49 protein-coding genes, 1 tRNA gene, 3 rRNA genes and 4 pseudogenes (1 of these 57 running past the window's edge) are annotated in these 57,671 nt (G+C 50.7%); 32 read left to right on the forward strand and 25 right to left on the reverse strand.

Annotated elements, in window-relative coordinates:
• Window positions 1-306 precede the first annotated feature (306 nt).
• Together N4599_RS07720 and N4599_RS07725 are read left to right on the forward strand one after the other, a co-directional pair.
• Window positions 307-414, forward strand: coding sequence for an LPXTG cell wall anchor domain-containing protein (locus N4599_RS07720; RefSeq protein ID WP_260898870.1), 108 nt, complete (start codon window positions 307-309; stop codon window positions 412-414).
• Between the two features lie 181 nt (window positions 415-595).
• A pseudogene (locus N4599_RS07725) lies at window positions 596-1,249 on the forward strand (NAD(P)-dependent oxidoreductase).
• Window positions 1,250-1,381: 132 nt separating this feature from the next.
• Here N4599_RS07725 and N4599_RS07730 read toward each other — a convergent pair.
• The gene (locus N4599_RS07730) at window positions 1,382-2,734 is read right to left on the reverse strand and encodes a sensor histidine kinase (RefSeq protein ID WP_260898872.1); all 1,353 of its coding nucleotides are present in this window, start codon (window positions 2,732-2,734) and stop codon (window positions 1,382-1,384) included.
• 40 nt (window positions 2,735-2,774) lie between these two features.
• Between N4599_RS07730 and N4599_RS07735 the strand changes: the two are divergent.
• A pseudogene (locus tag N4599_RS07735) lies at window positions 2,775-2,867 on the forward strand (serine/threonine protein phosphatase); the annotation flags it as partial.
• Window positions 2,868-3,029: 162 nt separating this feature from the next.
• Entirely contained in the window at window positions 3,030-3,524 is a 495-nt protein-coding gene (locus N4599_RS07740) for a hypothetical protein (RefSeq protein WP_260902541.1), read from the forward strand.
• 73 nt (window positions 3,525-3,597) lie between these two features.
• On the opposite strand, the gene N4599_RS07745 is transcribed toward N4599_RS07740, so the two are convergent.
• Genes N4599_RS07745 through amaP form a run of 3 tightly spaced genes read right to left on the reverse strand, consistent with a single transcriptional unit; the run spans window position 3,598 to window position 4,773 of the window.
• Window positions 3,598-4,002: an Asp23/Gls24 family envelope stress response protein gene (locus N4599_RS07745; protein WP_062812686.1), complete on the reverse strand. Its 405-nt coding sequence runs from the start codon at window positions 4,000-4,002 to the stop codon at window positions 3,598-3,600.
• A 23-nt stretch (window positions 4,003-4,025) separates the two neighbouring features.
• The gene (locus N4599_RS07750; protein WP_062812687.1) at window positions 4,026-4,217 is read right to left on the reverse strand and encodes a hypothetical protein; all 192 of its coding nucleotides are present in this window, start codon (window positions 4,215-4,217) and stop codon (window positions 4,026-4,028) included.
• Window positions 4,218-4,227: 10 nt separating this feature from the next.
• On the reverse strand, window positions 4,228-4,773 hold the full coding sequence (gene amaP, locus N4599_RS07755; protein ID WP_194176849.1) for an alkaline shock response membrane anchor protein AmaP: 546 nt from the start codon (window positions 4,771-4,773) through the stop codon (window positions 4,228-4,230).
• Between the two features lie 390 nt (window positions 4,774-5,163).
• Here amaP and N4599_RS07760 point away from each other — a divergent pair, with 390 nt between their 5' ends.
• The 3 genes from N4599_RS07760 (at window position 5,164) to N4599_RS07770 (ending at window position 8,981) form a co-directional block, all read left to right on the forward strand.
• Entirely contained in the window at window positions 5,164-5,916 is a 753-nt protein-coding gene (locus N4599_RS07760) for a LytR/AlgR family response regulator transcription factor (protein ID WP_260898877.1), read from the forward strand.
• A 223-nt stretch (window positions 5,917-6,139) separates the two neighbouring features.
• Window positions 6,140-8,608, forward strand: a complete 2,469-nt coding sequence (locus N4599_RS07765) for an SEC10/PgrA surface exclusion domain-containing protein (protein WP_260898878.1) — start codon at window positions 6,140-6,142, stop codon at window positions 8,606-8,608.
• 136 nt (window positions 8,609-8,744) lie between these two features.
• Entirely contained in the window at window positions 8,745-8,981 is a 237-nt protein-coding gene (locus N4599_RS07770) for a hypothetical protein (RefSeq protein ID WP_260898881.1), read from the forward strand.
• Between the two features lie 21 nt (window positions 8,982-9,002).
• Here N4599_RS07770 and N4599_RS07775 read toward each other — a convergent pair whose 3' ends face one another.
• On the reverse strand, window positions 9,003-9,470 hold the full coding sequence (locus tag N4599_RS07775) for a hypothetical protein (protein WP_260898884.1): 468 nt from the start codon (window positions 9,468-9,470) through the stop codon (window positions 9,003-9,005).
• Between the two features lie 129 nt (window positions 9,471-9,599).
• Here N4599_RS07775 and N4599_RS07780 point away from each other — a divergent pair, with 129 nt between their 5' ends.
• Together N4599_RS07780 and N4599_RS07785 are read left to right on the forward strand one after the other, a co-directional pair.
• Window positions 9,600-10,901: a replication-associated recombination protein A gene (locus tag N4599_RS07780; RefSeq protein ID WP_260898886.1), complete on the forward strand. Its 1,302-nt coding sequence runs from the start codon at window positions 9,600-9,602 to the stop codon at window positions 10,899-10,901.
• A gap of 173 nt (window positions 10,902-11,074) precedes the next feature.
• Window positions 11,075-12,190, forward strand: coding sequence for an MFS transporter (locus N4599_RS07785; RefSeq protein WP_260902519.1), 1,116 nt, complete (start codon window positions 11,075-11,077; stop codon window positions 12,188-12,190).
• A gap of 57 nt (window positions 12,191-12,247) precedes the next feature.
• Here the strand turns inward: N4599_RS07785 and glsA are convergent, their stop codons facing one another.
• Together glsA and N4599_RS07795 are read right to left on the reverse strand one after the other, a co-directional pair.
• The gene (gene glsA / locus N4599_RS07790) at window positions 12,248-13,168 is read right to left on the reverse strand and encodes a glutaminase A (protein WP_260898887.1); all 921 of its coding nucleotides are present in this window, start codon (window positions 13,166-13,168) and stop codon (window positions 12,248-12,250) included.
• 70 nt (window positions 13,169-13,238) lie between these two features.
• Window positions 13,239-14,075: a metallophosphoesterase gene (locus N4599_RS07795; protein ID WP_260898890.1), complete on the reverse strand. Its 837-nt coding sequence runs from the start codon at window positions 14,073-14,075 to the stop codon at window positions 13,239-13,241.
• 224 nt (window positions 14,076-14,299) lie between these two features.
• Between N4599_RS07795 and N4599_RS07800 the strand changes: the two genes are divergently transcribed.
• From N4599_RS07800 to N4599_RS07815, 4 genes are all read left to right on the forward strand, one after another.
• Complete coding sequence (locus N4599_RS07800) at window positions 14,300-16,153, forward strand: DUF6933 domain-containing protein (protein ID WP_260898892.1); 1,854 nt, start codon at window positions 14,300-14,302, stop codon at window positions 16,151-16,153.
• 121 nt (window positions 16,154-16,274) lie between these two features.
• Complete coding sequence (locus N4599_RS07805; protein ID WP_260898893.1) at window positions 16,275-19,349, forward strand: KxYKxGKxW signal peptide domain-containing protein; 3,075 nt, start codon at window positions 16,275-16,277, stop codon at window positions 19,347-19,349.
• A 34-nt stretch (window positions 19,350-19,383) separates the two neighbouring features.
• Window positions 19,384-20,358 carry a KxYKxGKxW signal peptide domain-containing protein gene (locus N4599_RS07810; protein ID WP_260898896.1) on the forward strand — a complete coding sequence of 325 codons (975 nt, stop codon included), beginning with the start codon at window positions 19,384-19,386 and terminating at the stop codon, window positions 20,356-20,358.
• A 189-nt stretch (window positions 20,359-20,547) separates the two neighbouring features.
• Window positions 20,548-22,308 carry a peptidoglycan amidohydrolase family protein gene (locus N4599_RS07815; RefSeq protein WP_260898899.1) on the forward strand — a complete coding sequence of 587 codons (1,761 nt, stop codon included), beginning with the start codon at window positions 20,548-20,550 and terminating at the stop codon, window positions 22,306-22,308.
• 118 nt (window positions 22,309-22,426) lie between these two features.
• On the opposite strand, the gene N4599_RS07820 is transcribed toward N4599_RS07815, so the two are convergent.
• Window positions 22,427-23,263, reverse strand: coding sequence for a DegV family protein (locus N4599_RS07820; protein WP_260898901.1), 837 nt, complete (start codon window positions 23,261-23,263; stop codon window positions 22,427-22,429).
• Window positions 23,264-23,405: 142 nt separating this feature from the next.
• On the opposite strand from N4599_RS07820, the gene N4599_RS07825 reads away from it, so the two are divergent.
• The 7 genes and pseudogenes from N4599_RS07825 to preA all read left to right on the forward strand — a co-directional run bounded on the left by N4599_RS07825 (window position 23,406) and on the right by preA (window position 29,966).
• Window positions 23,406-23,921, forward strand: a complete 516-nt coding sequence (locus N4599_RS07825; RefSeq protein ID WP_260898903.1) for a DUF1836 domain-containing protein — start codon at window positions 23,406-23,408, stop codon at window positions 23,919-23,921.
• Window positions 23,922-24,179: 258 nt separating this feature from the next.
• Entirely contained in the window at window positions 24,180-25,520 is a 1,341-nt protein-coding gene (locus N4599_RS07830) for an FAD-dependent oxidoreductase (RefSeq protein WP_062812696.1), read from the forward strand.
• 152 nt (window positions 25,521-25,672) lie between these two features.
• Complete coding sequence (locus N4599_RS07835) at window positions 25,673-26,053, forward strand: MarR family winged helix-turn-helix transcriptional regulator (RefSeq protein WP_260898906.1); 381 nt, start codon at window positions 25,673-25,675, stop codon at window positions 26,051-26,053.
• A gap of 55 nt (window positions 26,054-26,108) precedes the next feature.
• Window positions 26,109-26,579: an LLM class flavin-dependent oxidoreductase gene (locus N4599_RS07840; protein WP_260898908.1), complete on the forward strand. Its 471-nt coding sequence runs from the start codon at window positions 26,109-26,111 to the stop codon at window positions 26,577-26,579.
• Window positions 26,580-26,942 (forward strand): annotated as a pseudogene (locus N4599_RS07845) (NAD(P)H-binding protein); the annotation flags it as partial. It abuts the gene before it with no gap.
• 494 nt (window positions 26,943-27,436) lie between these two features.
• A complete protein-coding gene (locus tag N4599_RS07850; RefSeq protein ID WP_260898913.1) occupies window positions 27,437-28,678 on the forward strand; it encodes an FAD-dependent oxidoreductase in 1,242 nt (413 codons plus the stop codon).
• On the forward strand, window positions 28,671-29,966 hold the full coding sequence (preA, locus tag N4599_RS07855) for an NAD-dependent dihydropyrimidine dehydrogenase subunit PreA (RefSeq protein WP_260898915.1): 1,296 nt from the start codon (window positions 28,671-28,673) through the stop codon (window positions 29,964-29,966). The genes N4599_RS07850 and preA overlap by 8 nt, the downstream gene beginning before the upstream one ends.
• A 70-nt stretch (window positions 29,967-30,036) precedes the next feature.
• On the opposite strand, the gene N4599_RS07860 is transcribed toward preA, so the two are convergent.
• On the reverse strand, window positions 30,037-30,312 hold the full coding sequence (locus tag N4599_RS07860) for a hypothetical protein (protein WP_062812713.1): 276 nt from the start codon (window positions 30,310-30,312) through the stop codon (window positions 30,037-30,039).
• 138 nt (window positions 30,313-30,450) lie between these two features.
• On the opposite strand from N4599_RS07860, the gene N4599_RS07865 reads away from it, so the two are divergent.
• Window positions 30,451-30,660: a hypothetical protein gene (locus tag N4599_RS07865; RefSeq protein ID WP_260898918.1), complete on the forward strand. Its 210-nt coding sequence runs from the start codon at window positions 30,451-30,453 to the stop codon at window positions 30,658-30,660.
• 126 nt (window positions 30,661-30,786) lie between these two features.
• On the opposite strand, the gene N4599_RS07870 is transcribed toward N4599_RS07865, so the two are convergent.
• The 4 genes from N4599_RS07870 to N4599_RS07885 all read right to left on the reverse strand — a co-directional run bounded on the left by N4599_RS07870 (window position 30,787) and on the right by N4599_RS07885 (window position 33,593).
• Entirely contained in the window at window positions 30,787-31,224 is a 438-nt protein-coding gene (locus N4599_RS07870; RefSeq protein WP_260898920.1) for a GNAT family N-acetyltransferase, read from the reverse strand.
• Between the two features lie 174 nt (window positions 31,225-31,398).
• The gene (locus N4599_RS07875) at window positions 31,399-32,154 is read right to left on the reverse strand and encodes a cyclase family protein (protein ID WP_260898923.1); all 756 of its coding nucleotides are present in this window, start codon (window positions 32,152-32,154) and stop codon (window positions 31,399-31,401) included.
• 18 nt (window positions 32,155-32,172) lie between these two features.
• A complete protein-coding gene (locus N4599_RS07880; protein WP_260898926.1) occupies window positions 32,173-33,294 on the reverse strand; it encodes a vitamin B12 independent methionine synthase in 1,122 nt (373 codons plus the stop codon).
• 176 nt (window positions 33,295-33,470) lie between these two features.
• Window positions 33,471-33,593: a hypothetical protein gene (locus N4599_RS07885; protein ID WP_260898928.1), complete on the reverse strand. Its 123-nt coding sequence runs from the start codon at window positions 33,591-33,593 to the stop codon at window positions 33,471-33,473.
• Window positions 33,594-34,135: 542 nt separating this feature from the next.
• Between N4599_RS07885 and N4599_RS07890 the strand changes: the two genes are divergently transcribed.
• On the forward strand, window positions 34,136-35,467 hold the full coding sequence (locus N4599_RS07890; RefSeq protein WP_260898930.1) for an APC family permease: 1,332 nt from the start codon (window positions 34,136-34,138) through the stop codon (window positions 35,465-35,467).
• Window positions 35,468-35,526: 59 nt separating this feature from the next.
• Here N4599_RS07890 and N4599_RS07895 read toward each other — a convergent pair whose 3' ends face one another.
• The 6 genes from N4599_RS07895 to N4599_RS07920 all read right to left on the reverse strand — a co-directional run bounded on the left by N4599_RS07895 (window position 35,527) and on the right by N4599_RS07920 (window position 41,103).
• On the reverse strand, window positions 35,527-36,930 hold the full coding sequence (locus N4599_RS07895) for a Na+/H+ antiporter NhaC family protein (protein WP_062812707.1): 1,404 nt from the start codon (window positions 36,928-36,930) through the stop codon (window positions 35,527-35,529).
• Between the two features lie 542 nt (window positions 36,931-37,472).
• Window positions 37,473-38,126, reverse strand: coding sequence for an SEC10/PgrA surface exclusion domain-containing protein (locus tag N4599_RS07900; protein ID WP_336604908.1), 654 nt, complete (start codon window positions 38,124-38,126; stop codon window positions 37,473-37,475).
• 9 nt (window positions 38,127-38,135) lie between these two features.
• Window positions 38,136-38,306, reverse strand: coding sequence for a hypothetical protein (locus tag N4599_RS07905; RefSeq protein WP_260898933.1), 171 nt, complete (start codon window positions 38,304-38,306; stop codon window positions 38,136-38,138).
• A 224-nt stretch (window positions 38,307-38,530) separates the two neighbouring features.
• Entirely contained in the window at window positions 38,531-38,665 is a 135-nt protein-coding gene (locus N4599_RS07910; RefSeq protein ID WP_260898935.1) for a hypothetical protein, read from the reverse strand.
• A gap of 489 nt (window positions 38,666-39,154) precedes the next feature.
• Window positions 39,155-39,676: a L,D-transpeptidase gene (locus N4599_RS07915; RefSeq protein WP_336604909.1), complete on the reverse strand. Its 522-nt coding sequence runs from the start codon at window positions 39,674-39,676 to the stop codon at window positions 39,155-39,157.
• A gap of 113 nt (window positions 39,677-39,789) precedes the next feature.
• Entirely contained in the window at window positions 39,790-41,103 is a 1,314-nt protein-coding gene (locus N4599_RS07920) for an MFS transporter (RefSeq protein WP_260898939.1), read from the reverse strand.
• Window positions 41,104-41,576: 473 nt separating this feature from the next.
• Between N4599_RS07920 and N4599_RS07925 the strand changes: the two are divergent.
• The 9 genes and pseudogenes from N4599_RS07925 (at window position 41,577) to N4599_RS07965 (ending at window position 52,106) form a co-directional block, all read left to right on the forward strand.
• Window positions 41,577-43,033, forward strand: a pseudogene (locus tag N4599_RS07925) (DHA2 family efflux MFS transporter permease subunit).
• Between the two features lie 496 nt (window positions 43,034-43,529).
• A 16S ribosomal RNA gene (locus N4599_RS07930) occupies window positions 43,530-45,104 on the forward strand.
• 205 nt (window positions 45,105-45,309) lie between these two features.
• Window positions 45,310-48,233 (forward strand): 23S ribosomal RNA (locus N4599_RS07935).
• Window positions 48,234-48,315: 82 nt separating this feature from the next.
• Window positions 48,316-48,432, forward strand: a 5S ribosomal RNA gene (gene rrf / locus N4599_RS07940).
• The 16S, 23S and 5S rRNA genes sit together here, the layout of an rRNA operon.
• Before the next feature lie 272 nt (window positions 48,433-48,704).
• Window positions 48,705-49,394, forward strand: coding sequence for an HAD hydrolase-like protein (locus N4599_RS07945; RefSeq protein ID WP_260898941.1), 690 nt, complete (start codon window positions 48,705-48,707; stop codon window positions 49,392-49,394).
• A complete protein-coding gene (locus tag N4599_RS07950) occupies window positions 49,375-50,067 on the forward strand; it encodes an AzlC family ABC transporter permease (RefSeq protein WP_260898944.1) in 693 nt (230 codons plus the stop codon). Before N4599_RS07945 ends, N4599_RS07950 begins: the two co-directional genes overlap by 20 nt.
• The gene (locus N4599_RS07955) at window positions 50,067-50,405 is read left to right on the forward strand and encodes a branched-chain amino acid transporter permease (protein WP_260898946.1); all 339 of its coding nucleotides are present in this window, start codon (window positions 50,067-50,069) and stop codon (window positions 50,403-50,405) included. Before N4599_RS07950 ends, N4599_RS07955 begins: the two co-directional genes overlap by 1 nt.
• Before the next feature lie 113 nt (window positions 50,406-50,518).
• Window positions 50,519-51,628: a LysM peptidoglycan-binding domain-containing protein gene (locus N4599_RS07960; RefSeq protein WP_260898948.1), complete on the forward strand. Its 1,110-nt coding sequence runs from the start codon at window positions 50,519-50,521 to the stop codon at window positions 51,626-51,628.
• A gap of 13 nt (window positions 51,629-51,641) precedes the next feature.
• Window positions 51,642-52,106, forward strand: coding sequence for a hypothetical protein (locus N4599_RS07965; protein WP_260898950.1), 465 nt, complete (start codon window positions 51,642-51,644; stop codon window positions 52,104-52,106).
• A 51-nt stretch (window positions 52,107-52,157) separates the two neighbouring features.
• Here N4599_RS07965 and N4599_RS07970 read toward each other — a convergent pair whose 3' ends face one another.
• Together N4599_RS07970 and N4599_RS07975 are read right to left on the reverse strand one after the other, a co-directional pair.
• Complete coding sequence (locus tag N4599_RS07970; RefSeq protein WP_194176976.1) at window positions 52,158-52,700, reverse strand: RBBP9/YdeN family alpha/beta hydrolase; 543 nt, start codon at window positions 52,698-52,700, stop codon at window positions 52,158-52,160.
• A 56-nt stretch (window positions 52,701-52,756) separates the two neighbouring features.
• A tRNA-Ala gene (locus N4599_RS07975) sits at window positions 52,757-52,829 on the reverse strand.
• Between the two features lie 252 nt (window positions 52,830-53,081).
• Here N4599_RS07975 and N4599_RS07980 point away from each other — a divergent pair.
• A complete protein-coding gene (locus tag N4599_RS07980) occupies window positions 53,082-54,479 on the forward strand; it encodes a sugar porter family MFS transporter (RefSeq protein WP_194176977.1) in 1,398 nt (465 codons plus the stop codon).
• Window positions 54,480-54,481: 2 nt separating this feature from the next.
• Here N4599_RS07980 and N4599_RS07985 read toward each other — a convergent pair whose 3' ends face one another.
• From N4599_RS07985 to N4599_RS08000, 4 genes are all read right to left on the reverse strand, one after another.
• The gene (locus N4599_RS07985; protein ID WP_191363566.1) at window positions 54,482-55,105 is read right to left on the reverse strand and encodes a YczE/YyaS/YitT family protein; all 624 of its coding nucleotides are present in this window, start codon (window positions 55,103-55,105) and stop codon (window positions 54,482-54,484) included.
• A gap of 200 nt (window positions 55,106-55,305) precedes the next feature.
• Window positions 55,306-56,217, reverse strand: coding sequence for an IS3 family transposase (locus N4599_RS07990; RefSeq protein WP_191980572.1), 912 nt, complete (start codon window positions 56,215-56,217; stop codon window positions 55,306-55,308).
• Window positions 56,154-56,867 carry a helix-turn-helix domain-containing protein gene (locus N4599_RS07995; protein WP_087215825.1) on the reverse strand — a complete coding sequence of 238 codons (714 nt, stop codon included), beginning with the start codon at window positions 56,865-56,867 and terminating at the stop codon, window positions 56,154-56,156. Before N4599_RS07995 ends, N4599_RS07990 begins: the two co-directional genes overlap by 64 nt.
• A 149-nt stretch (window positions 56,868-57,016) precedes the next feature.
• A protein-coding gene (locus N4599_RS08000; protein ID WP_191363567.1) for a DMT family transporter crosses the window boundary here: on the reverse strand, window positions 57,017-57,671 show its 3' portion. The gene runs 266 nt beyond the window's last position; 655 of the gene's 921 nt are visible here — the last part of the coding sequence; its start codon lies beyond the right edge, outside the window; the stop codon is at window positions 57,017-57,019.

Below are 57,671 nucleotides of genomic sequence, written 5' to 3' on the forward strand. Positions count from 1 at the left end.
TATAGAATGACCTTAGTTAGAAGTGCTGATTATCGCCGCGGTCAGCTAAACAGTGCCTTTTTCATGCTCGTTATGTGAACTATCAAAGGCGGGATGGTTGTTAGTCAAAAATGTATAGGTTATACTTATCGTGTAATTACCCTAGTGGCGAAATTTACGTATTTTTTATCAGCGAGCGTTTTTCCAATAAATGGTATGCACTTGTAGACTACGTAGTTCTTTTCCTATGGGACTGCCCAATCCGCTGGTCAACTCGCTGGGGCACAACTGCCGGGCCAAGGCAACATTGCCAATCGGAAAGCAACATTGCCACAAACTGGTAATGATACTAATCGTCTGGCGATTGCGGGCCTAGCCGCTGCTAGCCTGCTGGGACTATTTGGTCTTGGCAAGCGTGACCGGAAGAAAAACTAAACGCTAGCTTAGAACAGGCAAAGGAGCGTGACGGAAGCCACTAGATGGCTTCGTCGTCACGCTCCTTTTTTGCGTTCCGGCTCGGCGGCCAGCCGATTATTAAGGCCTTTTCTTTTGAAATCGAGCCGCTAGATGATAAAATTTATATAACGATAATTATAAAAATAAGGAGTAACGTTTAATGATCAAAGTTGGAATAATTGGTGCTTCGGGCATGGCCGGGCGCACGATTTACAAACTGGCGGCGGCAACACAGGACCTGAACCCGATCGGAATTGTTCGCCATGAGAAGAAGGCGAAGGAGGTCCTGGGGGATGACGTCTAGCTCCTCAGCGGCAACATTTTCGCGATGACGGATAGCCTCCTGTCACGGTTTGACGTAATTGTCGATGCTTTCGGAACCAATCCGGCAGACGCGGACCGGCACCTCAGGCTGGCCGAAAAGCTGGTTAATTTGGCCCGCAAAAATAAGATTCGGCTAATCTTCATCTTGGGTGCGGGGAGCCTGCAAACTGGGGAGGACGAGTACCTCTTCGTGGATGACCTTGAAAAAATACCGGCTTCCTCCAGCTGGATCAATACGCCGCGCCAGCAGTTAAAGGAGCTCCAGTACCTAGAAACAATCACGGATGTCGACTGGGTCGGAATTTCGCCAGCGGCAACGTTTGAGCCGGGGCCGGCGGCCAGCTATCAACTTGGTAAGGATACATTACTCTACAATGGTCAGGGTGAATCGAAGGTAACCACCGGGACGATGGCGGAGGTAATCGTGAAGGAAATCCTCGTGCCGCAGTTCCACCAGGAGCGGTTTACCGTGGTTAACACGGGCAAGTAAATGGTGGGATGAGGAGGGGGAGTTACAGCACTTCCCCCACTAGCCGTTAGAAAAAGCAAACAGGTCTCCAGAGTTCGGCACTACCGAGCACTGGGGACCTGTTTTTAGATAATAGTGAAGCGGCCGCAGCAACTACTTCTGCGGAATAATAATGCTTTGTTCTAGCCAGTAGTTGTTGGAGCTGACTTCATGCTGGACCTGGGGATAACGGGCCAAAATCATTTGTAAATTCTTTAGGCCAAGGCCATGGCTGCTTTCCAGATTGCCGTGGCTATTAGAAAGCTGCTGTAAGTTCAGTGCCTTTTCCTGGGTGGAGTTGCCAATCACAATCCACTGCTGGTGGTTCTTAACGAACAGGGCGACGCTGACCTTCTTATCCTTCGACTGCTTGGCGGCCTTAATCGCGTTGTCCATTAAGTTCGATAAAATCCGGATGAGGTCCAGTGGCGCCACGGTGTTAGTGAACTTGACCGGTTCGCTGATTTCAACCGCGACGTTCAAGTTGTCTTCCAGTGCCCCGAGCACTTTGTTGTAGAGCAAGCTCTTAACGTCCAGGTTGAGGACGTTCTTCAATTGCCCGAGGACACTTTCCTTTTGGGTGACGGCCTTTTCGGACGGGGTAATCACCTGGTTCAGCACCTTCTTAGCCTCCGCCACGTCATTGTTTTCCAGACTACCGGTTAGGCTGTATAGAATGTTCTTGTAGTCATGCCGGAAGTGCCGCATTTCATCGTACATTTCCTCAATATGACTGGTGTAGTATTGCAGGTTATCAACTTCATCCTGCAAGCTGACGGCCAGTGCCTTGTAGTGGTAGTAGTTGGTAAAAGCCTTGATTGCCAGCAGGGCCACGACTCCGTAACCAACCGTGACCGCAATCGTTACCGGGAGCTTAGCAGGGTGGCCACCACCGTTGACCCGGTACATGTAAAAGAGGAAGGTCAGCATCAGGAGGTTAATAATCCAGGCCAGGATGGGGTACTGGATTGCCACGACGTCCGTATACCGAGCGAAGAGCTTCTCGGTGGCGACGATAATCCCGTACGCGACCAGGAAGGAGACGATGATTTTCGGGGTTCCCAGGATATAGTAAACAAAGTTGTAGTCGGGAACTTCGACCACGACGTTGTACAGGGCGGTAATCAGCGAGCCAACGCAACCGAAAGTAATTAGCAGGATAAAATTGGCGTAGATATACTGGATTCCAATAATGTTAAACGAAATCCGCCGGTGAATGATAAGATAGTAGATGATGATAAGCATCAAAATAATTGCCAGCAGGTTGCCGACCAGGCTGATGGCGAAGGCGTACAGGAAGCCCGCAATGATAAAGTACCACCAGCGGAAGTGGATATGACTGAGGCGACTGAACAGCAGCAGGTAGGCGCTGCCGTATAATAAGTTAAAGATGATAGCACTAAAAAACCAGTACAACATTGACGGATAAAACTGTGGGAGCAGTGCTGGAATATTGAAAAATTGCATGAGTTCCTCCTAAAAATAATTTACGGAAGCGGGTGGCGCGATGAAGATTTGTCCGAAGTGTAATGGAATCAACTCAGACCAGGCGGAATTTTGCCGCCTGTGCGGGGCACAGCTCCAGTATAAGCTAACAATCAGGTGTCCTCACTGTGGCCGCTTGTGTTCGTTAGACCGAAAACGGTGCCCTAATTGCGGGACCCAACTTCCAACCACTAATGGTAAACCTAAACTGAAACTATTGTCACCCCAAAGTTGGCTGGGCGACAAAAAGTTGTTTGTTAAGCTGGGTGTAGCCCTGTTGATTATTGTAGGAATTCTAAGCCTGGTGGGGGTGCTAAGCAATTCCACTTATATTTTCCACGCGTCGGCCGTACGGAAAATTCAGCTTAGCTACCAGAATCAGCACCGGCAAACGGTTCTTAGCGAATATTACGATGTGCGTACGAGAAACCGCGACTACGCCAACTATTTCGGCGGCAAGCATAGTTACTGGCACCATCAGCGGGTGTTTAAGAGCACCGCTTACTACTATGGCGCGGGAAAACGGGGGTATGATAACCTTTGGCGGCAGCGGCGGGCCCGGCCCCTTGCCAAGTATTCCCTGAGCCAGCAAATTGGTCCGCAACAAAACGTGACCCTGATTGAACATTCTCGGCACCTCACAGTCAAGCTGATTTCGAGCGAGCGGGACCGGATGAAGTTCTTGGACCAATACAATGATAGCGGGACCTGCCGTTATCCGGGCAAAAGCGATATTCGCTACTATCGGCTTCGAACACTGACTCAATATTAAAATCAAAAAATCCTGCCCGGAAGTGACCCATGGGCTGCTTTCGGGCAGGATTTTGAGCTATGCTGCTGATTATTTAAGCGACTTTGCCGGCTTTCTGAGAGTCCTTCAGCTCAGCTTTAGTCTTGATGTCATTGATGTGGAGCTCAAACTTAACCAATTGCAGTCCAGTCATTTGCTCGACTGCCTTGGCAATCTCCTTGCAGGTAGTTTTGAAAATCTCGGGAGCCGCCTTGCCGTATTCAATCGTGGCGTCCATTTTGATTGCGACCTGCTTTTCACCGGCGTCAACCTTGATTCCCTTGGTAATATCCGTGCCAGCCGTTACCTTATCAGCGAATTCGCTGAACACGTTTCCGTCCAGCGAGATAATGCCGTCAACGCGACTAGCGGTAATTCCCGCGATTTTCTCAAGCACCTGATCGTCGAAAGTCAGTTGTTGGTCAACGGTTGCGGTCGTACTTTGGTTAGTGTTAGGCATGGTAGTTCCTCCTTGTGGCACGGTTAGTTACCGCACTTGTCCAGTAGTTTGCGTGTAAAGTGGTTGAGCGAGTATCCTAGAATGTCTAATGCGTAGCCAATTGCGGCCAAAAACAAGGTGGTGAGCAGGATTGCCAGCATGGGGAGAAAGCCCCAGGTGACCCAGCTGACACTGATGATTAAACCAGCCACCGCGAAAATTCCCGTGAGTTTCATCGTGCACCTCCTAGACAATTGCGACCTTTTGCTGGTGGTCGTACGGCGTGAGCTTGACCCGCAGCTTGCGCAGGTCAATGTTGAACTGCTGCTTTAAGTCGTTAGCGATGGTGTGGTGGAGACTTGCCCGCAAGTGCCGGGCGTCACTGCGTTGGGAAAGCATCGCCGTGATGGTGACGTCAGCTTGCCGGTGGCGCCGGTGCATTTTAACTCTCGCCGCGGCATTGTATAGGTCGTACGGTGCCAGTGAGAGGCGGAGACTTTTCTCTACTGCTCCCCGGTCGATGTTAACCTGGTAGGCACCATCGCGGACAATGGTCAGTTGTTTGACCGTAGTTGGCCGAAAAATGGCGGTAGCGATTGTCCCCACTGTTAAGATGATGAGGTAGATGGCGAAAACCACCAGTGTGAGCTGGCCTCCCGGTGTTGCCAGCCAGTTTATGGCGAGCTGGGCCGCCGCTTCACTTTGAAAGTACCATAGCAGGATCCCGCTGCCGGCGATTAGCGCCGGGATTAAAAATAGCAGGGTGACCCACCATTTTTGCCATGCTGCCATCGGTCTCACTCCTTTCTGTCTTACCGGTGTTCTGTCGATGGTTTAACTATACCAGCTTTACGACTGGGGAGGGTGGTTTGCCGATGATCTAAAGGGATAGTTAAGCAGTCCAAGAGATAATTAAGCCGCTGGTCGTCTTTTCTTCACAGTCATACAGATGACTATAATTCGTCTATTAAGTGATAATACTTCAGGCCGCTGCTTGCCTAGGATTCTGGTTGCCATAGTCAATTTAAACTGCATTGAGCGTCAGTATAATGCATTCAACTGACGTTTTAGTTCATTGAGCTGTAAAAAAACAAGAAGTTAAATCCGAACCCCGATTAAAGCAGGAATAGTCTGATATTATTATGGTTAATTGACTTATTTGTGGGAGGAGGTAATGACGAATTGTTAGACGTCTATATTTTAGAAGATAATCCGGTTGAATTATCGCAGATTGATAACTACGTTCGTCAGGTTGGGCAGCAGCTGAAAATCCAGTTAAATATTCACCTGTTTTCAACATTGGCACAAATTAGCCAGTCATTGCCGGAGCCTTCGTTGCGCAACGTTTATATTTTAGATCTTGAAATCGGTGGTGATGACCAGGCCGGGCTGAAATTTAGCCAAAAGATCCGTCAGTATGATTTGGCTGCATCAATTATTTTCCTGACGGTCCACGACGAATTACTGCCGACAACTTATCGGTACCAAGTCGAAGCACTCGATTTTATCGTGAAAAACCCTGAAAAGGTCGCGGCTTGTCTGGCCCGGGACTTAACGAAGGTCTTGAAAAAACTAGAAATGCCGCACCGGGGGCGGACAATTACCCTGCGGAGCCACTATGAAATCATGAAGGTCTATGTAAATGACATCCTCTGCTTCCAGAGCAATCCGGATAATACCCATGCTTCGTTTATGTATACCACTAACAACCAGCGGATTCCGATTAATATGTCGCTGCGTGAGCTGGAGGAACAGGCTGACGAGCTCTTCCGGGTTCACCGGAGCTACCTGGTCAACGTTGCCAACATCCGTAGCCTGAACGTGAAAAAACATGAGGTGAGTTTCGCTGCGAGTGAACTCACGGTGCCGGTTTCGCGGCTCAAGATGCGCAAACTAATGGAAATTTTGAACAACTACTCCTCGATTCAGTGGTAAGAGATGGGAGAGTGAGTAGAAACCAGTCTCTTAGCTATTTTAAAAGTAAAAACGCAGCAGTGTGGTAGCTGGCAGAGCATATAGGTTTATCCTGCCCCACACTCTTTTTTATAGAAATCCGTTCAATGATAAATATGACCGTTGACTGCATCATCGATTTTTAGTTCCTTGTACAATAAGCGGTGTTAATAAGACACTATCTGATATTGGGGGATTGAAAATAATGAAAGAACACAAGAAACTGTACAAGTCTGGCAAGTTATGGCTGACGGCGACGGTGCTGGCAGTTGCTGCTGGTGCTACGATGACCACTACGACGGCCCACGCGGATACGACCAGTCAACCGGCCGGGCAGCAGGCAAGTGACAAGGACAGTCAAATCGCTGCCTTGCAGTCCGACGCCAAACAGCAGCAGGCCACGATCAATGATGCCCAGTCCCAGCTGGCAACCCAGCAAGGGAAACTGACGGCTACCCAAAAGCAGCTTGATGCTGCCCAGGCGGACTACCAAAAGGCTCTGACTGAACAGGACCAGGCAACCCAAAACGACCCTGATGTTCAAGCCGCCACGACTGCCGTTAACAAGGCCCAGCAGAAGGTTTCCACGGCCCAGGACGGTGCTAAGCAGGCAGCCGCGGCCTTATCAGACGCGCAAACCCGGCAGCAGCAGGCCAATGATGAATTAAGTCAGGCCAAGAGCGGCAGTAGCCAGCAAACTGGCTTCCAGCTGCCGGATGGCTACACCCGGGAAAACTACCACAAGCTCCAGGACGCTCTGGCTGATGGCAACATGGATGTCCGCGATGCGTGGGACAACATGGCTGGTCAAAACTACATGAAGTTTAAGTACGTTCATAGCGCGCAGGACAAGCAGGAAGCGGTTGATCCCGCCCACCTGACGAACCAGCAACGGATTGAAATCAGCCAGTTCGTTATCGACCTACTCAACCCCCTGCGGGAAAAAATCGGTGCCCAGCCTTTCGTTGTCAGCCAGGGTTCCGTTGACTTAGCGCAAGCGGTGGCCGACCAGTATAATGCGGACAAGGTTTACAGCGGGCACGACTACCCGGGCTTAAACAAAGTAGAAGTTGCCAATGCCCGTGCCTTCCGGGAAGCGGTTGAAGGTCTTGATACCAGTATTAATAACATGGACGATTTGAAGGCCGCTATTTTCAGTGCCATCGATGACATGATCTTCCACGATACTCCGGACTGGGGTCACGCGCGGACGCTGCTTGGTTTATTGAATGACACGGACCTGAATAATGAAAGTGACCCGGCGACGCAGTCCTACTTGGGGATGTCAGTTAGTGGGGACGCCACGAACGGGATGATGATTCACTTTATCCCGACCTACGATGATGTCGATGAGCTGGAAGGTACCCCGGCCCACCCATTTGACAAGACGGTCATCAAGGAAGCTAAGCAGGACAATACCGCCGCAATTAAGGCGGCTCAGGACAAGCTGGACCAGGCGAACACCGACGTCACGAACGCTCAGCAGTCCAAGAAGGGTGCTGATGACCAGCTTACCCAAGCCCAGGCAGAATTGGCGGCTGCTGAACAATCCTTAGTGGCGGTGAAGGCCAGTGCCAGCGCCAAGACGGCTCAGCGGGTCAGTGACGCGAAGGGCCGGGTAACGGACCTGCAGGGCCAGGTTACCGGCTTGAAGGGCGCCATCGAAAAGACTAACCAGACGCTTGCGGCTGCCCAGGCTAAACTGGCCCAGGATAATCAACAGCTAGCAGAGCTCCAAAAGCCGCAAGCGCAGCCGGATAATGAAAAGTATACGAACCTCGACCCAAGCCTAGTGGTCAAGGTCAACGTTACTGCTGGGGACACCACCATTCCGGTACCAACGCTGGCCGCCGGTGCCTACATTAAGAATACCGATAACGGTACTGCCTCTGCCGCGATGTTCATGGTCCTGGCACAAACGAATGGTGTCTACCCAGAAGGTACCAAGGTGGAATGGGCAGACCCTGCTAAGGTTCAAAAAGATGCTCAAACAGCTGGAACTTATGATGAAGAGGTTATTTTAGACTTCCCAGATGGGACCAAGTCGAAGGCCTTTAATGTGCCAGGTGTTTTAGTGGTTGCCGCTAAACCTAATTCCGGCAATGATAGTCATCAGACTACGCCAACGAATGCTACTCATACCCTGACAGTTCACTACATTGAAACGATTGGCTACCAACCAATGGGTGCTCCAATTACCAAGGTTGTTGGTACCCAAGTATTGAATGGGCAGGCGGGAACTGACTTTAGCGAAAGCCAGCTTAATCTGCCAGCGGGCTACAAGCTGGCAATGCCGGGCTTGACTCTGACCATCAGTGACCAGGATGACATGATTGAAGTGCCAGTTCTGGCAGTTAATTCGTCGACAGATGATCACTCGGGTACAAACCAATCTACGGGTAGTGATCACAATGCCAGTGCTCAATTACCAGCCGGTGCCAAGATTGTGAAAGGCCAAGTACTTGACGCCAACGGGAACGTATTAGCTGGCTGGACGGTTGTGAACGGTCAAGCAGTACGGAACGGGAGCGCCGTTGCCGTGAACGCGCAAGGACAAATTGCTAAGCGCCTGCCACAAACGGGCAACAATGACAGTCTCGCACTGGCGGGCTTAGGCGCCGCTAGCCTGCTGGGGATGTTTGGCCTGGCCGGCGTGAATAAGAAGCGCGGCTAATTTCTTAGGTAATCAATAAGAAGATAATAAAAGGTGGTTGACGAAATCAATGTGCGATTTCGTCAACCACTTTCTTTTGTCCGACATTGCTTGTTCGCGGATTGTGATGCTGTATCATTAAGGATGAGGTGAGAAAATGAATCCAGAAACGTATCAAGCTTTAACAGCGTGGCTCACGGGCCGGAAATATCAGTTATTATCAGATGGCGATTCCTACCGCCTGGTCCGTCAGGGGCAAACGCTGGCAATTATCACGCCACCCAACCGCTACCAGGTAATCAACGTTGACATGACCTTCGCCGAGTGGGTCGAATTCAACAAGTGCATTCGCAACATTCGCCACTATTTACTGACGCGGGAAGAGAAAAACTAAGGGCTGCTGCCGCTAACCAGCTCAAAGGTAAAAATTAATGACCAAGATTAACATATAAATCAGGCAAGCATAGTTAAGGATTGCCATCAATAGGTCGAGGAGGACTTTCGGGCGCTCTAAGCGCACGTTGGTGACACCAGGGATGGGATAAATGAAAATTACCATGGAATTTCCTAGAATGGTCAGGAGGAGAGACGTTGCGGCAACGTGGGTTAACAGCGGAACACTAAACGATTTGGATAACCAGAACAAAGCAAACCGCACCAAGATGACCAAGATAGACGTAATACCGTATGTCGCGGCTAGTAAAATTTTAAACCGGCGTTCGCCAAGAAAAGTCCGTGAGTCTTGAAAGTCGTCTTTGCCGTGGCTTACCCACTCTATATAATCCTGCTTGAAAAAGAGGTGGTAGTAAAGACGAATATCGGTAAAAATGTCTAGTACCATCACTCCGCACAGGATAATGACGAAAATAATTTGATGGAACAAATCAATCCTCCCCGTTCGTTTGTAATTACTAATTAATATAGCATAGAGATGGGTTATCAGTGGCAATCGTCAGCGGTTCATCTTATCATTAGTAAGTGGAACTATCTAAAAGAGGAAGGGGAGGTTAAGATGGCATTTAAGCAACCACTGGCCGACTTAATGCGGCCGACAACGCTAGAGCAGATGGTCGGTCAGGAGCACCTGCTGGCCCCGGGATGGCCACTGTACCAGATTATTACGGAACACCTGTCGGTTAGCCTGCTGTTGTGGGGGCCGCCGGGCTCAGGGAAGACGACCCTGGCCTACGTGATGTCGCAGACCCTCCAGCTGCCCTTTGAAAAATTTAACGCGTCGATTCAGAATAAGAGCCAGCTGCAAAAGCTCGTTGACGCCCACCCGGACGAGAGCTTCGTCCTCCTGCTCGATGAAATTCACCGGCTGACCAAGCCCCTCCAGGACTACCTGCTTCCCCACCTGGAGAATGGGCACATCCTCTTAGTCGGGACGACAACCGAAAACCCAATCATGGCAATCCAGCCGGCCATCCGTTCCCGCAGCCAAATCTTTGAGTTTTACCCGATCAGCGCCAAGGAAATTGAACCGGTGTTAGTCCGGGCTGCCAAAGAACACCTGGGCTTCGCGCTAACGAAAGCGCAGGCCCACGCAATTGCCAACAGCGGCAACGGGGACGTCCGGGTTTCGCTGAATATCCTGGACACCCTGCACGCGATGCACCCGACAGAGCTGACAATGAAGGACATCGAGGACTTTGCCCGCAACCAGCACTTTGCCTTTGATAAAGATGCGACCAAGCATTACGACTACCTGTCAGCCTTTCAGGATTCGATTGAGGGTTCTGATGCCGATGCGGCCCTCTACTACCTGGCAGTCATCCTGAAATCCGGGGACCTGGAGTCGGTAGTGCGGCGGCTCAAGGACTCCGCGGTCCTGGACGTGGGCTTAGCGGACCCGGCCCGGGCGACCCAGGTAATTACCCTGGCGAATACTGCCCTGGAAATCGGCCTGCCCCGGGCCTCGACCCATGTAGCGATGGCAACCATTCTGCTGGCGGTGGCACCCCGGTCTGATTCGGCCATGCAGGCTTACTACCAGGCGGCCAAGGACGCCGAGCACCCGACCAACCACCCGATGCCGAAGTATTTGCAGGACTCACACTACCAGGGAGCGGCTAAGTTGCGGGGTGCGGGGGTAATGCAGAACATGTTTGACCCGCCGCATAAGATTGCCCGGCAGGAGTACCTTCCAAAGAACCTGGTGGGCAAACACTATTACGTACCGGCGCCGAACCAGGCGGAACAGAAGTTCTACGCACAGTACCAAGCGTTATTCGAGTACATCTACCAGCAACCCTTTGTCCCAACTGAATTTGCTGACCACTTTGAGCACTTCACCAGCAGCCATATTAAGTAGGGCGGCGGGGGCTGAACCGCTTTCTAGTCAGTTTGCGGCCGTAGGCAGTCCGTGTATAATGGAGAACTGGAAAATACCAGTTATAATGAGGTGGAGATTACAAATTGAAGAATGTAGATAAGCACGCAGCTGTTAAGCGCTGGGGGACGTTTGCGCTGCTGTACCTTGGTTACATGTTGCTGTTTGCCGACCGGACCGTCATGAACATTTCGCTGGCCTACATCGGCAAGGATTTTCACGTGGGGGCGGCCGCGTTAGGGACCACGGCCAGCGCCTTCTTCCTCGGCTACACGCTGATGCAGATTCCAGGCGGCTACTTGACTGACCGTTTTGGCAGTAAACGACTGATTATCATTTCACTGCTGGCCTGGTCGCTATTGACGATGGTAACTGGCTGGGCCTGGTCGCTGGTTGCCCTGATTGCCATCCGTTTCCTCTTTGGAGTTGCGGAGGGGCCGTACCCAGCGGCCGCATTGAAGCGGATTTCTGAGAATTATGATAAGAGTGAAAAGTCGCAGGCCACTTCGGCCCTGATTTCATCAAATTACGCCGGAGCAGCGGTGGCGCCGCTGCTGATTGTGCCGATTATCGCCAGTGCCGGCTGGCGGAACGCCTTCGTCTGGCTCGGTGTGATTGGCCTGGTCGTGATGGTGGCCTACTACTTGGTCGAACGGCCGATTAAGCAGGCGGCGACGAGCGGTGCCCAGCGGCCGAAAATCGAGTGGCGCAACATCGACTCGCGGGTCTGGGTATTCGTGGTCATCGGCCTGGCACTGAACATCATCACCAAGGGGCTGGAAACCTGGATGCCAGTCTACTTCCTGCAGGAGCGGGGGATCAACCTCAAGAACCTGACCTGGCTGGTACCACTGCCGGTGATCTCGGGTGGAATTGCCGCCTTGATTTCTGGTTTCGTGATGGTTCACTGGTTCAAGGGCCGGGAGCGCTGGATGATCAGCATTGCCTCCTTCCTGACCCTGGCATTCATGTTTGGCCTGTTCAAGTCCTCGTCGCTGGTCGCGGTGGTCACCTTTGACGTGCTGATCTACTTTGTGAAGTCCCTGGCCTTTACCGGGATTTTCAGCTTTACCGCCCAAATCTTGAGCGAAAAGACTTATGGTTCGTCGATTGGGATCGTCAACTTCGGCGGCCAGCTCGGCGGCTTCATTGGGCCGCTGTTGATTGGTTGGCTCGTCCAGTTTGCCGGCTCCTACTCGGCGTCCTTCCTCGGCTTGGTCATCAGTGCCTTGGTGGCCGCAGTAGCCTGCTTGTTTATTAGAAAGAAATAGTTACGAAAAAAAGCCATTGGCGGCGGTCCAGACCGTTGCCAATGGCTTTTTGACTAGCTAATACTTGAAAATATCCAATTTTAGTTCCCTGCTGATCATCTCCAGCAGGGCGAGGCCGGCGACGCTATTGCCGACCGGGTTGAGGGCTGGGCTGAAAATGCCGATGCCGCAGTGGCTCGGGGCCGCGGCCACGAGTCCGCCACCGACACCACTCTTCGTTGGCACGCCGATCTGGACCGAGTAGGTGCCCGATTCGGTGTACAGGCCGGTGGTCATCATCACGGACTTGGTGTAGGTCGCGGCCTGGCTTGAAATAATCCGTTCACCATTCCACGGGGCAATCCCGTCATTCGCCAGCACGGCGCCCAAGTTGGCGAGGCTTTCGCAGGTGACCATCATCGAGCACTGGCAGAAGTAAGTATCGAGGCTGGTCGTGACGTCGTTGTTGAGCGTCCCCCGGGCCTTGAGGTAGTAAGCCAGCGAGCGGTTGCGGTCCCCAGTTTCCAGTTCCGAGAGGTAAATTTCCTGGTCCAGCGTAATCCCCGGGTCGTTGCAGATTTTCCGGCTAAAGTCCAGAATTTGGTCGAATGGCGACTGGCCGTCCTGTTCCTCAATCAACGAGGAAATCAGGATGGCGCCACTGTTGACGAAGGGGTTGAGCGGCTGGCTCTCTCCGGTGATTTCCATGTTTAGGATGGTGTCAAAAGGAAAGCCGGTCTGCCGGGTGCCAACCTGCGAGCTGACAGCTTCCAGACCCAATTGGTCAATCGCGTAGAGCAGTGAAATTACCTTGGACACGCTCTCGACAGCGAAACGAACCTGGGACGCGCCCGCCTGCTCCTTGTGGTCGTTGGTTACGTCGAAGAGGCAGACCCCCAGCTGGTACGGGTTAACGTTAGCGAGGGCGGGAATATAGGTTGCCACGTGCCCTTCGCCGATTTTGCCCCAGCATTCATGAATTGCGTTTTTAAGATCCATCAAAACTCCCCCTGCGTCAGATAATTGCTAAATATATAATAGTCGAAAATATCCCGGGTCGCAAAATATCCTAAAGCTCGATTACCCGGACTGTTCGTTCCCACTGGCCGGCGAAGGTCGCCGCCTGCCACTCGTCATGACGCTTTTTGTGAACCCCGACCGCCTGGTTAAAGTAGGTCAGGCCGGCGCGGGTCAGCGGGGGATGAACCCCGTGGACGTGCCCGTAGAAGACCGTCTTGACGTTTGGGTAGTTTTCCAGGAGCCGGCCCAAGCGGTCACTGCCGAGCATGGCGTTGATCATCTGGTAGAAGCGTTCCATCCGGGCCGTTTTGATCCCCGCCGCCTTCGGTGCGAGCAGGTGCTGGCAGGGGACGAAGTGGGTGAGGAAGAGAACCCGCTTGTGGTCGCACTGGGCCTGGTCGAGGAGGACCGTGGTTTGCTGGAGGACCCGGGCCATCCGGGCCTGGTCGGTTTCGTGCTGGTCGATCGAGCCGTCGAGCCAGTAGACTTTCTTCCAGCTTTCCACGGCGGCTGGCTGCTGGTAGTAGGACGAAAAGGAGTAGTCGTACCAGCCGTTGTTGCCAATCAGGCGCCAGTCGCTGCCGGGGAGGTCGACGGCGCGGTTGTGCAGGTAGCGCGGGTCGGTGGCGTGCTCGACTTGGTCCGCGGTGACGTGGTTGAGCAGGTCGTGGTTGCCCAGGATGTAGTAGATGTGGGTTTGCGGTACCCGGGCTTGCAGGCGGGTAAAGTAGTCCCGGGTCTTCAGGTAATCGTTGAAGAGGTCCCCGGCGAATAGGTAGTAGTCGATTGACTGCCGCGCTAGCCAGTCGGCCTGTAAGTCGAGTGCTGTGTCAACGGGGACTTGGTTGACGTCCAGGTGGTTATCACTGCTAACGGCAATTTTCATCGCTGTTCACCTCCTGGGATAATCATGCCAAGCGGCGGGGAAAAGGTCAAGACGGTGGCGCCGCTGTTTTTGGTATTCGAGCGAAGATATAAAGAGATATAAAACGGGAGATGGACCAAATGAACAAACCCTTTAAGACTGGCTTGCCGAAAGCGGCCCAATGCCTTATTCTGGTATAAACGAAAACGGTACCAATCGAGATTGGTTGAGGGGAGATTAAATCCATGTATATTAACGTTACCGCCAAGGCCCAGTCAGTCTTTCGCTTTTATCCGCAGGTTGCGGACCCGGAAGCAGCCAAAGCGCAGGCCCTTGCTAACCCGCTATATTCCTGGCACGCCACTTACTTTTCCGTCCAGCACCACCGGCAGGTTGCCTTCATCAATGACGCGGCGGACCTACTGGTGATCCTGCCCAACGTCTACTCGCACGACTACCGGCGCTTGCAGAAATTATTTGAGGACCAGCTGAGCGACCAGCTCCACCGCCTGGGACTAACGAGCCGCCAGATCCACCAGTATCTGAAACAGGCTGGCCCCTGGCAAATCAACCGGACGATTAACCGCCAGATCGTTGGTAACCTGACCCAGGCCATCCGGGATAACAAGCCGCTAATCGGCGGTCAGGGCCGGGAGACGCTTGCCGGTCTAGCCCAGCAAATCAGGCAAGCGGTCAAGGCAGACAATTCGCTGGTAGAAACGGTTATCTTTGGCGACTTACCGGCCTGGCAGAAGGGCGCGGCAAAGGGACAACAAGCTGCCGGGGGGAACCGCCGTCTGCAAAACGTTGCTAACCAGCTCCACTATCTGGAGGACCACCGCGGCAAAATTAAGGAAGAGGACTATGAAAAGACCGTAGCGCGGATTAGCGAACTAAACCAGCTGCTGATCAATGCCTTCGTTGCGGCTAATCCGGCTGGGCTTAGTGCCAAAACCCTCCACCGGCACCAGGACCGGCTGGAGTTCTTCTTAAACAGCATTGTGGCCTACCAGCTCAGCACCATTTACGGTCCGCTGGTAACTGACCTGGAGGAGCCACTGGCCCACGGCGCCACTATTAATGAAATGCGCCAGGTGCGGACGGCCCTGAAGAAGTTTTTCCAGTACCTGAATGAGCAGGGAGTGTTGAGCGATGACGACCTGCAAAAGGATAAGGAGGAGCTCCGCTACCAGCTGGTGGACCAGTCGATGGAGGAGCACAACATTTGGGACAACCTTGACTTTGCGAGCTTCTTTAACCCGCCCCAGCTGACCCTCCCGCTGTTTGATGCGGACACGGAGCAGGTGCTTGCCAGCTACTGCGCGGCCTGTGCCAACCTGTACGGGGTAATCTCCTGCGACCAGGCCTACCGGATCATCATGAAGCAGAATCCCCAGCTGCCGGTGGGACCGCACCGCCTGGCCGACTGGTTTGAGGCCCACCGTGGCGACCAGGCGACCTCCTTTACCATTGACGAGATTGGCGGTGACGGCTCAATTATCCATCCGGCAATTTACCGCCAGGACTTGCAGCAGCGCCTGCTGACCGACCAGCTCGGGCTGCCATTTTACTTGCCGAACAAGGAACAGTTGCTGAAGTACCGCTTTTCTGCCTATCAGGAGGACGGTCTGGCGGTGCGGAAGTACCAGCAGAGCCTCGTGGAGGACGTTCACGTACCGCGAGAGGAAACTCTGAAGTGGACCGCACGGGTACGCCGCCTCTTTAACGACCAGTTCAACCGGTCCTTTACCGACAACCAGGCGGACTTGGAGCGGGAAATGGCAGCCGAGGGTTATACATGGGATAGTCCGGCGGCCCGGCAACGGTGGCACGCTGCCCTGGCCGCCCTAGTGCCTGGCCTCCGCTTGTTTGTCAACCGTGGCCTGACACTGCCCGAGCGTGAACAACGGCTGGCGGTGATTGAGGAGGTTAAACGACACAAGGGCTTAACACCCGCGGTGGTTGCCGAAATCAAGGCAGCCCGGTTTGACCCGCTGGACATCATTATTGGGACGACCTTCCTTGACGGGCTGACGGAAGAGGAGAAAACCGCAATTGTCGACCAGCTTAGCGCGCTGGACATCCCAACGCTGGGCTAACTGATTTCAGACCGGGGAAGGTCGACCGTTAACTGAAGAAATCGGCAGATTAAAGAAAGTAGCGGCAAAATCTAGCATCTATAGTAGAATAAACGGAAAAGTTAAAATTGGGGAATTATTTATGACTAAAGAACACAAGAAGTTATATAAAAAAGGTAAGCTGTGGCTAACGGCGACCATCCTGGCATTAGCATGGGGAATCGCCGCGGGCGGCGGAACCGCGGCTGCTGATACGAACAATAACCAGCCAGCGGTGACCGCTACTGTAAACCAACCTGCTGCTGGAGCTGCCAGTAATCTCAGCACGCCTGCTAACAATCAAACAGCGCCGACACCAAGTACTAATTATGATCACCAGGATCAGGGCAACTATGCCAGCCTAGATAGTGTAAAGCTGAACAATCTAGGGGAGGTAGAAGTTAGCGGCTGGCACGCCACTAATGCTTCCGTTGACCGGCCCAATCATTGGCTGATTGCTTATGATCAAACTACCCACACCGAACTGAACCGGGTTCAGGTTAAGACCCCCGATGACCGCCCGGACGTTACCAAGGTGCACAATGTTTATAATGCCAATCAATCTGGTTTCCACGGTCAAATAGAGCTGGGTGCGGACCCGATTGCCCGTGGCGACACGATTTCTATTATTAGCCGGTATAGTCGGGATGCGGCCGGCAACCAGGACTACGTTGATTACTGGTTTAGCCCGTTTGCACTGGACCATCGAAACGTGGCCTGGCTAGACCGGGTTGCGCTTGCCGATGGTCAATTAACGCTTGCCGGTTGGCACGCCAGCAATCAGGCAGCAAATAAGCCCACCCATTACATCATTATCCTTGACAGCAGTGATCATAACCGGGAAATTAAGCGGGTTCAGGTCGACCCCTGCAAACGCCCTGACTTGGCACGGGTCTATCCTGGAATCATGAAAGCTGGTCAATCCGGTTTCCAGGCGCAAATCGCTTTACCGAACGACGTGATTGCCCGTGGTGATACCCTGACGATTATTAGTCGGTATAGCAGTAGTGCGGACGGTAATAGCGACTATGTTGACTACTGGTTCAACCCAGTTGCGCTGGGCCAGCAAAATGCCGCGAGCCTTGACGGGGTGTGTGTTGCCAAGGGACAGCTGCAATTAACCGGTTGGCACGCGACTAACTCCCAGGTTGGCCGACCGAACCACTGGCTCATCGTACTTGACCGGACGAGCGGTCAGGAAATTGGCCGGGTCAAAGTTGCTACCGCGGTGGCCCGTCCCGACGTGGCAAAGGTCTATCCATTAGTCAATAATGCAGGACAGGCTGGCTTTGCCGTCCAGCTCAGCACGGCCAAAATGAACTTTAGCCACCAGCTTCAGGTTATCAGTCGGTACAGTGCGAGCGCTGATGGCAACAGTGACTACATTGACTACTGGTTCAACCCGATTTCTGGTAACGAAACCAACCAGGGATACCTTGATAGTTTTGACCTGTCAGACGGACACTCGCTCCGGGTAGCTGGCTGGCACGCCAATGACATTTCCCGCTTAGAAAGCAACCATTACCTTATCCTGTTTGATAATACCGCCAGCCGGCAGGTTGCGGTCACGATGGCGAAGACGGCTAACCGTCCTGATATAGCACGGCTATTGCCAAATCTGGCAACTTCGGGGCAGGCTGGCTTTAATGGGGCCTTTGACTTAACCGGTGTGCAACTGCCAGCAGGACACAGCTATTCCGTAGTGAGCCGTTACTCGACTTCGGCGGATCCCAACGGCAATGGTGGGGATGGCCAATACACTGACTACTGGTTTGCCCCGGTGACGCTTGACCGGCAGGGTTCCTGGCTGGATAACATTCGGATGTCCAAGGATGGTCTCCACGTCGCTGGTTGGATGGTTGCCGCGGGCCATAGCAGCCGGCCATATGCTTACGCCATTGTCATGAATAACGGCAAGGAAGTTGCCCGTCAGCGGCTGACCTTACAGGCCCGTCCGGACATTCAAAAACTGTACCAAACGACTTTTGGAAGCCTGTACAGCGGCTTTAATGACGTGGTGAGTTTGGATCCCGCAGCTGTCAATGGCAACCTGCAAGTGATTTTGCGCTTTACCGATGATAATGGCGGCAACGGGAATGCCGTTGACCAGTGGAGCAGCAATTATTCTGCCAACGCGGGGAACTTTGACACAATCACCGTCAATAGTAATGGGATGTACGTCAGCGGCTGGCATGCAGCTAATGCGTCTGTAAACCAAAAGTACCAATACCTCATCTTCGTCGATGCCCAAAATGGGCAGGAGTTATACCGGATCAGTGTTCCTGATGCTAATCGGGCGCGGGCGGATGTTGGCCGGGCCTTCCCGGCAATTTACAACAGTGACCACTCCGGCTTCCAGATTGGCTTTACAATTCCAGACCAGATGCAACATCACGTTGTCCGGATCATTCACCGCTACAGTAATGATGCGGGCGGCAACGGCCAGTGTACCGATTACTGGTCGGGTCCAGTGGACGTGAACAGCTATGCCCAACGGTTAATAGCAGCGTGGAGCCAGATTATTAATAACTTCGGCGCCCCCGTTGACATCGCTATTCAAATGCCGGCAACTGGGCAGGTAATCTCCTGGACCAACGCCCCCAACCACCAGTTCATCACGGCCAGTTCGGTCAAGGTAAGCATCTTATCACTATTGCTGCACAATACTGGTGGCAACCTCAATGGCTACCAGCAGGACCTGGCTCAGCGGATGATTCGTTACAGTGACAACAACGCCACCTCAACGATCACCGCTAGTTACCTCGGTGGTAATGCCGGAGTTAATAACATCTTCCACGCGCTGGGGATGAACTCTTCCTACACTGGCGAACACTGGGGCTGGACGTTGACGACGGCCAGCGACCAGTTAAAATTGCTCAACGAAATTTTCCTGAAACCCCACTCTGACTATTTAAACGATGGTTCCCGGAACTACATTAAGTACCTGATGAATACCGTGTCACCAGCCCAAAACTGGGGAATTTCTGCCGGTAGCGGCAATTTCTATATTAAGGACGGCTGGAACTATATTGATAATCCGTACGCCTGGAATGTCAGCAGCATTGGCTATATTCCAGATAAGTACACGATTGCAATTTACACGGAGGGCAGGCCGCTAGCAAATGCCCGTACGGTAATTGAACAGTTAGCACGGGTAACCCGGTCAATCGTCGGTTAAAGGGGAGAGTTTGAATTGAAAGAACATAAAAAAGATGTATAAACGGGGCAAATTATGGGTAGCGGCAACGCTTTTTGTGCTGGCCCTCGGAATTCAAATTGGGGGTACTACAGACGCGTCTGCTGATACGGTAACGCCGGCCCAGCAGGTGACCATGCAACAAACTAACGTGGCTGCCCAAACCGCTCCACAAACTGAAAATAGCAGTTATAACAAAGCGGATCAGGGCAACTATGCGGCCCTCGACAGCGTCCAGCTTAACCAGCAGGGACAATTAGAGGTAAGCGACTGGCACGCGACCAACGCGGCAGTGAACCGGCCTAATCACTGGTTAATTGCCTATGACGAGACCACTCGGCAAGAGCTTAACCGGATTCAGGTGCAGACTCCTGTTGCCCGTCCGGATGTAGCGCGGGTCCACAACGTTTATGACGCGGCTAATTCCGGTTTTCATGAGCAGTTGAACCTTACTCCGGCAGCGATTACAAATGGTGACAGTATCACGGTAGTCAGCCGCTATACGGCCGATTCCGCAGGCAATGGTGATGCTGTTGACTACTGGTTTGCACCGTTTAAGATTGACACGCGCAACGAGGCCTACTTGGAAGGAACTAAGCTGACGGATAACCAGCTGGTGGTTGGCGGCTGGCACGCGACCAACCTGGCGGCAGATAAGCCCCAGCATTACCTAATTGTGTTGGACACCAGTGACCACAATCGTGAATTGGGGCGGATTAATGTGACCAACAGCGCCCGTCCCGATGTGGCGCGGGTCTTTCCAGGAATTATCAATGCCGCTCATTCCGGCTTTACTGGTAAATTCACTTTGCCGGACTGGGTGATCAGCCGCGGTGACACCTTAAATGTCATCAGCCGCTATACCTCGTCGGCTGATGGCAACAGTGACTATGTTGATTACTGGTTTGCGCCGGTTCAACTAGGCCAGCAAAACGTTGCCAACTTGGATAATGTTCACGTCCAGAATAACCAGCTGGTGGTGAGCGGCTAGCACGCGACTAACCAGGCCACGACGCACCCTTACCACTACCTGATTCTCTTAGACCAGACCGCCAACGGCCGTGAACTGGGCCGGGTTAAGGTTCAGGATCCGCTTGCCCGTCCCGATGTAGCCCGGATCTATCCACTGGTTAATAATGCGGGACAATCTGGCTTTCAGGGTGTCTTTGACCTGGGGAAAGTGAACTTTAACCACCGTCTTCAGGTCATCAGTCGTTATAGCGGGAGTGCAGCTGGCAATAGTGACTATGTTGATTACTGGTTCCCCACGTTTGGTGGCCCGACAGAAAACCGGGCTAACCTGGACGGGGTCGATTGGTCGAATGGACAGCAGCTCAAGGTAACGGGGTGGCACGCTAATGATCTTTCTCAGCTAGAAAGTCACCACTACCTGATTTTGTTTGATAATACCGCTAATCGGCAGGTAGCAGTGGCTGCTGGTCAGGGTGCCGCACGCCCAGATGTAGCGCGGGCCTTCCCGGAGATTACGACTGCTGGCCGGTCCGGATTTACCGGGACGTTTGACTTAACGGCGGCCCGCCTGGACCCGCACCATCAGTATTCTGTTGTTAGCCGTTATTCGACTTCGGCGGAGGGCAACGGTGGCGCTGGTCAGTATACTGATTACTGGCTTGGCGTGACGATGGGCCAGCAACGGGCCTCCTACCTGGACCGAATTAAGATGGAGAATGACGGTCTGCATTTGGCTGGCTGGATGGTCGACGGCAATGCAGCGGACAAACCGTATGCTTACGCGATTGTTCTCAGCGATGGCCGCGAAATCAGCCGGACCCGGCTTCACATGGTCGCCCGGCCGGACATCGCCCGCCTGTATCCGGCTAACTTTAATAGCCTGAACAGTGGCTTCGATGCGCTCGTGTCCCTTAATCCAGCCCAGGCTGGCAATAATTTGCAGGTCATCTTACGCTTTACGGATGACCCGGCCGGCAATGGCAACGCTGATGACCAGTACAGTGCGGTTTATCCGACTAATGCGGGTTACCTGGACCAGTTTAGCTTGTCGCCGACGAATTTGACTATTAGCGGCTGGCACGTCAGCGACCAGACGGCGGGGGAAAAGTACCAGTACCTGATCGCTCTCGGGCAGAATGGCCGGGAGATCCAGCGCTGGCGCTTGACTGATCTCCATGCACGACCAGATGTTATAGCTAGTAACCCCGCCATTTTGGAAAACGACCAAGCTGGTTTTGCCACTTCAATTACCATTCCGAACAGTATGTATGGTCAAACGGTGCAGCTGATTCACCGTTATACTAATGATGAAGGCGGGAATGGTCACTATACTGATTGGTATGCAGCGCCGGTCTATATTCCGGCAGCAGTGGCCGACCCACGTGGAATCCAGCGCTTTGCTGGGAATACCTACTACTTTGACCCGACAACCCGCCAGCCGGTGACAAACCGGTGGGTGGATGGAGTCTACTTTGGTGCGGATGGCCGGATGACCAACGGCCAGTTCTCCGCCCGGATTATCAATTGGTTTGTGGCTCATGAAGGCAAACTAACCTATTCCCAGCATGGGGCACGGAACGGTAGTGATGGGACTGCGGACTGCTCCGGTTCGATGACCGCGGCCCTGCAGTCAGCAGGCGCGACTGCCCCGGCGCGGGTTTATGCCACGAGCAACATTACGCCGTATCTGCTGCAAAATGGCTACCGGCTGATTTACCAAGGCGCCAATGAATTTATCCCCCAGTATGGTGATATTGTCATTTGGGGCCACATCAATAATCCGTGGGAAATCCGCCACATCGTGATTGCTAGCGGTTCTTCTGATAATCAACGGGCAATTTCCGTCTGTTGGCTGACCCAGGGCCAACCTGGTACTGCCGTGCAGGAAGTTGGCTATGATTGGCACTGGAGAGTACACGGGCAACAGTACCAGTATGTCTTCCGCTTGGCCGATCCAGCACGCAATTAGCTTTAGGCTTACGGTTGAAAATTATTTTTAGAGAATAAGGTAAAACGTCTGTGTTTGGTTGGAAAATCAAACACAGACGTTTTTCGCATTCTTCACTTTGAGTATTTTGGCAACCGCCCTACTTTTCAAAGCCGATCATGAGACCGCCGTTCTCTGCGTAGTAGGAGCACAAGGCCCCACAGGCCGTAATGCTAATGATGGCGTTCGGGTAGTGCTCGCTGATTGCGGCTGCCAGGCGGTCAGCCTTTTCGCGGCAGTCGACGTGGTCAATCAAGACCCGGCCACCAATATAGCCCTGCTTTTCCATGACCTTGACAATCTTCTGGGCCGTCTGCTTTCCGCCCCGCAACTTGCCAAGCATTTCGAAAGTTCCCTCAGCGCTGGCGGTGCCGTAGATGCGAAGGTTGAGAAAGTGGGTCAGTTTTGCAATCGCCGGACTTACCCGGCCATTATTAGCGAGGTTGTCGAGTTCTTCCAGGACGAAGAGCAGGTCCGTTTGCTGAATCTGCTGGTTCATGAGTTCGACGACTTCGTCAAAAGCGTATTGCTGGTTGATGAGGGTCGCCAGCTGAGAGGCGAGCAGCCTAATCTGGGGGCCAGCGGATTTGGTGTCGAACACGTGAATCTGGACTTCCGGGTGGTCCGCCATGTATAGGTCTGCTGCTTGTACGGCGGAGTTATAGCTACCGGACAGGGCACTGGTAATGGTTAAAACGTATACCTCATCCGCACCGGCAAAGGACTGGAGCCAGGCTCCCACGCTTGGGCAGGCAGATGAAGTGGCCGTTTTCGTGTTTTTCAGAGCTTGCCGAAAGTTGGCGAGGTCTAATTGCTGGTCATCAGACCACGGTTGACCATTCACGACTACGGTCAAAGGAACGTTTTCGTGGGCGACCCCGCCGATGACTGGTTCAAATGAATTTGCACCAGAATCTGTAATGATTTTACTTGTCATTTTGTTTACCCCGTTAATCATTTTTTAACAGCATAGCCATTTTAGTAAAACTTGTCAACGGTTTTTAAAAAACTCTTTATTAGGAGGATGTTGACACTAAAGCTGGTTCGCCCGTAAAATAAGGTTTGGGAGGCGGAAAACAATGAGTGCAGACGAAGTCAACGAAAAATTTAACCTGCCACGGTACCAAGAATTACCCGCTATGGGACTTTATTTAAACCAGGTCGTTACCTATCTCCAGGAATGTGTAGCGCCGTTCGCGAGCGTCAAAGTTACCAGCTCGATGGTCAGCAATTACGTGAAGCACCAGTTAGTGACCCGTCCGCAGAAAAAACTGTACCGGCGTGAACAAATTGCCCAGCTACTCTTTGTGGTAGTTGCCAAAAACGTCATGGAGCAGAGCAATCTCTACAAGGCAATCCAGATTCAACGGGAAAGCTATCAAACCAGCGTGGCCTATGATTACTTCGTTGAAGAATTGGGCAACGTGTCACGGTACGTCTTTGGTCTGCAGAGCCGCCTGGAACGGGTGGGGCACGAGCAGACTAAGCAAAAGCAGATGCTCCGGAACGTGATTATGGCCTTTGCCTACCGTGAATACCTCTACCAGTTCTTTGACCAGGTCGAGGCCAGTGGCAGCGGGAAAGATAGCATCTAGTCAGACGGGAACCCAGGGCGCGATCCAGGGATGAACGTCTTTTTTATTTTGGCGAAAAATAGATTCTTACTATAAATCAGTGATAATGACAAATTTATAAAAAAGGGCCTTAACGGCTAATCAGCAGTAATTATCACAAGATAATCAAATAACGATAGTTAGTAAATTCACAATTTGTCCTAGACAAGCAGTTATAGGTTGCTATAATTATAGTGCATATAATAATCATTGCTTATCAGTTGATATAGGAGGATAACTATGAAGGTCGTTATTATCGGTTGTACACATGCTGGAACCATTACCGCTAGTCAGGTGCTCAGTCAGCACCCGGATGCTGAGGTTACTATTTACGAAAAGAACGATAACGTGTCATTCCTTTCCTGTGGGATTGCCACCTACTTAGGCGGGGTCGCCAAGAGTATTGATGACATGTTCTACTCAAGTCCAGAAGCACTGGCTCAACTTGGTGCGGCTGTTCACATGCAACATGAAGTGACTGCGGTAGACCTGAAAAAGAAGACGTTGAAGGTTAAGAACCTGGTCAGCGGTGAAGAAAGCGAAGACTACTATGATAAGTTAATGGTAACGACCGGTTCCTGGCCGGTGATTCCAAACCTGCCGGGGATTGACGACCCGAACGTCTACCTCTGCAAGAATTACAACCACGCTAAGAAGCTCTTCGAGGTCGCCAAAAACGCGCAGAAGATCGTTGTGATTGGTGGGGGCTACATCGGTGTTGAACTAGTTGAGGCTTACAGCAAGCAGGGCAAGCAAGTAACCCTGATTGATGGCAATGATCGCCTGCTCAGCAAGTACTACGATGCTAAGTACACCGACATCGTCACCAAGGACTTTGAAGACCACCAGGTAACCTTGGCCTTTGATGAATTAGTTGCCGGTTTTGAACACAAGGACCAGGGTGTGGTCGTTAAGACAAACAAGGGAAGCTACGATGCCGACATCGCAATCCTCTGCATTGGCTTCCGGCCGAACACGGGACTTTTCAAGGATCAACTCGAATTTAACGCGGACGGCTCGATTAAGACGAATGCATACATGCAGACTTCAGACCCGGACGTTTATGGTGCGGGTGATTCAGTAGCGGTTCACTACAACCCAACTAATCAGGAAGCCTACGTTCCGTTGGCGACGAATGCCGTTCGTCAGGGGATCATTGCCGGCACGAACCTCTACGGCAACACCATGACCTACATGGGAACCCAATCCACTTCTGGTCTGCAACTGTACGATAACTCAATGTCCTCGACTGGAATGACCCTGGAAAGCGCCCGGGCAGCTGGCTTTGATGCCGATGCCGTGACGTTTGAGGATAACTACCGGCCTGAATTTATGCCAACTAACGCCAAGGTGATTGGGACGGTAGTTTGGGACCGGAGCAACAACCAAATCCTGGGTGCTCAGTTTATGAGCAAGCTGGACATCTCCATGTACGCGAACGCGGTTTCCGTGATGATTCAAAACCACAACACGATTAACTTCATGGCGATGGTTGACATGCTGTTCCAACCGAACTTCGACCGGCCGTTTAACTTCATCAACCTGCTGGGACAACAAGCGGTTGCTAAGGCAGTGAAGTAGTAATTAAATCCCAATATTTCCGCGCTTACGGCATTTCTACGGTAAGCGCGGTTTTTGTTTTTGGCGGGCAAGCCGTGGGGTGACACCCATAGCGGTCATGTTATAATAGTTGCGTGCGCAAGCATTAATATAAAATGAAGGGTGGCCTGCTAGTGGATTACTTAAAACGGTGGTTTGATTACACCGACCGGCAACTAGAGATGAAGGAAGAGATTGAGCAGGCGATTTTGCGCGCTGATGGGTCCACACTGACGCTGAACGAGTTCCTGTTGCTATATTTCTTGAAGCAGGCCACGGGACACCGGCTCCAGCAAAACGAACTGCAAGACAAGCTGCACCTGTCAGCGTCCGCAATTTCCCGCATGATTGCCAAGCTAGAAGCAAAAAATTGTGGGGTGATCGAGAAACAGGCCTGTCAGACTGATAAACGGGCTGCTTACCTGGTATTGACGAGCCACGGTGAGGAGTTGCTGAAACGAGTTTTACAAGAGGTTGAAGATTCGCTTGCGGCGTACAGTGAGTATTTAAAATAGGAATTGCCCTATTTTTTTAGTTGCGTGCGCAAGCAAAATAAAAGGAGGAGCTAACATGGCTGAACAATTCGCTGACCACCACCTGAACATTCCCCGGCTTTCAATCTTAGGCACTGATAACAGTGACCTTTTCCACCCGCAAGCGGCTAGTAAGGACAGCCAGGCCCAGCTGCCTAAAGAAATGTCTAAGCACCCCGGCTTTGCGCGGGTGTTCAAGCCGGGAAAGCTGACCTTTGGCTTAATCGCTCCCTTTAAGGGATACCCGGATACGCCGATTCCTGACGTTTTCGACCTGGGGGAGACAGCCCGGCTGGCGGAGAAAGCGGGATTCGCGGCCCTCTGGATCCGGGACGTGCCGTTTTATGATCCGCGTTTTGGCGATGTTAGACAGGGGCTCGACCCCTTCGTAACGTTGGGTTACCTGGCTGCAAAGACGAAGAAAATTGCCCTGGGGACCGCCGGAATTATTGCTCCGCTCAGGGAACCGATCCACATTGCGAAGGCGGCGGCCACAACGCTTGTCTAGGCAATGGATGAGGCTAGTGTCAAACGCCTGATTTGGACATCGTCGTTGGGAATCTATAATGAAATCCCGGGAGAATTTGGCCGCTGGAACCAGCAGGTAATGGGTGATTACTACCGCCGTTATCGTTTAGCTGCGGACGTGATTGAGGGGAGTGACCTCGATTACACAATCATTCGGCCAGCCTGGCTGACGAACCTGGACGAGGTCGATTATGAGACCACGCTGCGTGATGAGCCGTTTAAGGGGACCGAAGTTTTGCGGAAGAGTGTTGCGCCCTTGGCTGTCAGCGTAATTAAAGACCCGGCCAAGTTTGTTCGGGAGTCGGTCGGGGTGGATAAGCCGGGAACGGCGGCTGACCGGCCCCGTCCAGCGGTGATGCGTGCCAACGGCGGCTATGAACAAGTAACGCGTAAAGAAATTAAGCTTCGTTTTCCGTAAGTAACAGTGAGAGTGAGAAAAAACGCCTAAAATCGGCTGACAGCTGATTTTGGGCGTTTGTCTTTCGACGCGAAGCAAGCCTCTGGGAACCTCCGCAAGGATGGCTACGACGCGAAGCAAGCCTATTTGGGGTTGGTCAAATGCTGATTTATCAGCGTTTGAACTGCCAGCCAGCTACTGCGCTGAGGCATTACTAACTTTAAAATATTAAAGAGGTTGAGTTAATTCTCAACCCTTTTTATATTCCAAAATTATATATTGCTATATTCTTAAATCATATGCTGTTTTACCGGTATTGGTAATAAAAATGAATTTATAATATGCTATTGTAATTGATATATGACACCGCTATCATAATAGTATAAAGTTTGTTCAATACTTCTCAATGCTGAAGCGATGACCTAGAGGAGGCAATCTCAATGACTTCAAAATATGAAACGGAAGCGAAAGGCTATACGATGACCACCGTCATGCAGGAGGCGGCGCGTTGCCTACTGTGTGAAGACGCACCATGTTCCCAGGCCTGCCCGGCCCACACGAACCCGGCAAAGTTTATCCGGAGTGTGCGCTTTCGCAATGTAAAGGGGGCCGCGGAAACAATCCGGGAGAATAACGCCCTCGGTGCGATCTGTGCCCGGGTCTGCCCGACCGAACGTTACTGTGAAAAGGCTTGTACCCGTGCCAAAATTGACCACCCGATTGACATTGGCGGGATTCAACGCTACGTTACCGACATGGAACGCAAGGAAAAGATGCAGATCCTTCACGCCGGCAAGGATAACGGGATGAACGTTGCCATCATTGGGAGCGGCCCCGCCGGTTTACAGGCAGCCACGACCCTGCGGCAAAAGGGCTATGCGGTCGATATTTACGAAAAGAACGCTAAGGCGGGTGGCTACCTGACTTATGGGATTCCTGAATACCGGCTGCCGGAAGCAATCGTGGACTACGAAGTTCAGCGGATTGTTGACCTCGGTGCCAACATTAAATACAACATGACCGTCGGCAAGGACGTTTCGATGGACTACCTCAAGACGCACTACAACGCGGTGATTGTGGCAATCGGTGCTAGTGCCGCCAAGACGATTCCAATGTTTGAACACAACATCTGCACGGAGTCTGCTATTTCCTTCCTGGCCCGCGCCAAGGAAAGCCAGGGCCACCTGGACGATTTGCCAAATAATGTGCTGGTCATCGGTGGTGGTGACGTGGCGATGGACGTCGTGACGACCCTCAAGAAGCTGGGTGTCGACTATGTCACTGACATGGTTTACGAAGAGTTTAAGGAGTTCAAGGCTTCTAAGAAAGAGCTGGCCGGTGCCCAGCAAGAAGGCGTGACAATCGTGGACGGCTACGTACCAACCGCGGTCCGGGAAAACAAGGTAACCTTCAAGCACCGCGAGATTGACAGTGAGATGACCATTACCGCCGACAAGATCATTCTAGCGGTCGGCCAAAAGGTAGACGCAGATGGCCTGGACATTGACATTCAGCACAATGAAATCCCATTCCGGGAAGCCCGGTTCCACACGAAGGATCCGAAGGTCTTCGCTACGGGAGATATCGTTGACGGTGATAAGACCGTGGTTGTTGCCGTACAAAAGGGGAAAGAAGTTGCCGAAGAAATCGATCGTGTGTTAGGGGGACAAGACAATGATTAAGAAAGACCTGTCAATTGACTTTTTAGGGGTCCACTTTGAAAACCCGTTCTGCTTGTCATCTTCACCAGTTGGCAACTGCTACGAAATGTGTAAGAACGCCTATGACGCTGGCTGGGGCGGGATCGTCTACAAGACCCTTTCTCCTGACCACTTCGTTATCGATGAAGTTTCGCCGCGTTTTGCCCAACTCACTAAGGAAGATACGCCCTTTATCGCCTTCAAGAACATGGAGCAGCTGGCCGAGCACCCGCTGGCGCAAGACCTGGACGCGATGCGGCGCTTGAAGAAGGAGTACCCAAACAAGGTTCTGATTGCTTCCATCATGGGTGAAACGCCACAGGACTGGACGGACCTGGCAAAGCTGGTTACCGCAGCTGGGGCCGACATGATTGAACTGAACTTCTCCTGCCCACAGATGACCTCCCACACGATGGGGTCTGATGTTGGGACCAACCCTGAATTATGCAAGAGCAACTGTGCGGCGGTCAAGCGGGGGACCGACCTGCCCGTCTTAGCTAAGATGACGCCGAACATTACCACGATGATTCCAGTGGTCAAGGCCTGCCTGGCTGGCGGTGCGGACGGAATTTCCTCCATTAACACCGTCAAGTCAATCACCGACATTGACCTGGACAACAAGGTGGCCCTGCCAAATATCAACGGTAAGTCCGCCGTCTCCGGACTGTCAGGGAAGTCGGTTAAGCCAATTGCTCTCCGCTTCCTGCAACAGATTCGGTCTGCTGCCGGGCTGGAACAGCTGCCAGTTTCCGGGATTGGGGGCATTGAAACCTGGGAGGATGCCGCTGAGTTTATCCTCCTCGGTGCTTCAACCCTCCAGGTAACCACCGCCATCATGCAGTATGGTTACCGGATCATTGACGATTTGACCAACGGCTTAATGCACTACATGGATGAACAGCACGTTGACCATCTTAAGGACCTGGTCGGGATTGCCAACAAGAACATCGTGCCAACCAACCAGCTGGACCGGGACTACAAGGTCTACCCGAAGATTGACTGGGATAAGTGTATCGGCTGTGGTCGCTGCTTCATCTCCTGTCAGGATGGTGCCCACCAGGCGATGGGTTGGGATGACGACAAGCGGCTTCCAACCTTTGACCAGAGCAAGTGTGTTGGTTGCCAGCTCTGTGCCCTTGTTTGTCCGGTCGGGGCAATTAAGCTCGGCCTGGTAAAGATGAAGCCGGGCCGGGAAGGGAATCCAGAAGACGTGGACTCTTCTTCCTTCCAGCTGCCGAATTATGATGAGACACCGGCGCACAACCATTAGAAGTTAAAATAGTAAAGCACCGCAAGTCATGGGGAAACCATGACTTGCGGTGCTTTGTAACTGTTGGGGATTAATCTTCAAAGACGCTCTGGGTGCTACCGGTTAACGTGATCTTGTCCAGACCGTTGTCGAGCTGGTAGTGGTCAGCATCGTCCTTGTTTAAGCGGTAGCCAGCCCGTTCAAACGCGGCGGCGAGGTTGGTCATAAACTTTTGCCCCGCGGCAGCTGAATCATAAACCATGTGGTCTAAGTACATCGGCCGGTCGGCGCTCCGCCGAACCAGGGTAATCAAGTAAACGGATTGGCTCGTCTTTTTAATGTTAGAAGTGTTTTGCATTAATGACATTTTCTTCCCCTCCTCATCACCAATTATACTGGTGTTCCCCAAGATTTCAATCAGGGTTGTCCTCTAGGAAAAAAGTTTAAATTAACCCGTTCACTTTCTGAAAAACGACTATAATAGAGGGTGAAAGGAAGCATAATCATGGAAATTAATGAAGATGCCCTTCAGAACTTCCAGAGTTCGAAGTTCAATTTTGTTGATGCTAAAGGCAACGATGTCGATTTGAGCAACTTGGACAACTCCGTCAAGTACACCCTGCGGGATGGCGACGCAATTGTCCAAGACGACATGGCCGCCAAGGACGTTGTCGACACCATCAACGACGAGTACGGTAAGACTCTGAACGTCTAACCGCCCGCTTTAACTAAATTAATTAACCAGCATCCCTAAGTGATTCGCTTAGGGGTGCTTTTTTAGTATTCAGTGCTAATCAAAAACCACTCAAGCAGCTAAAGTGCTGCCTGGGTGATTCGTGAATTAAAGGCGCTTGTAGTACTTGTAGTAAGTATCGCCCTTAACTGGGTAGTCAGGAATAATCCCATTTAGCTGGTAGCCCTGTTTTTCGTAGAATTTGGGTGCACTGGCCTGGGTTGTGTCAACGAAACTGATGACACAGCCTTCCTGTTGAACGGCCTCTTCAAAGGCGTGGATGAGCTTTTGGCCGATTTTGCTGCCCCGGGCATTAGGGTTGACGTAGAGCCCCTCGATAACGGCAGAGAGGTTGACATTATCAATGTGCCCATAGATTTGGTCCATGCTGGTATCGCCGTCTGTGGCGCTAAAGGCGAGCTCTTGAGAGAACTGCTGCGGTAGTTCTGAAACGTCCGTGGCACCGTATTGTTTGCTAAAGTAGATACTGAGTCCTTCAAAAACGTCCTTGCGAGTCTGGTCAAATGCAGTTTGAATAATTTTCATCTAAATTCGCTCCTTTCAAATAAAAAGAGCCCGGCTAGCATTAACTAACCGAGCTCACTCGACATCTTCTTCAACAGTCCCCAGATGGGGGTTCGCCTTACGAGGCACTGTTCTCCGATGAAAAATTATTTACATAGCTATTCTAATAGAAGTGATTGAGTGCTGTCAATAAAATTATTTTTTGCCTTCTTCAAAGACCGCAAACGCCCTGACGGGGAAGCCCGGGGCCTTTTCTGGTTTGGCAACGGAGATAAAGATTACTGCCCCGGTGGCGGGTACCCGGTCTAAATTGTCGAGCAGTTCGACCTGGTAATGACCGTGGGACAGAACGTAATATTCACCAACCAGGCCGTCCTGTTGCTCGGTCGCGGTATCCGTATCGAAGGTTTCATGACCGTTGGCAGTGGCGTGCCGAGTTTCGTAAATGTACTTGAGAGCGTCTAGTGACCAGCCGGGGTAGTGGTTTTGCCCGTGGGCATCCTTATTTTCAAACTTTTCTTGGGATGGCCAGCGCTTTCCCCAGTCGGTCCGCAGGGCGACGAATGAGCCGGCCGGGATTTCACCGTGCTTTTTCTCCCAGGCTTGAATGTCCTTAACGGTCAGGCTCCGGTCGGGGTTCTCCGCGACTTCCTGGTGAAGGTCGATGACGACTAGCGGGAGCACCAGGTCCTTGAGCGCTAAATCCTCGACGTAGCGTTCGTCATCCTTGTAAAAATGAACGGGTGGGTCGATATGGGTCCCGTACTGGCCAGGGAATGTATATTCTTTAACGAAGAAGCCATCCGCATGGGTGAACAGCGTCTTAAATTCAGCCGGCTGGAATTCGGGGAAGCGGGGGCTTTCCGGGCCAAACGAATGGGTTAAGTCCACCCAGGTCTGCTCCTTTAACTTATTAACCAATGTTTGAACTGAACTTGCTTGTACTGACATTTTCAACATTCCTTTCTGTTATTGCCAAACCTCATCGGCGATTTCCTTAACCAGTTTTAACTTGGCCCATTCCTGCTCCTCGGTCAGAATATTGCCTTCTTCCGTGGAGGCAAAGCCGCACTGCGGACTCAGACAGAGGTTCGTCAACGGGACGTGCTCGGCGGCTTCGTGGAGCCGGTCGATGATCTTCTGCTTATCTTCCAACTCACCAGACTTGGAGGTGATCAGGCCGAGTACGATCCGGACGTTAGGACGCTGATTCCAAATGGTGGCCAGTGGTGAGAAGTCACCTGACCGGTCGTTGTCGTATTCGAGGAAGAAACCATCGTAGTTGAGCTGGGCCAGGTAATTGGCAACGGGGGTGTACCCGCCGGAGAAGAGGAAGGTTGACTTGAAGTTCCCCCGGCAGATGTGAGTGGTGACGGTGAGGTCGTCTGGCAGGTCTTTGAGGGCGCCATTGATGACGGTCACTGCATCTTCCGCCAGGCTGGTGTACTTGGCGTGCTCTTCCGGCAGGTCCTTGGTCTCGTTGAGTTTGCTGATGAGGAAGGCCCAGGTGGTGTCGTCGATTTGCAGGTAGCGACAGCCGAGGTCGTAGAAGTGCTGGATCGTTTTCCGGTATGCCGTGGCGAGGTCGGTTAGGTAGTCGGCTCGCTGGTCATAGAATTGGGGCCAGTTGTCGGAACGGTTATCACGGAAGAGCAGGGTCGGTGAAGGAATCGTCTGCTTGGCGATGGCGTCGTCGCCGGCCTGCTCCTGGGTGTACTTAAAGGCGGCAAAGAAGGGATGGTCAGGGTTATAGGCGACGCGGCCAGAAAGTTCGGCGTTGTCCGTCCGCGTCTTAGCACCGTGGAACTTGTAGCTTTCCCGGTAGTCGTACTTTTTGACGCCCTTTAGGCCCCAGAGGAAGTCGAGGTGCCACCAGCTGCGGCGGAATTCACCATCGGTCACCGCGTGCAAGCCAACTGCCTTTTCCTTTTGGATGAGGTCGGCAATCCACTGGTTCTCCACGGCGGTCAATTCTTCCTGGCTGAGTTGACCGGCTTGAAACTTTGCCCGGGCGTCCTTTAAGGCTTGGGGACGGAGAAAACTGCCAACGATGTCATAACGAAATGGTGCGGTTAAAGTTGATTGAGTCATAGTTGTTTACCCCTTTCAAGATAGATGGGTTCAAGTCCGAGAACAAAAAAACGTCCCTAGGAAAAGCATTCTGTTGCTCTTCCTAGGGACGTCACTCCGGTTATGGAAATTAACGTGTTACCACCCTATTTTAACCAGGCTTTCCAGCCTGATCCTCAGTAGGTACACCCGCAACGTTAGCGGGTAAACCCCGGCGGGATAACGGTCGCCACTCGTGGGTCGCTTACGGCTGCCGCTCGCCACCCAATTACTTGCTCCAAGACCATCTTCATGTTGGTCGTGCCATCGGTTCCCATCATTCCCGACTCGCTGGGGGTCACTCGTCAACATTACTCATCTTTTTCATAGCATTTTCTAATTGAATTGCCATTATCATACCTGCCTGAAACCGGATCGTCAACCCCTTTTTGAAATTATTTTTAACTAAATAGCTAATAAAAAATAATACTATTTTGCTACTTAAAGGTAGGAAAAACTAGTAAGAATAATATTTCTAATATAGTGCTTGACAAGCATCAAAGTAGTGATTATGATATGGGCCATACATTAAAAAACATTAGGAAATGAGTAACTTACTTTTAATTATTACAGAGAACGGTGAATGCTGAGATGCCGGATACATTGGAGTTAGTGAAGATGGTTTCCTTTACTTGAGGATTTTTGGCTATGAGCGAGCTAGGTTCGTAAATGGCTAACGGGTTGATCACCGTTATCACTGATTGCAGAATAATTGTTCTGGTAGAGTACACTTTATAGTGTAGAAAATGGGTGGTAACACGTTACGGGCGTCCCAATAGCTGTTTGGCTATTGGGACGTTTTTCTTTTGAGGAGGTATGGAAAATGGAAAGCAAAGAGGAAGTAAGATTAGTAAGGTCGCTCTCAACTAAGGATTTAATAATTTATGGGATTATTTTTATGATTCCAGTAGCTCCAGTGGCCTTTTATGGTTCATTTCTTACCCCAGCCCATGGAATGGTTGCATTAGCGTATTTGGTAGGAATGATTGCAATGCTGTTTACTGGTTTTTCATATGCAACGATGGCTCAACATTATCCTTATGCTGGTTCAGTCTATACGTATGTTCAACGAGGAACTAATCCGAGCTTAGGCTTTTTAGGTGGCTGGGGGATTACGCTTGACTATATTTTAATCCCGACAATCACTTATTTAATTTCGGCCTCCTTTGGTCACGAACTTTTGCCGCTAATCCCTACTTGGGTTTGGGTTGTTGGAATTGTTGTTTTTAATACAATAGTTAACCTTGCCGGGGTTAACATCGTTGCCAAGTTTTCCTGGGTCTTATTTGGCCTGCAGATTTTAGTTTTGGGAATTTATTTGGTCGGCGTAGTCAGATTGTTAGTCCTAGGACAGATCCATCCTAACGTGGTTGCTGTGTATAATCCTACCCAGTTTAACTTTAATGGTGTTTTGCAAGCAACGGGGATTGTGATTGTTTCTTACTTAGGGTTCGATGCCATTAGCACTTTGGCTGAGGAAGCCAATGATCCTCGTCATTCGGTGGGGAGGGCTATCGTTGGTGCAATCTTGGGAATTGGATTATTATTTGTAATTACGACTTTGCTTGCAGGATGGGTGTGGCCTAATTATCAGGCACTTAACCCTAATACAGCTTTTTCAAGCATCTTAAACGCGGTTGGCGGTCCTAACTTAGTACGAATTACTGACATCGTAGTAGTATTGTCATTTGGTTTAGCCGGTGGACAAGAAGGGCAGACCGCCATTTCGCGGATCTTATATGCTATGGGCCGTGATGGAATTCTTCCTCGCCAGTTAGCCTTTCTTCATCCTAAGTACCGGACACCCTGGGTGGCAATCATCTTTGTCGGATTAGCATCATTAGTATTATCACTAACACTAAATCAAGATACCGTTTCTAACTTAGTGTCATTTGGGGCACTCTTTGGGTTTTTGCTACTTAATTTAGCAGTAATTTGGCGGTTCTTTATTAAGAATCCAAATAAGGGTTTAAACAATGTGGTTAGGTACCTTATCTCACCTTTAATCGGGTTTGGAGTAAGTTTATGGATTTTCCTTAACTTAGCTCTTAGCGCAAAGCTTGTTGGGCTTGGTTGGCTATTAGTAGGGATCGCAATCTTGCTTTACCAAACCGCTTTCTTTACGAAACCAGTACCCCATTTGAATTTTAGCTAATTGCAAAATAACAAACTCCCCCATTAATCCGGAAACTATGGGGGAGTTTGTTATTGCTTTTAAACAGTTGCTTTTTGCTTACTTGGCTTGAGGAAGAAGCCAACGATGATGGTCAAAATCGTAACCAAAAACGGGAAGAAGGCCCAGGGGATGAACTTGAGCGGGTTGATCTGCAGGGCACCTGCGATGAAGACCCCGGAAACACTCCACGGCACGATTGCGTTGACGGCCGCCCCGGCATCGTTGAGGATCCGGGTGAGGTACTTCCGCTTCAGCCCGAGCTTGTCAAAGGCGGGCAGGAATGACTGCCCCGGCAAGATGATGGCGAGGTAGTGTTCACCGACCATCAGGTTGACGCCGATACAGGTGATGGCGGTTGCCAGAGTCAGCCGGCCAGCGGTCTTCACGATTCCGGACAGGTGGTCGATGATGGCGTTGATGATGTTGAACTTAATCAGGAGACCACCTAGGGCCAGGGCAAAGACAATCAAGGCCAGCGAGGTCAGCATACTGGAGATCCCACCCTTGGAAAGCAGGGCGTCGATTGTTTTGTTGCCGGTGTGGGAAACGTAGCCCATCATAATCGTCTTGGTGATGGCGGTAATGCTAGTTGACGGGGCGTGAATCCAGCCCAGGGCGGCGGCGAAAAGGGAGCCAAGACCCAGGGAGGGGATGGCCGGTACTTGTAAAATTGCCAGGATAATCAAGAGGACGACTGGGAGGAGGGCCCAGCCGGAAATCCAGAAGCCATCTGCCAGGCCGTTCATCATCTGGTGGACGGCGTTAAGGCTGACCTGCTTGGAATTCAAACCGAGGACGGTGTAGAGGACGACACAGATTGCCCAGGCTGGAATATCGGTGATCAGCAGGGAACGGATGTGTTCGTAGATACTGATTTGGCCGACACTGGCGGCGAGATTAGTCGTTCCGGACAGTGGGGAGATGTTAGAACCGCAGAAGGCTCCGGAGACGATGACCCCGGCGGTCAGCCCCGGGTTAATCTTTAACGTCGCCCCGATACCGATGAAGGCAATCCCCATCGTGGAAACCGTGGTGAAAGAGCTGCCGCAGGCCACCCCGACCAAGGTGCAGACGATGAAAACCGTCGGCAGGAAGAACTGGACGGAGATAATCTTAAAACCAAAGTACATGATGGTGGGGATGGTCCCGGAGAAGATCCAGGTGGCAATCAGGACCCCGATGGAGAGAAAGATAACCAGCGGATCGACCCCGGCCCGGAGTCCGCTCCGCATTCCCTCCATGACGGTGTCCCACTTGAAGCCGCGCAGCTTACCGTAAACGGCGAGCAGGATGAAGGCGATGAACAGCGGCGCCTGGGGTTCTTGCTGCTTAAAGATAATCAGGTAACCAAGGATACATAAGATTACAATCAGGACCGCGAGGCTTTCGCCGAAGCCAAAGGTAGGTTCGGCATCTTGAGATGATTTTTTAAAGATTGACATTGATTTCACTCCCTATGCTTAAACGAAAAAACACCAGCTAGACTTTGAGACATTGCTCAACCTAGCTGGTGTTCATTTCACGGGAAATGAATAAACGACTTTCTAAAAAAGCACTCACCCTTGCTAGATTGTAGACACCTAGCAAAGACCTCACTGAATACAGCTCTGCTTAGGTGCGAACGTCCCTGTCCGCACCTAAGTTGGCGCAGACATTACAAGTAAGCATAGCTGTTATAATACTTGACACTGTTATTCAATGAGTTGTGAGTCATGATTATTCGTTCCTTTCCGTTAATGTTGATATTATTAAAACATTCTCATTTTAACTTGTCAACATTTAATTTTAAATTAATTAAGGAGCCGGTCCCGTTTGCTTGGGCTGTTTGTGCCCGGTAGTATTCGCCCCGGGCGACTGCGATGTCGTCGAGTGCCTATTCCAGAGCTGCCGGGTCGGCAATGTCGCCGTATTCATCAAGTACATGGGTGAGACCGCTTTGGGCCTGCTTAGCACGTTCACTGGCGGAATTGTTGCTGGCAATTTCCTAAGACGTGTACTGCATGAAGTGAATCAGGTGGGACGGATAAACGTTCGGGGCCTTGTCAGGCCGGTCGGTATTAAAGTTGATGTTGTTGTAGGAAATGCTAGTGCCGACGTAGTCGACCGTCCGCCCCTGGGAATCAGGAAGGATGGAGTAGACCCCGAGCAGCGACATTGCGTGGCCCATCGCGGAACCGCGGTCATTAAACAGCATGTCGTTAACAGCCCTGGCAATTGCATTCTTTGCCTGGGCCATCGTCATCCGGTTAGTGTAATTAACGTTCCCGTCGGTTAGCAAACTTTCACCGAGGCTGTTGCTGCCCCGGGTAACCATATCTGCGGCAGTAGCGTACTGGTTGGTCATGCCGTGATCAAAGGCAGCTTTCTTGAGGGCGTAGATGTAGTGGTGGGCAGCAGTGTCGGTCCGCTCACCGTACAAGGTTGCGACTTCTTGGGCAACGTCGCCCATTCCGGAAGTGGTAACCGCCGTACCAACCGTTCCGGCAATGCCGAGCTGCTGCCGGACTTGGTTCAGGATGGCTGCGGTAAACTTTGATAAGGTATTAACTTGGTCCGCGGTGAGGTGGTCCAGGTCGAGGATAATCTTTTGGTCGTCCCCGTTTTGATCCTGCCAGTTAAGTCCCTGGCGTGTGGTTATTGCTGCCTGCTAAGCGGCGAAACTGCTTAGCCGATAAAAGTCATTTGAGTTGAAGTTGCCACTCCGCATGATTGGCGCCACGTCGTTAATGAACCGTTGCGTCGCTGCCGTTTGCTCTGGAGTAAAAGTAAACGTTGGCATTGCCCTAGTGTTAGCATAATAATCAATTTTATTTTGCAATTGATTAACTTTATTCTGTGCGGCGGCTAAATTTTGGTTGGCAGTTGTTAGTGCGTCCTGCGCATTAGCGAGATTTTTCTGGGACGTGGTTTGGGATGCCTGGGCATCACCAACGGCGGTCTTTTGCTGCTGGATGGTGTTTGCAGTGGCAACGGCAGTATTAGCGGCTGATTGCGCGCTAACAGTGGCCTGTTGCTGGCTTTGCGCTTCGTTTGTATTAGTAGTTACTGCGCTATTATCAGGGTGCTGTTATTAGAATCAGCTTTGGCACTGGTGCTGGTGGCAATACCCAGCGCGGTGGCAGTGGTCAAAACGGCAATTGTTGAGAGGGCTTCCCTCGCGATTTTTTTACTAATCATAGTATAATCTCCCTGGTTAATTTGTGAACGAAATATAAACTGAAATTCACTCTTCAACTATGATTATATGCCGATTCGTTAAATAATATAGGGCTATTATATAAATTCTTTTATATTGACCGATAAGTAGTTGCTCATTTTTAAACGAAGGAAGCCTGGATTGAGTAATCAAGTGAAAGGGAACATAAAAAGACCACCATCCGGTCAATGGTTGACCAAAATGGTGGCAAAGGTAATCCTGACTGAATGGTGGACAGGAGCTTTAAATGCTGTCATTTCAGTGCATGAATCGTCATTTCACTGCTATAAAATCTTGTAATAAATTGGTCGGACCAATTTGTGGACACACTCGGTTAACACTTAATCATTGTTTAAACAAATGGAAAATTTCATTAATCGGTTATCGCTTAAAACAAATAAATTTATTTTAAATTAAGGCTGGGTTGACAACAAAACACCCGCCTTTTTCGTTAAAAGGCGGGTGCATTCTTAGTTATCAACAACAATTTTGGTTCCGGTCGGCAAGCTGCTTTCTAACCATTTTGCGTCTGGGACGGAGAGGCAGACACAGCCGGGAGAACTAGGCTTTTTACCGAGTTTGGCAGCTTCCGACTTGATATAGTGGTGGTCAGGGCCGGTAACGACGGTGTGGAAGAGGTAGTTACCGTTCCAGGAAACGTAGTAGTTGGCCCCGAGCTTCAGGTCCGGGTTGTAAACCCAGTCGCCACGGGTCGGCTGAACCTGGAAAGTGCCAGTGGGGGTAACACTCTTGACCTTGCCGCTTTTCGGGTCCTTTTGAAACTTTCCAGCGGTACTGTACATCGTGTAGATTAACTTATGCCCACTGTACACGTAGGTCCGGTTGTGCTTGAGACTGACCCTGAGCCAGAGGTCGGGCGTCTTAGCCAGGTCCGGATAGGCACCCGTTTCTGATGACTTTTGCCAGTCGATCGGGGTGCGCATCTGGCTAGCATGCACGTTTGCCGCATAGCCGAGGCAACAAACGCCCACACCGAGCGTGGCTAGAAACCGATAAATAATTTTCTTCAATGTAAACTCTCACTCCAATAGTATGATTGCTGACTATTATAAGCGTTCTTTAATGAAGAAAAAAGGTCAAACGGCTACTTGGTGTAATCAACGTCTTTAGTTTCCTTGGTCAGCAGCCAGGCGATCACGGAAACCACGGCGAGGGCAAACATGTAGTAGCCGGCCGAGTAAAGGCCAAAGCGGCTGATTAGCCAGGTGGTGACGGAGGGGGCTACAGCAGCACCAACTACGGCGGCCAGATTATAGGTGATTCCGGCACCGGAGTAGCGAACCTTTGTCGGGAAAAGCTCTGGCAAGACGGCGCCGACCGGACCGTAGAGGGTTCCCATGATCACAAAGCCCAATCCAAGGAAGAGGAGCATTCCGCTCATGTTGTGCTGGCCCTGGAGGAAGTACGGAAAGACGAGGGAGAAAACAACGAGGGCACCAGACGCGGTGAGCAGGACTTTTTTCCGGCCAACCCGGTCGGCAAGGACTGAGGTCAGCATGATCAGAACTGCGAATTCAACGATGGCCCCCATTAGGAGCAGGAGAAATTCGGCGTGACTAAAACCAAGGGCCGTAGTGGCGTAGGAAAGCGACCAGGTCGTCAGGGTAAAGAACATGGCGTAAGTAGCTCCCATGATGAAAGTTCCCTTGAGGATTTCCCGCCAGTTGGATTTGAAAACCGCCCGTAGCGGTGACTTGGTAACGTTGTTCTTTTCCTGGGCGAGCTTGAACAGGGGCGTTTCTTGGAGTCGCCGGCGAACGTAGAGCCCGATGACGACGAGGACTGCGGACGCCCAAAATGGAATTCGCCAACCAAACGCGGTCATTTGGGCGGGAGTGAGCCAGTTTTCTAATAGGTAGAATAAGCCATTACAGATGAAGAACCCGATTGGCGCACCGACTTCTGGGAAGGCGCCGTAGAGGGCCCGCCGGTTAGCCGGGGCGTTTTCAGTTGCTACCAATACGGCACCGGACCATTCACCCCCGAGGCCGATTCCCTGGATAAACCGGCAGAGACAGAGGAGGACGGCTCCCCAGACACCGATGACCGAGTAGCCGGGGATAAAACCAATGGCAACGGTCGCAACCCCCATGACCAGGAGGGAAAGGACGAGGGTCTTCTTTCGTCCTAGCCGGTCACCAAAATGGCCGAAGAGAAAGGAGCCGACAGGTCGGGCAACGAAGGCCACCCCAAAGGTCAACAGGCTTAGGATTGTCGCCAGGACGGGAGTCATCTGGGGGAAGAATACACGCGGGAAGTAGGCTGCCGAAGCGGTACCGTACGCGTAAAAGTCAAAGAACTCAATGGCGGTTCCCATCATCGAAGCGAGAATGACGGTCTTCACGGGGTCGCGTTTGAATTTGGGGCGGGTTGTGGTTGTTAATACTGAATTTTCCATTTTAATACCTCTTTCTATTAATTAATCTTGTGAAGTTAAGGGCTGCTAATGTCGCTTTCCATCTTGCTCACCACCTTTGAGAAAATAAAAAGCCGGTGTGCTGCTGAACAGCTCACCGGCTTGACAGGGGAATGTCAATTACTGGTCACCGTTCGTATCGCCGTGGTGGTGATACGAACACGTCAAATTATCCGTATCACCTAGTTAATGATCCGGATAATAATGACGTTTAATTGATGACGGTTAGTAAATGACATTGTCCTGCCTCCTCTTTTTGATGGTTAATAATTTATCATGGGTGAAGTGAGAAGTCAATTAAAATTCTAACTATAATTTAATTTTAGCGTCGAACTTAATTTAATTAATGGGAGCTATTTATTATTGAAGAGATTATAGAAAATACTTACGAAAATTAACTGAATTTGCTAGAGTAACCACTTGTGCATATTAAAGAAGAGGAGAGTGGTTATTATATGGAAAAAATACGAAAGAATGGTCCGCTAATAAGCGTTCACCATCCGAAACTAGCGATGGTGAGCATGCTGCTTGGTGCGTTTGTGGGGATGTTTAGTGAAACGTCATTAAATATTGCCCTGCCGACTCTGGTGCAAGCCCTCCAAGTAAATACCGGAACCATTCAGTGGCTGGTAACCGGGTATATGTTAGTGATTGGAATCGTCTTGCCGTTGTCGAGCTTGATTAACCGCTGGTTTACTACTTGCCAGGTAATTATTTTTGCTCTGAGCGACTTCATCATTGGAGCAGCAATTTCCGCATTGGGGAGCAGTTTTGCGGTAGTACTGGTTGGCCGGATGATTCAGGGGATTGGTACTGGATTGATTCTTCCATTTAATGTTTGCGGTGGTTATGCAAATCTTCCCGCCACAAAAGATTGGTGCCGTAATGGGGATGTGCGCGCTGGTAATTATGTTTGCGCCAGCAGTTGGATCGACTTTGACCGGGCTGATTCTAGGAAAGCTCTCCTGGAACTGGATCTTTTGGCTCTTCATTCCCTTTCTGGCAATTGCCCTGCTTTTTGCGATTACCTCATTAGAGAACGTTGGCAACATTACCCGTCCCCACGTAGATGGATTATCACATAGTAGAATCAGCAATTGGGTGTTCGGGGTTAGTAATCGGGGCCTCACTGTCAAGCCGCTTTGGTTGGCTGTCCGTTCCTGTTATTACAGCATTGGCCACTGGCGTTGTAGTCCTGGCGTTCTATACCCACCGTCAGCTGCATTTAGCAGATCCAATCCTCAACTTACGGATATTTAAACACCGTGCTTTCGCTATTGGGACGGGGTTAGTAATGCTTGACTTTGGTATTATTTTATCCTCAATGTATTTACTGCCGATGTACATTCAAAATGGCCTCCTGTTGCTGGTTGCAATGGCGGGGATGATTATGCTGCCTGGGGGAGTGACGAACGCAATTACCTCTGCCGTTGCGGGGCGTCTTTATGACAACGTTGGGGCAAAGCGTCCTGCGCTTGTTGGCGTTGTACTCGCCCTAGTTGGGGTTCTAATGTTGCTGACTACGAGTACGCTGACTACGAGTACGCGGACTACGGTGACCTTTGTTATCGCTGCCCACGTAATTTTGATGATTGGGTGTCCGCTCTTTATGGCGCCTTCGCAGACCAGTGCCCTAAATGCGCTGCCGGGAATATCATCAAACGACGGGAGCACAATTTTGAATACTATGCAGCAAATTGTTGGAGCAGTTGCAACGGCGGTAGCGACAAGCCTGCTTGAGCTTGGAAGACAGGGGACGGCTGGTACCGCGGCTGCTCGCTTTACCACTGGTGCCCATTATGGCTTTTGCTTTACATTAATATTGGCAATTATCGCATTTGTCTTCGTAATTAATGATTCGGGAACCAGAAAATCAAAAATAATTCTTGCAATTAACTATAAAATAAACTAAAGTAGATAACTGTTGTCTCTGACAAATAAGTTATCTGCTTTTGATTGGTGCGCTGGCAAGTTCACAAACTATCTCAGTGGAATTCTTGTAATCTGGTTTCAATAACTAGATGGAGATAGCTATTTGAGAATAGAAAAATGAATTTGCTGTTAAACACGTCAAAACCTGATAACGATAGCCTGAATGCAGCACTTCATAAAATATATAAAAAAGTGTTGACGAGTATTTGACGAGATGATATTATAAATAAGCTGACTTATTGATAAGCAGTTGATGACTAATTCGAAAAAGTTATTGACAATCATTTAATAAGTTGGTATAATAAATTTGTAAGTTAGATTAATTTTAACTTACATGGTAGACCTTTGAAAACTGAACAAAGTTTCGACGAATCAAATGTGTAGGGTCTTCGGTCACTTCGGTGATTGAAGCAAAAACATTTGCGAAGTCAATTCGCTTAATTAATTTGAAATAGAGCTATTCAAGTTCTTATATTTTATATGAGAGTTTGATCCTGGCTCAGGATGAACGCCGGCGGTGTGCCTAATACATGCAAGTCGAGCGCACTGGCCCAACAGAAATGACGTGCTTGCACTGATTTGACGTTGGATTCCCAGTGAGCGGCGGACGGGTGAGTAACACGTGGGCAACCTGCCCCAAAGCGGGGGATAACATTTGGAAACAGGTGCTAATACCGCATAACTTGGAAAACCACATGGTTTTCCAATAAAAGATGGTTTCGGCTATCACTTTGGGATGGGCCCGCGGTGCATTAGCTAGTTGGTAAGGTAACGGCTTACCAAGGCGATGATGCATAGCCGAGTTGAGAGACTGATCGGCCACAATGGAACTGAGACACGGTCCATACTCCTACGGGAGGCAGCAGTAGGGAATCTTCCACAATGGGCGCAAGCCTGATGGAGCAACACCGCGTGAGTGAAGAAGGGTTTCGGCTCGTAAAACTCTGTTGTTGGAGAAGAACGTGCGTAAGAGTAACTGTTTACGCAGTGACGGTATCCAACCAGAAAGTCACGGCTAACTACGTGCCAGCAGCCGCGGTAATACGTAGGTGGCAAGCGTTATCCGGATTTATTGGGCGTAAAGCGAGCGCAGGCGGTTGTTTAGGTCTGATGTGAAAGCCTTCGGCTTAACCGAAGAAGTGCATCGGAAACCGGGCGACTTGAGTGCAGAAGAGGACAGTGGAACTCCATGTGTAGCGGTGGAATGCGTAGATATATGGAAGAACACCAGTGGCGAAGGCGGCTGTCTGGTCTGCAACTGACGCTGAGGCTCGAAAGCATGGGTAGCGAACAGGATTAGATACCCTGGTAGTCCATGCCGTAAACGATGAGTGCTAGGTGTTGGAGGGTTTCCGCCCTTCAGTGCCGAAGCTAACGCATTAAGCACTCCGCCTGGGGAGTACGACCGCAAGGTTGAAACTCAAAGGAATTGACGGGGGCCCGCACAAGCGGTGGAGCATGTGGTTTAATTCGAAGCTACGCGAAGAACCTTACCAGGTCTTGACATCTTGCGCCAACCTCAGAGATGAGGCGTTCCCTTCGGGGACGCAAAGACAGGTGGTGCATGGTCGTCGTCAGCTCGTGTCGTGAGATGTTGGGTTAAGTCCCGCAACGAGCGCAACCCTTGTTACTAGTTGCCAGCATTCAGTTGGGCACTCTAGTGAGACTGCCGGTGACAAACCGGAGGAAGGTGGGGACGACGTCAGATCATCATGCCCCTTATGACCTGGGCTACACACGTGCTACAATGGCCGGTACAACGAGCAGCTAACCCGCGAGGGTGTGCAAATCTCTTAAAGCCGGTCTCAGTTCGGACTGCAGTCTGCAACTCGACTGCACGAAGTCGGAATCGCTAGTAATCGCGGATCAGCATGCCGCGGTGAATACGTTCCCGGGCCTTGTACACACCGCCCGTCACACCATGGAAGTTTGTAACGCCCAAAGTCGGTGGCCTAACCATTTGGAGGGAGCCGCCTAAGGCGGGACAGATGACTGGGGTGAAGTCGTAACAAGGTAGCCGTAGGAGAACCTGCGGCTGGATCACCTCCTTTCTAAGGAATAAAACGGAACCTGCACATAGTTGAAACTTTGTTTAGTTTTGAGGGGTTTACCCTCAGAGCTTGTACTTTGAAAACTAAATAATATCTAATTTCTTTTTATTGAAAACAATAAACCGAGAACACCGCGTTATTTGAGTTTAATTAACGAAATAATCGCTAACTCAATTAATCAGGGTGATCACGAAGTGATCATCAAGGTTAAGTTATGAAGGGCGCATGGTGAATGCCTTGGTACTAGGAGCCGATGAAGGACGGGACAAACACCGATATGCTTCGGGGAGTGGTAAGTACACTTTGATCCGGAGATTTCCGAATGGGGAAACCCAACCAGCTTAGTCGTTGGTTACCTGACTAGTGAATCTATAGCTAGCAGGGGGAAGACGCAGTGAACTGAAACATCTCAGTAGCTGCAGGAAGAGAAAGAAACATCGATTCCCTGAGTAGCGGCGAGCGAAAGGGGAAGAGCCCAAACCAGTGAGCTTGCTTGCTGGGGTTGTAGGACTGAACAATGGAGTTACCAAGATGCGACGTAGTCGCAACAGCTGGGAAGCTGTGCCAGAGAGGGTGATAGCCCCGTAGACGAAACGTCACATTCTCCGTTCAGGATCCTGAGTACGGCGGGACACGTGAAACCCCGTCGGAAGCAGCGAGGACCATCTCGCAAGGCTAAATACTACCTAGTGACCGATAGTGAACCAGTACCGTGAGGGAAAGGTGAAAAGCACCCCGGAAGGGGAGTGAAAAAGTTCCTGAAACCATGTGCCTACAAGCAGTCGGAGCCCGTTAAAGGGTGACGGCGTGCCTCTTGCAGAATGAACCGGCGAGTTATGATTGCATGCAAGGTTAAGACGGAAAAGTCGGAGCCGTAGCGAAAGCGAGTCTTAAATGGGCGAATGAAGTATGTAGTTATAGACCCGAAACCAGGTGACCTACCCATGTCCAGGTTGAAGGTGCGGTAAAGCGCACTGGAGGACCGAACCCGTGTCAGTTGAAAATGGCTGGGATGAGGTGTGGGTAGCGGTGAAATTCCAAACGAACTTGGAGATAGCTGGTTCTCTCCGAAATCTCTTTAGGGGGAGCCTTGAGGAAAAGAATCATGGAGGTAGAGCTACTGTTTGGACAAGGGGCCCGTCATGGGTTACCAACTTCAGATAAACTCCGAATGCCATCGATTTATACTCAGGAGTCAGACGATGAGTGATAAGATCCACCGTCGAAAGGGGAACAGCCCAGATCACCAGTTAAGGTCCCTAAATATATGCTAAGTGGAAAAGGATGTGGAGTTGCATAGACAACTAGGATGTTGGCTCAGAAGCAGCCACCATTTAAAGAGTGCGTAATAGCTCACTAGTCGAGTGATCCTGCGCCGAAAATGTACCGGGGCTAAGCATATTACCGAAACTGTGGATGTGCACTACGTGCACGTGATAGGAGAGCGTTCTAAGGGCGGCGAAGTCAGACCGTGAGGACTGGTGGAGCGCTTAGAAGTGAGAATGCCGGTATGAGTAGCGAAAGACAGGTGAGAATCCTGTCCACCGAATGACTAAGGTTTCCTGGGGAAGGCTCGTCCTCCCAGGGTAAGTCGGGACCTAAGCCGAGGCCGAAAGGCGTAAGCGATGGCTAACAGGTTGAGATTCCTGTACCAGTTGAATGCGTTTGAATGATGGAGGGACGCAGGAGGCTAAGCGAACCGCACGATTGGAAGAGTGCGGCCAAGCAGTAAGTCAGTAACTGAGTCAAATGCTTAGTTGCGAGTTGACAAGCTGTGATGGGGAGTGAAATTAAAGTAACGAAGTCGCCGATGTCACACTGCCGAGAAAAGCTTCTAGTGAGTATTCAACTGCCCGTACCGCAAACCGACACAGGTAGTCGAGGAGAGAATCCTAAGGTGAGCGAGAGAACTCTCGTTAAGGAACTCGGCAAAATGACCCCGTAACTTCGGAAGAAGGGGTGCTGGTCGCAAGGCCAGCCGCAGTGAAAAGGCCCAGGCGACTGTTTATCAAAAACACAGGTTTCTGCAAAATCGTAAGATGAAGTATAGGGGCTGACGCCTGCCCGGTGCTGGAAGGTTAAAAGGATGGGTTAGCTTCGGCGAAGCTCAGAATTGAAGCCCCAGTAAACGGCGGCCGTAACTATAACGGTCCTAAGGTAGCGAAATTCCTTGTCGGGTAAGTTCCGACCCGCACGAAAGGCGTAACGATCTGGGCACTGTCTCAACGAGAGACTCGGTGAAATTGAAATCCCTGTGAAGATGCAGGGTACCCGCGACAGGACGGAAAGACCCCATGGAGCTTTACTGTAGCTTGATATTGAGTGTTTGTACTGCTTGTACAGGATAGGTAGGAGCCGTAGAAAGCGGAACGCTAGTTTCGCTGGAGGCGCTGGTGGGATACTACCCTTGCATTATGACCACTCTAACCCGCAGCACTGAACGTGCTGGGAGACAGTGTCAGGTGGGCAGTTTGACTGGGGCGGTCGCCTCCCAAAAGGTAACGGAGGCGCCCAAAGGTTCGCTCAGAATGGTTGGAAATCATTCGGAGAGTGTAAAGGCACAAGCGAGCTTGACTGCGAGACAGACAGGTCGAGCAGGGACGAAAGTCGGGCTTAGTGATCCGGTGGTTCCGCATGGAAGGGCCATCGCTCAACGGATAAAAGCTACCCTGGGGATAACAGGCTTATCTCCCCCAAGAGTCCACATCGACGGGGAGGTTTGGCACCTCGATGTCGGCTCATCGCATCCTGGGGCTGTAGTCGGTCCCAAGGGTTGGGCTGTTCGCCCATTAAAGCGGTACGCGAGCTGGGTTCAGAACGTCGTGAGACAGTTCGGTCCCTATCCGTCGCGGGCGTAGGAAATTTGAGAGGACCTGTCCTTAGTACGAGAGGACCGGGATGGACATACCGCTGGTGTACCAGTTGTTCCGCCAGGAGCATCGCTGGGTAGCTATGTATGGACGAGATAAACGCTGAAAGCATCTAAGTGTGAAACTCGCCTCGAGATGAGATTTCCCATTCCCTTCGGGGAAGTAAGACCCCACAAAGATGATGTGGTAGATAGGATGGAAGTGGAAGTGCAGTGATGCATGGAGCGGACCATTACTAATCGGTCGAGGACTTAACCAAGGCAAAGCGGAAAGGTTTGTTGGAAAGGGATAGATATTGTTTAGTTTTGAGAGCGCAAGCTCTCATCTCGGAAGAGATGAAGTGTGGTGATGATGGCTTGAAGGATACACCTGTTCCCATGCCGAACACAGAAGTTAAGCTTCAACACGCCGAAAGTAGTTGGGGGATCGCTCCCTGCGAGGATAGGACGTTGCCACGCAATTAGAAGTGGCTGGAATTAATTTCCAGCCACTTTTTTTGTTTTAAAAATAATTCACCATGTGGTACCGATTGTTCCAGAGGACGGCTGGCAAACGTCAGGAGTACAGAAAATGACTGGTAGCTCAAACGCTAATTAGTAGACTTGGTAGGAAGAACACCTTTCAAGTCGGTTGTCCTACCGCCAATTATGACAGGTATGACTTGATTTTGTGCTTAGATGGTAGTAAAAAATTAGTATTATGCAAACCTAGATTAAGGGGAATGGTAATTATGCAGGCAATTTTCTTCGATCTCGACGGAACCTTAACGGAATCGGGACCTGGAATTATCAAAGCGGTTCAATATGCTCTTAATAAGATGGGCTGTCCGGAAACTGACCCGCAAAAACTCCGGTTCTTTATTGGTCCGCCATTACTTGACTCAATGTTGCGCTTTCGGCCTTTTAGCCAGGAAGAAGCGGAGAAGGCGGTTGAGCTTTACCATGCTTACTATTGTAAGGAGGGAATCTTTGATAACCGGGTTTATCCTGGAATCCGTCAAATGTTAAAGGACTTACGAACAAGCAATGTTAAGCTAGCGGTGGCCTCCTCAAAACCGGAAATCCTGGTTCGGCAAATTTTGGACCACTTTGGTTTATCACAGTATTTCGACGAGGTGGTGGGTGCTAGTATGGACGGGCAGCGCAGTAAAAAAGCCGCCGTTATCGAAGAGGCCTTACGGCGGTTGGGATTAGTGGACCTCCGTAAGCAAGTATTAATGGTCGGTGATACAGCAAGCGACGTTAACGGTGCGAAGGTCACCCAGCTCGATTGCTGGGGCGTTAGTTATGGTTATGGTACTGTTGAGGAATTAAGGACTGCTGGCGCTGCTAAAATCTTGGCGACCGTCCCGGTACTGGAAAAGCAGTTAATTACTTTGCAAAGTGAATGGGGCGAAACTGGTGAAAAGAAATCCTTCTAATTTTCGTTATGCCTGGACCGCGAGTCTGCCGGTCCTTTTTGGCTACGTCACGCTGGGCTTTGCCTATGGGTTATATATGCACAACCTTGGTTTTTCATTTTGGTACCCTCTCCTGATGGCGATGACAATTTACGGCGGCTCGGTTGAATTTTTTATCGCTAACTTACTCCTTCAGCAGTTTAACCCGCTCAATGTGTTATTGATAACGGCGGTGCTGGGATTTCGGCAGTTTTTCTACGGGGTCGCGATGTTAAGCAAGTATCCGCAACATGGCTGGCGAAAGTGGCTCCTGATTTTTGGCTTGAGTGATGAAACTTTTGTCTTGAACTACTATACCAAGATTCCGGCCGGCTACGACTCCACCGTGGTGCGCACGTGGATCTCGGTACTGGACTATTTTTACTGGGCGTTCGGTGCCCTTTGTGGCGGCTGTCTGGGCGGAGTGCTGAACTTACAAGTCAAGGGCCTTGATTTTGTGATGACGGCATTGTTCCTGGTACTGGCCGTGGAGCAGTTTTTAAAAGAAAAGAATCACTGGAGTTCACTTAGCGGCCTAGTAATTACCATTGGCTGTCTACTGGTCTTCGGTAAGTCGTACTTTATGATTACCACTTTGCTGCTGCTCGTGCTTGAATACTACTGGTTTAGCTACCGGAAAGGAGACAGTGCTTGATGAGTGTTATTCAACAGCTTGTCACGATTGCCCTTGCGGTGGTAACCAACTTTATTACTCGCTGGTTGCCATTCCAGTTGTTTACTCACAGCAAGGATGACCGCCAGGAGCCAGCGCCCTTTATTAAAGGATTAGGGGCGTTCCTGCCGCCGGCGATCATGACCATGCTGGTCGTTTACTGCTACCGAAATTTAAATTTTGTGCACCTGAACCAAAGTTTGCCTGAATTATTGGCTGGGCTGGTCACCGTGGGGGTTCACTTGTGGCAACGGAAGATGTTCCTTTCGCTTACCCTGGGGACGCTCTGTTACATTCTACTGGTTAATTTTGTCTTTTAATGTAAAACAAGCGCCGTTAATGGGGATAAATCCCTGCCAACCATTGAACGAATGCCCAGCAAGTGTTAAAATAAACCTGCTTTAATAACGTTATTATTCTGGGAGGAATATTTATGAAGATTAGTAATAAGAAACGGCTGGTAGCAGTTTTCATGACTGCTGTCTTAGCCGGTCCGGTACTAGCATCTTCAGTGGCAATGGCCGACAACGCAACTGGGTCCCCAGCAGAACAAGCCGACATTACCAACTGGATTGCCAATACGCCGCAACAGGTTTCTAACAACATGGTAATGCAGCACATTGACATGAACAACCTGAATGGAACGCGTTACATTATCCAGTGGGGAGACACTCTGTCCAGTATTTCTGCTGCAACGGGCATTTCTGTTGCCAAACTTTGCTATGACAACAATATTCAAAATGCCAACCTGATTTACGCAGGTGACGTTTTGATCCTTAATCGTAATGGGGACGTTCCAGCAGGTTACAATCCCAACGTTAATCCGAACGCAGTTGCCCAAACGCGGGTAACCATCAACAATGGGCCAAAGACCGTTAACATTTATGCACCAAAGTCAGTTAAAAAGATTTACAACGAGCAAGTTGATAATTCAAAGACTGATGACCATTCAAACAATTCTGAGAACAATGTATTTGCGGCACCGGCTGATGCTAAGAATAGTACTTCTGATAATCAACAAAGTCAGCAAAGCGCTGATTCGACAAGCGACAGTGAGTCTGACAGCCAAGAATCAAGTAGCACTAGTGCCAAAACCAAGACGAGAAACGCGGCAGCTACTAACCACGGCAAGCATCACTCCTCATCAGTATCTGCGTCTGATATTGTTAGCGGCCTAGAAAGCGTTGCGGGCGACTCTAAGCTGTCCTTTGAGGAAGGCGACGGCGGTGAGGACGCTGACCAGGTTGATGTTGATTCTGCTGTAATCCTGAAAGCTGCTAAGAAGGGTGATTACGAGAAGGTCCTTTCCGAAATTAAGGATGCCCTTGGTGACAAGGCTAAGGATGGCACGACCGTCTACATTGAAAAGGATGGTAACGAGATCAACGTTTACGCTGTAGAAAGTGATAATGGTAACAGCAGTGAAGACAGTAATAAAGACGATGGAGATAGTGACAGTCAAAGCAACAACAACGATGATGATAGCAACAGCCAAGCTACCAACGACAATCAAGAGACTGACACGACCGATGATGACGACTAGTAGGGGATAAACGATGCAGAAGAAAACTAAAGTTATTATTTCGGTAATTGTTGCTATTGTAGTCGTCTTGGGCGGATTCTACCTCTACGCTAGTCACTCAGTAGCCCGTCACGTGCCGGGCCACGTTTACGAATACACCTCGATTTCTGGAAACCAGAAGGCCTACATGACTTTTGCCAAGAGCGGCGATGAAGTTGTCGTAACTCCAAGCAGGGACAAAGCACTTAAGGCTAATGATAGTGATAGTGCTTTCCAGACTGTCTACCAGGATGAGGCTGACCAAGGCAAGTGGAATTACGAAGCCAAGGGCAGCAAGCTGACCTTATCCAAGACGCAGGATAATAAGGTTTCACTCTGGCAATATAACCACGTCCTGGCTTTCGGTAAAAAGATTCACTCGAGCAGCTTCAGCTACCAGATTGCGAATGCTGGTCAAGGGGTTGACCGGAAGGCAACCAACTTTGAGCAAATTCGTTAACTAAATACGCACCTACTCTTTATATACGGGAGTGGGTGCGTATTTCACTTTTTATTTGGCAATTCGTTGTAATTCTTTGGCAGCCAGCGGGAAGGTGGTGAAACCGTCACTACTGAGGAAGTGACCACCGGTAGCCTGGCCGATGAACTTGGCATTGAGGGCGCGGGCCACCTGAGCGCTTCCCGTGAACGGGGCAATTGGATCGTCCTGGGCCGCAATCACCGTTGCTTGGCTGACTTTGGGAGTGACCTGGTTGTATTGAAGCAGTGGAGTAACAAACCCGTCTAGTTGTGGGTAGGTTGGCAGCGGCTGGTCAAAGGCGCCGACTAACAGGAGCCGGGCATCCCTTATCTGTTGACGTTCGATAAAACGTAAGGCACTGATGCATCCCAGACTGTGGGCCACTAGTACTAGCCTATTTTCGGCTGGAACCTGTTGGTCAATGGCTCGTGCCCATTCGGTAGGCGAAGGATTAAAGGGCTCCGGGAGCCAAATCCGGTCAAGGCTAATTGCCGGGGCGACTGCCTCTTCTAGCCAGGGGAACCAGTCGTCGTCCCGTGTCGAGGTACCGTGAATTAAGTATGCTTTAGTCATTAGTTATCCTCCTTACTAAAAAACGTCTGACCGTTGTAGCCAGACGCATTTTTTTATGGACCATGCGAGATTCGAACTCGCGACCTCCTGCATGCGAAGCAGACATTCTCCCAACTGAACTAATGGCCCGTTCCATGTTTATTATACCAGTAGTTTAAAAAATTGCCAGCGCTTGCGAGTCGGGGTTGGCAAAGGCTGAAAGAAACAATTAGCTTACAAATGTGCTATACTGAAATTAGTGATTAACCGAGTGGAAATTTTCCCTCGAAATAATGGCTCCTCGATTTGAAGCAAAATTGGGGAGTTTTTGTTTTTCCCTCAGTAAAAGGAGGATGGTTAATTATTCATAGTCAAGCAAGCGAACGATTAAGGAAAATAGCGTTGGTTGTAACCTTAGGTGGTCTGCTCTTTGGTGTTGACACGGGGGTGATTAACGGGGCCTTGCCATACATGGCCGCACCCCAACAGCTAAACCTAACGTCAGCGGAAGAGGGTCTAGTCACTTCAGTAATTACTCTCGGGGCGGCCATCGGGGCTCTAACGGCGGGAAAACTAGCGGACCGTGACGGCCGGAAACGAATTTTGTGTTACCTAGCGGTGCTCTTCTTCTTTGGGACTCTGTTCTGCGCGACCGCACCGAATGCCTGGTGGCTGATTAGTTTCCGCTTTATCCTTGGCCTGGCCGTGGGTGGGGCATCGGTCATCGTGCCGACCTACCTTGCCGAAGTGGCGACCGCGGGTTTGCGGGGCCGGCTGGTGACCCAAAATGAGCTGATGATTACTGGCGGCCAACTGCTCGCCTTTACGGTTAACGCCATCCTGGGCACCTGCTTTCCCGGGGTCACAAGTATCTGGCGGGAAATGCTTGCTTTTGGGATGCTCCCGGCATTCCTCCTCTTTTGTGGCACCTGGTTTGTTCCTGAATCGCCGCGCTGGCTGATTATGAAACGGCGGCCCCAAGCAGCCATTGCTATTCTTGATCGGATCAGGCCCAATCACCAGCAGAGCCTGGCAGAGGTCCAGAGTGTGACGGCAATTCTCAGACGGCACCGGAATACGAAGGCCGCGGGTTTACGGGACCTTCGCCACCCCTGGGTGCGTCACCTGGTATTGCTTGGGGCTGGCCTAGGAATAATTCAACAGTTTGTCGGCATTAATATCATGATGTATTACGGCACCAGCATCCTGATGAAAGTTGGTTTTGGCCACCGGGCCGCCCTTGTTGCCAATATTGGGAACGGCCTAACTTCCTTTATCGCGACCGCAGTTGGAATGCGACTGATGTATACAGTTGCTCGGCGGCGGATGCTGTTAGTGGGAATTACGGGGACCGGCTGCTCACTGCTGGTCATCACCCTCGGCATCCTTTTTCTGGGTCAATCACGGATCCTTCCTCTGGTGGTGATTGGTTCTACTATGACCTTCCTGGCCTTTTTCCAGTCCTGCGTCTCGCCGACGACCTGGGTGCTGCTGTCAGAAATTTTCCCCCAGCAGCTCCGAGGACTCGGGATGGGAATTGCCACCTTCTGTCTCTGGATGGCAAACTTTCTGGTCGGCTTTAGTTTTCCACTGATGATGGCTCACTGGGGTGGTGGAGGGACCTTTGCCTTCTTCATTGCTTTCAATGCCGTAGCCTGGATATTCTCATGGAGCTTTGTTCCAGAAACTCAGGGTAAGAGTCTGGAGCAAATCCAGCTTGAGCTGCGGGCACAGCTGCAAACCAGCAGCCACCATCACCGTCACCACCACCGGGGAAACAGCTTGCAGATACAGAGTTAATGTCAGTCGGCCGGACGCAAGCCTCCCGTCAGGAGTGGTTCGGCCAGGTTAACGCGGAACCACTGGGTCAAGGGACCCATAAAGAGCGCGGTAATTACCGTCCCAATCCCGAGGGTCACATCAAAGGCCAAGCCGACCAGGACGCAAATACTATCGGTGATGATGCGGCAATACTTAAAGGGGAGCAATTGATACTTATAAGCGGCAATCAGGGCGAGGGCGTCATACGCCGACACTCCCAAGTCAGCGGTAAAGTACAGGGCCGCGGCCAGGCAAGTAAAGACGATTGCGGCGAGCATTAGGCAGCCCCGTGCCATGAGACCGGGATGGGGGATCACGGTGTCAAGGAGGCCACGCATGAAATCAGCCATTACGCCGGTCAGTAGCAGGTTGAAAATAGTTGCGATCCCGATGTAGTGCCGCCGGAGGATTAAAACGACCGCCAGGAGACCGCCCGTTAGGATGAGGTAAAAAGTTGAATAGGTTGAGCTAAACAGGTTGGCAATTCCCGTGACGAAGCAGGTAAACGGGTCCACTCCCAGGTTAGCTTTTTGCAACATTCCGACACAAAAGCCGCAGAGGATGACGCCACAAAGGGCCATGGTGACGCGTCGAACTTGGTACATATCAATTACCTCCCATGTAGATGAATCCGCTTCCAAAAAATTCACACATATTGTAACGCGGCGGGAAGTAAAACACTAGCAGTAAATTAGGTAAAACTATCGGGTTAAACGGGTAAAATAGCTTTAACTACGGATAATAAAAAAGGCAAATTGGGCGGCACTATTGCCTGTCAAGTATACAGTTCAAATAGAAAAATTATTTATGCGGCTTGAGCGCGGAATTTTTCCGCGGTCAAGCCGTTTTTGGTTGCGTAGGCTCGTTGAGTGTTGAAATATTTAATGGCGTCCTTTACAGATTGCTCTAATTCTTCCAATGTTTTAGGTCGAGAGCGTTTAGCTAACCAGATGAGCTTAAAGTCATTCCACCAACGCTCCATTGGCGAGTTTTCCCAAGGATGGCCCGGATGTGACATACTGTGAATGCAATTCTGGCTAGCCAAATAGTCATTAAAAACCATTGAACAGTATGCTGATCCGCGATCCGTATGGATCAGCGGATGGGCGTCTGGTTCTACTTTGAAGGCGCGCTTAAAGGATTCGATCGCTGATGCGGCCGTTTCAGTAGCTGAAATGTTGTAGCTCAAAACATAGCGACCATATAGATCCATTACTACATGTACGCGCGCCTTCCTTACCTGCTCACTACCATATAGGACTTCGGTCGTGTCAGTTACCCAAACCTCATTCTTACTCTGACGATCAAATTGCTCATTGAGTAAGTTGTCATTGATATATTCTTCGTGACGTTTAATCCGATTATGTTTCTTCTTACGGACATTTGCCTTGATCCCGTGATTTCTCATACAGTTAGTAACTCGCTTTAAGCCGACCTTGAAATTCAATTTATTTTCAAAAGCTAGTTGTGTCGTCATACCTAAATACCCCAAGGTCCACTTATGCTTATCTTCTAATTCCAAAATGGCCTTAAGTAATGCTGCTTGTTCATTATCATGGGCATTTGGCTTTCGATGAGTCCACTTGTAGTAAGCATCTCTAGTAATACCCGCGATCTCGCTTAAAGTGCTGATTGGCCACCCGTACTCTTCATTTAGTTCTTTGATGACTTGTTGTTTGAAGAACTTTTCGCCTCCCGACTGCGAATTTCCATTAATTTTTTTGCGAAGGCGACCTCCATCTCATTCCGTTTCATTTCAGCCTTCAATAGCCGGTTCTCCGCTCTTAATTTATCTAGTTCTGTCCACTCTGCTTTAGGCTTAGCTTTACCCCGCCGATCACGAAGTGATTGCGGGTCATTACCACTCTTACGATATTTCTGATACCATCCATAAACCTGTTGGTAACTCACATGATATTTATTGACGGCCCAATTGTAATTAACGTCGTGCTTGATTAAGTCCTCAATGATCAATAATCGTTCTTCAAAAGTAGTTTTGCGTCCTGGCATAATTGAATCTCGCTTTCTTGGCGTATAAGCCTTCAGTTTTGATTCATTATACTGGATAATCCAGTCTGATAACTGTTTATCTGATTTTAATCCATGTTTAACTGCGAATACTCGAAGGGAATCGGTTGATTCCTGGTACTGCTGAATTAAAGCCAACTTAAATTCTCTTGAGTAACTATGATTGTGGTGATCAGATCGCAGTCCGTCAATACCTTGGTATTTATAAAGAAGTCGCCAAGACAAAACAGTGCTCTTGCCAACTGCATACTTCCATGTAACTTCTTTAATACTTGAATGATCTAATTCATGTAATATTAATAGTTTCTCTTCCGCGTTATATTTTGATTTCCTAGACATAGAAAAATGCCCTCCAAGTATAAGATGAATTTTCTATTTCATCTGTATACTTAGAGGGCATTATAACCGGCAGACAAGCCCTTTTTGCCTTTTGTCTTTCGCGGTGTGATTAACTTGTAGGTTGATAGTTAAGGCCCACGCTTACTTTATTATTTTAACCGGGTGAGGTGAAGAAGGCGGGCAACCTGGCGAAGGGGTACCGCCTGCAAGATAGTAGTGAATAGGATCAGCACGGAACCTGAAACCGCAGCCCAGGTAAGCTGGGTACCGAGCAGGCCCACCGCTAAAATCGTCGCGACCAGGGGTTCAAATGCGCTGAGAATTCCCGTCGCGGCGGGGGAAATGTAGCGGATACTCTGTAAAAATAGGGTGTAGGAGAACATCGTCCCTCCGATAACGATGTAGGCAACGAGTAGCCAGTCTAGGAGGTTTAGTCGTGGCGCGGGAATAATGACCAGGGCCGGTGAAAGAAGGAGGCCGCTGATCAGCATGGCCAGCCCGCAAACGATTAAGGCGTCAAAGCGCTGGAGAAGGGGCCGGGGTAGCAGAGTGTAGAGCGCAGCCGCAGCGGCACACCAAATCCCCCAAAAGAGGGCCACGGGGGTCAGACTGAGCTGGTCGAGACGACCGCCAGTTGCCAGAAAAAAGGTACCGAGGAGGGCAATGGCGATGCTAAAACAGTCGACTCGCCGGGGCCACTGGTGTTTCGCCAGCGCCAGCCACAGGATAATAAAGACTGGCTGGAGGTACTGGATGACGGTGGCGGTCGGGGCGTTGCTGTACTTAATGGCTAAGAAGTACGAT

It is taken from the genome of Limosilactobacillus oris, assembly GCF_025311495.1.
Lineage (GTDB): Bacteria > Bacillota > Bacilli > Lactobacillales > Lactobacillaceae > Limosilactobacillus > Limosilactobacillus oris_A.

What these genes read in the sequence shown, in the direction of transcription:
- N4599_RS07730 (WP_260898872.1), bottom strand. Translation starts at nt 2,734, where the DNA reads ATGCAATTTTTCAATATTCCAGCACTGCTCCCACAGTTTTATCCGTCA.
- N4599_RS07745 (WP_062812686.1), bottom strand. Translation starts at nt 4,002, where the DNA reads ATGCCTAACACTAACCAAAGTACGACCGCAACCGTTGACCAACAACTG.
- N4599_RS07750 (WP_062812687.1), bottom strand. Translation starts at nt 4,217, where the DNA reads ATGAAACTCACGGGAATTTTCGCGGTGGCTGGTTTAATCATCAGTGTC.
- amaP (WP_194176849.1), bottom strand. Translation starts at nt 4,773, where the DNA reads ATGGCAGCATGGCAAAAATGGTGGGTCACCCTGCTATTTTTAATCCCG.
- N4599_RS07765 (WP_260898878.1), top strand. Translation starts at nt 6,140, where the DNA reads ATGAAAGAACACAAGAAACTGTACAAGTCTGGCAAGTTATGGCTGACG.
- N4599_RS07770 (WP_260898881.1), top strand. Translation starts at nt 8,745, where the DNA reads ATGAATCCAGAAACGTATCAAGCTTTAACAGCGTGGCTCACGGGCCGG.
- N4599_RS07780 (WP_260898886.1), top strand. Translation starts at nt 9,600, where the DNA reads ATGGCATTTAAGCAACCACTGGCCGACTTAATGCGGCCGACAACGCTA.
- N4599_RS07785 (WP_260902519.1), top strand. Translation starts at nt 11,075, where the DNA reads ATGTTGCTGTTTGCCGACCGGACCGTCATGAACATTTCGCTGGCCTAC.
- glsA (WP_260898887.1), bottom strand. Translation starts at nt 13,168, where the DNA reads ATGGATCTTAAAAACGCAATTCATGAATGCTGGGGCAAAATCGGCGAA.
- N4599_RS07795 (WP_260898890.1), bottom strand. Translation starts at nt 14,075, where the DNA reads ATGAAAATTGCCGTTAGCAGTGATAACCACCTGGACGTCAACCAAGTC.
- N4599_RS07800 (WP_260898892.1), top strand. Translation starts at nt 14,300, where the DNA reads ATGTATATTAACGTTACCGCCAAGGCCCAGTCAGTCTTTCGCTTTTAT.
- N4599_RS07805 (WP_260898893.1), top strand. Translation starts at nt 16,275, where the DNA reads ATGACTAAAGAACACAAGAAGTTATATAAAAAAGGTAAGCTGTGGCTA.
- N4599_RS07810 (WP_260898896.1), top strand. Translation starts at nt 19,384, where the DNA reads ATGTATAAACGGGGCAAATTATGGGTAGCGGCAACGCTTTTTGTGCTG.
- N4599_RS07820 (WP_260898901.1), bottom strand. Translation starts at nt 23,263, where the DNA reads ATGACAAGTAAAATCATTACAGATTCTGGTGCAAATTCATTTGAACCA.
- N4599_RS07825 (WP_260898903.1), top strand. Translation starts at nt 23,406, where the DNA reads ATGAGTGCAGACGAAGTCAACGAAAAATTTAACCTGCCACGGTACCAA.
- N4599_RS07830 (WP_062812696.1), top strand. Translation starts at nt 24,180, where the DNA reads ATGAAGGTCGTTATTATCGGTTGTACACATGCTGGAACCATTACCGCT.
- N4599_RS07840 (WP_260898908.1), top strand. Translation starts at nt 26,109, where the DNA reads ATGGCTGAACAATTCGCTGACCACCACCTGAACATTCCCCGGCTTTCA.
- N4599_RS07850 (WP_260898913.1), top strand. Translation starts at nt 27,437, where the DNA reads ATGACTTCAAAATATGAAACGGAAGCGAAAGGCTATACGATGACCACC.
- preA (WP_260898915.1), top strand. Translation starts at nt 28,671, where the DNA reads ATGATTAAGAAAGACCTGTCAATTGACTTTTTAGGGGTCCACTTTGAA.
- N4599_RS07860 (WP_062812713.1), bottom strand. Translation starts at nt 30,312, where the DNA reads ATGTCATTAATGCAAAACACTTCTAACATTAAAAAGACGAGCCAATCC.
- N4599_RS07865 (WP_260898918.1), top strand. Translation starts at nt 30,451, where the DNA reads ATGGAAATTAATGAAGATGCCCTTCAGAACTTCCAGAGTTCGAAGTTC.
- N4599_RS07870 (WP_260898920.1), bottom strand. Translation starts at nt 31,224, where the DNA reads ATGAAAATTATTCAAACTGCATTTGACCAGACTCGCAAGGACGTTTTT.
- N4599_RS07875 (WP_260898923.1), bottom strand. Translation starts at nt 32,154, where the DNA reads ATGTCAGTACAAGCAAGTTCAGTTCAAACATTGGTTAATAAGTTAAAG.
- N4599_RS07880 (WP_260898926.1), bottom strand. Translation starts at nt 33,294, where the DNA reads ATGACTCAATCAACTTTAACCGCACCATTTCGTTATGACATCGTTGGC.
- N4599_RS07885 (WP_260898928.1), bottom strand. Translation starts at nt 33,593, where the DNA reads ATGATGGGAACCGATGGCACGACCAACATGAAGATGGTCTTGGAGCAA.
- N4599_RS07890 (WP_260898930.1), top strand. Translation starts at nt 34,136, where the DNA reads ATGGAAAGCAAAGAGGAAGTAAGATTAGTAAGGTCGCTCTCAACTAAG.
- N4599_RS07895 (WP_062812707.1), bottom strand. Translation starts at nt 36,930, where the DNA reads ATGTCAATCTTTAAAAAATCATCTCAAGATGCCGAACCTACCTTTGGC.
- N4599_RS07910 (WP_260898935.1), bottom strand. Translation starts at nt 38,665, where the DNA reads ATGATTAGTAAAAAAATCGCGAGGGAAGCCCTCTCAACAATTGCCGTT.
- N4599_RS07920 (WP_260898939.1), bottom strand. Translation starts at nt 41,103, where the DNA reads ATGGAAAATTCAGTATTAACAACCACAACCCGCCCCAAATTCAAACGC.
- N4599_RS07945 (WP_260898941.1), top strand. Translation starts at nt 48,705, where the DNA reads ATGCAGGCAATTTTCTTCGATCTCGACGGAACCTTAACGGAATCGGGA.
- N4599_RS07955 (WP_260898946.1), top strand. Translation starts at nt 50,067, where the DNA reads ATGAGTGTTATTCAACAGCTTGTCACGATTGCCCTTGCGGTGGTAACC.
- N4599_RS07960 (WP_260898948.1), top strand. Translation starts at nt 50,519, where the DNA reads ATGAAGATTAGTAATAAGAAACGGCTGGTAGCAGTTTTCATGACTGCT.
- N4599_RS07965 (WP_260898950.1), top strand. Translation starts at nt 51,642, where the DNA reads ATGCAGAAGAAAACTAAAGTTATTATTTCGGTAATTGTTGCTATTGTA.
- N4599_RS07970 (WP_194176976.1), bottom strand. Translation starts at nt 52,700, where the DNA reads ATGACTAAAGCATACTTAATTCACGGTACCTCGACACGGGACGACGAC.
- N4599_RS07985 (WP_191363566.1), bottom strand. Translation starts at nt 55,105, where the DNA reads ATGTACCAAGTTCGACGCGTCACCATGGCCCTTTGTGGCGTCATCCTC.
- N4599_RS07995 (WP_087215825.1), bottom strand. Translation starts at nt 56,867, where the DNA reads ATGTCTAGGAAATCAAAATATAACGCGGAAGAGAAACTATTAATATTA.